Annotated in this window: 52 protein-coding genes; 35 read left to right on the top strand and 17 right to left on the bottom strand. The window is 46.7% G+C overall.

The genetic code is table 11. The annotated features are described in order from the left end of the window. The first annotated feature begins 3 nt into the window (after nucleotides 1-3). The 5 genes from B067_RS0103660 (at nucleotide 4) to B067_RS0103640 (ending at nucleotide 5367) form a co-directional block, all read left to right on the top strand. Complete coding sequence (locus B067_RS0103660) at nucleotides 4-456, top strand: glutaredoxin domain-containing protein (protein WP_019528700.1); 453 nt, start codon at nucleotides 4-6, stop codon at nucleotides 454-456. A gap of 119 nt (nucleotides 457-575) precedes the next feature. Next, nucleotides 576-2300, top strand: coding sequence for a SulP family inorganic anion transporter (locus tag B067_RS0103655; protein WP_019528699.1), 1725 nt, complete (start codon nucleotides 576-578; stop codon nucleotides 2298-2300). A 94-nt stretch (nucleotides 2301-2394) separates the two neighbouring features. Then, a complete protein-coding gene (locus tag B067_RS0103650; protein ID WP_019528698.1) occupies nucleotides 2395-3108 on the top strand; it encodes a ZIP family metal transporter in 714 nt (237 codons plus the stop codon). Nucleotides 3109-3133: 25 nt separating this feature from the next. Then, entirely contained in the window at nucleotides 3134-4054 is a 921-nt protein-coding gene (locus B067_RS0103645; protein WP_019528697.1) for a cation diffusion facilitator family transporter, read from the top strand. A 38-nt stretch (nucleotides 4055-4092) separates the two neighbouring features. Next, entirely contained in the window at nucleotides 4093-5367 is a 1275-nt protein-coding gene (locus tag B067_RS0103640; RefSeq protein WP_019528696.1) for an O-acetylhomoserine aminocarboxypropyltransferase/cysteine synthase family protein, read from the top strand. A 187-nt stretch (nucleotides 5368-5554) separates the two neighbouring features. On the opposite strand, the gene B067_RS19595 is transcribed toward B067_RS0103640, so the two are convergent. From B067_RS19595 to B067_RS19590, 3 genes are all read right to left on the bottom strand, one after another. After that, entirely contained in the window at nucleotides 5555-7261 is a 1707-nt protein-coding gene (locus B067_RS19595; protein ID WP_019528695.1) for a GAF domain-containing hybrid sensor histidine kinase/response regulator, read from the bottom strand. Between the two features lie 183 nt (nucleotides 7262-7444). Further along, complete coding sequence (gene djlA, locus B067_RS0103630; protein WP_019528694.1) at nucleotides 7445-8233, bottom strand: co-chaperone DjlA; 789 nt, start codon at nucleotides 8231-8233, stop codon at nucleotides 7445-7447. Nucleotides 8234-8257: 24 nt separating this feature from the next. After that, nucleotides 8258-9148: a lysophospholipid acyltransferase family protein gene (locus B067_RS19590; RefSeq protein ID WP_019528693.1), complete on the bottom strand. Its 891-nt coding sequence runs from the start codon at nucleotides 9146-9148 to the stop codon at nucleotides 8258-8260. Between the two features lie 203 nt (nucleotides 9149-9351). Here B067_RS19590 and glyQ point away from each other — a divergent pair, with 203 nt between their 5' ends. The 5 genes from glyQ (at nucleotide 9352) to putP (ending at nucleotide 15236) form a co-directional block, all read left to right on the top strand. Continuing rightward, a complete protein-coding gene (glyQ, locus tag B067_RS0103620; protein WP_019528692.1) occupies nucleotides 9352-10290 on the top strand; it encodes a glycine--tRNA ligase subunit alpha in 939 nt (312 codons plus the stop codon). Continuing rightward, complete coding sequence (glyS, locus tag B067_RS0103615; RefSeq protein WP_019528691.1) at nucleotides 10290-12380, top strand: glycine--tRNA ligase subunit beta; 2091 nt, start codon at nucleotides 10290-10292, stop codon at nucleotides 12378-12380. Before glyQ ends, glyS begins: the two co-directional genes overlap by 1 nt. Nucleotides 12381-12403: 23 nt before the next feature. Further along, nucleotides 12404-12961 carry a D-glycero-beta-D-manno-heptose 1,7-bisphosphate 7-phosphatase gene (gene gmhB / locus B067_RS0103610; RefSeq protein WP_019528690.1) on the top strand — a complete coding sequence of 186 codons (558 nt, stop codon included), beginning with the start codon at nucleotides 12404-12406 and terminating at the stop codon, nucleotides 12959-12961. 9 nt (nucleotides 12962-12970) lie between these two features. Then, nucleotides 12971-13702, top strand: a complete 732-nt coding sequence (locus tag B067_RS0103605) for a lysophospholipid acyltransferase family protein (RefSeq protein WP_019528689.1) — start codon at nucleotides 12971-12973, stop codon at nucleotides 13700-13702. A gap of 76 nt (nucleotides 13703-13778) precedes the next feature. Then, nucleotides 13779-15236 carry a sodium/proline symporter PutP gene (gene putP / locus B067_RS0103600; protein WP_019528688.1) on the top strand — a complete coding sequence of 486 codons (1458 nt, stop codon included), beginning with the start codon at nucleotides 13779-13781 and terminating at the stop codon, nucleotides 15234-15236. Nucleotides 15237-15337: 101 nt separating this feature from the next. Here putP and B067_RS0103595 read toward each other — a convergent pair whose 3' ends face one another. The 4 genes from B067_RS0103595 to B067_RS19585 are packed head-to-tail and all read right to left on the bottom strand — an operon-like array spanning nucleotide 15338 to nucleotide 17441. Further along, complete coding sequence (locus B067_RS0103595) at nucleotides 15338-16480, bottom strand: AI-2E family transporter (RefSeq protein WP_019528687.1); 1143 nt, start codon at nucleotides 16478-16480, stop codon at nucleotides 15338-15340. Continuing rightward, complete coding sequence (locus B067_RS0103590; RefSeq protein WP_019528686.1) at nucleotides 16473-16742, bottom strand: hypothetical protein; 270 nt, start codon at nucleotides 16740-16742, stop codon at nucleotides 16473-16475. Before B067_RS0103590 ends, B067_RS0103595 begins: the two co-directional genes overlap by 8 nt. Continuing rightward, nucleotides 16732-17154 (bottom strand): hypothetical protein, encoded by a 423-nt coding sequence (locus tag B067_RS0103585; RefSeq protein ID WP_019528685.1) that lies wholly within the window; start codon nucleotides 17152-17154, stop codon nucleotides 16732-16734. The genes B067_RS0103590 and B067_RS0103585 overlap by 11 nt, the downstream gene beginning before the upstream one ends. Then, nucleotides 17151-17441 carry a hypothetical protein gene (locus B067_RS19585; protein WP_019528684.1) on the bottom strand — a complete coding sequence of 97 codons (291 nt, stop codon included), beginning with the start codon at nucleotides 17439-17441 and terminating at the stop codon, nucleotides 17151-17153. Before B067_RS19585 ends, B067_RS0103585 begins: the two co-directional genes overlap by 4 nt. Before the next feature lie 318 nt (nucleotides 17442-17759). Between B067_RS19585 and B067_RS0103575 the strand changes: the two genes are divergently transcribed. Then, entirely contained in the window at nucleotides 17760-18956 is a 1197-nt protein-coding gene (locus tag B067_RS0103575) for an MFS transporter (RefSeq protein ID WP_169335537.1), read from the top strand. A 305-nt stretch (nucleotides 18957-19261) separates the two neighbouring features. Beyond that, a complete protein-coding gene (locus B067_RS0103570; protein WP_019528682.1) occupies nucleotides 19262-20263 on the top strand; it encodes an LLM class flavin-dependent oxidoreductase in 1002 nt (333 codons plus the stop codon). A gap of 232 nt (nucleotides 20264-20495) precedes the next feature. On the opposite strand, the gene gyrB is transcribed toward B067_RS0103570, so the two are convergent. The 4 genes from gyrB to dnaA all read right to left on the bottom strand — a co-directional run bounded on the left by gyrB (nucleotide 20496) and on the right by dnaA (nucleotide 26656). Beyond that, nucleotides 20496-22910 carry a DNA topoisomerase (ATP-hydrolyzing) subunit B gene (gyrB, locus tag B067_RS0103565; RefSeq protein WP_019528681.1) on the bottom strand — a complete coding sequence of 805 codons (2415 nt, stop codon included), beginning with the start codon at nucleotides 22908-22910 and terminating at the stop codon, nucleotides 20496-20498. Nucleotides 22911-22947: 37 nt separating this feature from the next. Beyond that, nucleotides 22948-24045: a DNA replication/repair protein RecF gene (gene recF, locus B067_RS0103560; RefSeq protein WP_019528680.1), complete on the bottom strand. Its 1098-nt coding sequence runs from the start codon at nucleotides 24043-24045 to the stop codon at nucleotides 22948-22950. Between the two features lie 19 nt (nucleotides 24046-24064). Further along, a complete protein-coding gene (gene dnaN / locus B067_RS0103555) occupies nucleotides 24065-25171 on the bottom strand; it encodes a DNA polymerase III subunit beta (RefSeq protein ID WP_019528679.1) in 1107 nt (368 codons plus the stop codon). A gap of 66 nt (nucleotides 25172-25237) precedes the next feature. Continuing rightward, nucleotides 25238-26656, bottom strand: coding sequence for a chromosomal replication initiator protein DnaA (dnaA, locus tag B067_RS0103550; protein ID WP_420806519.1), 1419 nt, complete (start codon nucleotides 26654-26656; stop codon nucleotides 25238-25240). 520 nt (nucleotides 26657-27176) lie between these two features. Between dnaA and rpmH the strand changes: the two genes are divergently transcribed. From rpmH to glmS, 20 genes are all read left to right on the top strand, one after another. Next, complete coding sequence (rpmH, locus tag B067_RS21580; protein WP_083921350.1) at nucleotides 27177-27311, top strand: 50S ribosomal protein L34; 135 nt, start codon at nucleotides 27177-27179, stop codon at nucleotides 27309-27311. A 20-nt stretch (nucleotides 27312-27331) separates the two neighbouring features. Continuing rightward, on the top strand, nucleotides 27332-27700 hold the full coding sequence (rnpA, locus tag B067_RS0103545; RefSeq protein ID WP_019528677.1) for a ribonuclease P protein component: 369 nt from the start codon (nucleotides 27332-27334) through the stop codon (nucleotides 27698-27700). Between the two features lie 17 nt (nucleotides 27701-27717). Beyond that, a complete protein-coding gene (gene yidD / locus B067_RS19580) occupies nucleotides 27718-27960 on the top strand; it encodes a membrane protein insertion efficiency factor YidD (RefSeq protein ID WP_035801162.1) in 243 nt (80 codons plus the stop codon). A gap of 2 nt (nucleotides 27961-27962) precedes the next feature. After that, a complete protein-coding gene (gene yidC / locus B067_RS0103540; RefSeq protein WP_019528676.1) occupies nucleotides 27963-29642 on the top strand; it encodes a membrane protein insertase YidC in 1680 nt (559 codons plus the stop codon). A 172-nt stretch (nucleotides 29643-29814) separates the two neighbouring features. Continuing rightward, nucleotides 29815-31197 (top strand): tRNA uridine-5-carboxymethylaminomethyl(34) synthesis GTPase MnmE, encoded by a 1383-nt coding sequence (gene mnmE / locus B067_RS0103535; protein WP_019528675.1) that lies wholly within the window; start codon nucleotides 29815-29817, stop codon nucleotides 31195-31197. 638 nt (nucleotides 31198-31835) lie between these two features. Beyond that, nucleotides 31836-33743 carry a tRNA uridine-5-carboxymethylaminomethyl(34) synthesis enzyme MnmG gene (mnmG, locus tag B067_RS0103530; protein WP_026244384.1) on the top strand — a complete coding sequence of 636 codons (1908 nt, stop codon included), beginning with the start codon at nucleotides 31836-31838 and terminating at the stop codon, nucleotides 33741-33743. After that, entirely contained in the window at nucleotides 33743-34381 is a 639-nt protein-coding gene (gene rsmG / locus B067_RS0103525; protein WP_019528673.1) for a 16S rRNA (guanine(527)-N(7))-methyltransferase RsmG, read from the top strand. The genes mnmG and rsmG overlap by 1 nt, the downstream gene beginning before the upstream one ends. Nucleotides 34382-34405: 24 nt before the next feature. Further along, the gene (locus tag B067_RS0103520) at nucleotides 34406-35197 is read left to right on the top strand and encodes a ParA family protein (protein WP_019528672.1); all 792 of its coding nucleotides are present in this window, start codon (nucleotides 34406-34408) and stop codon (nucleotides 35195-35197) included. A 28-nt stretch (nucleotides 35198-35225) separates the two neighbouring features. After that, the gene (locus B067_RS0103515) at nucleotides 35226-36128 is read left to right on the top strand and encodes a ParB/RepB/Spo0J family partition protein (RefSeq protein WP_019528671.1); all 903 of its coding nucleotides are present in this window, start codon (nucleotides 35226-35228) and stop codon (nucleotides 36126-36128) included. A 339-nt stretch (nucleotides 36129-36467) separates the two neighbouring features. Then, nucleotides 36468-36779: an ATP synthase subunit I gene (locus B067_RS22310; protein WP_420806518.1), complete on the top strand. Its 312-nt coding sequence runs from the start codon at nucleotides 36468-36470 to the stop codon at nucleotides 36777-36779. A 55-nt stretch (nucleotides 36780-36834) separates the two neighbouring features. Next, on the top strand, nucleotides 36835-37761 hold the full coding sequence (gene atpB, locus B067_RS0103505; protein ID WP_019528669.1) for a F0F1 ATP synthase subunit A: 927 nt from the start codon (nucleotides 36835-36837) through the stop codon (nucleotides 37759-37761). Between the two features lie 66 nt (nucleotides 37762-37827). After that, nucleotides 37828-38067, top strand: coding sequence for a F0F1 ATP synthase subunit C (gene atpE, locus B067_RS0103500; RefSeq protein WP_019528668.1), 240 nt, complete (start codon nucleotides 37828-37830; stop codon nucleotides 38065-38067). Nucleotides 38068-38128: 61 nt separating this feature from the next. Further along, nucleotides 38129-38599, top strand: coding sequence for a F0F1 ATP synthase subunit B (locus B067_RS0103495; protein ID WP_026244382.1), 471 nt, complete (start codon nucleotides 38129-38131; stop codon nucleotides 38597-38599). A gap of 24 nt (nucleotides 38600-38623) precedes the next feature. Beyond that, entirely contained in the window at nucleotides 38624-39160 is a 537-nt protein-coding gene (locus B067_RS0103490; RefSeq protein ID WP_019528666.1) for a F0F1 ATP synthase subunit delta, read from the top strand. Nucleotides 39161-39255: 95 nt separating this feature from the next. Next, nucleotides 39256-40800 (top strand): F0F1 ATP synthase subunit alpha, encoded by a 1545-nt coding sequence (atpA, locus tag B067_RS0103485; RefSeq protein ID WP_019528665.1) that lies wholly within the window; start codon nucleotides 39256-39258, stop codon nucleotides 40798-40800. A gap of 72 nt (nucleotides 40801-40872) precedes the next feature. Then, complete coding sequence (gene atpG, locus B067_RS0103480; RefSeq protein ID WP_026244381.1) at nucleotides 40873-41736, top strand: F0F1 ATP synthase subunit gamma; 864 nt, start codon at nucleotides 40873-40875, stop codon at nucleotides 41734-41736. Nucleotides 41737-41798: 62 nt separating this feature from the next. Further along, entirely contained in the window at nucleotides 41799-43196 is a 1398-nt protein-coding gene (atpD, locus tag B067_RS0103475) for a F0F1 ATP synthase subunit beta (protein WP_019528663.1), read from the top strand. A gap of 47 nt (nucleotides 43197-43243) precedes the next feature. Continuing rightward, a complete protein-coding gene (locus B067_RS0103470; RefSeq protein ID WP_019528662.1) occupies nucleotides 43244-43666 on the top strand; it encodes a F0F1 ATP synthase subunit epsilon in 423 nt (140 codons plus the stop codon). 143 nt (nucleotides 43667-43809) lie between these two features. Beyond that, nucleotides 43810-45180: a bifunctional UDP-N-acetylglucosamine diphosphorylase/glucosamine-1-phosphate N-acetyltransferase GlmU gene (glmU, locus tag B067_RS0103465; RefSeq protein ID WP_019528661.1), complete on the top strand. Its 1371-nt coding sequence runs from the start codon at nucleotides 43810-43812 to the stop codon at nucleotides 45178-45180. A gap of 43 nt (nucleotides 45181-45223) precedes the next feature. Beyond that, complete coding sequence (gene glmS / locus B067_RS0103460; protein WP_019528660.1) at nucleotides 45224-47056, top strand: glutamine--fructose-6-phosphate transaminase (isomerizing); 1833 nt, start codon at nucleotides 45224-45226, stop codon at nucleotides 47054-47056. A gap of 83 nt (nucleotides 47057-47139) precedes the next feature. On the opposite strand, the gene B067_RS0103455 is transcribed toward glmS, so the two are convergent. Further along, complete coding sequence (locus B067_RS0103455) at nucleotides 47140-48417, bottom strand: diguanylate cyclase (protein ID WP_019528659.1); 1278 nt, start codon at nucleotides 48415-48417, stop codon at nucleotides 47140-47142. Nucleotides 48418-48499: 82 nt separating this feature from the next. On the opposite strand from B067_RS0103455, the gene B067_RS0103450 reads away from it, so the two are divergent. Next, nucleotides 48500-48901: an SMI1/KNR4 family protein gene (locus B067_RS0103450; RefSeq protein WP_019528658.1), complete on the top strand. Its 402-nt coding sequence runs from the start codon at nucleotides 48500-48502 to the stop codon at nucleotides 48899-48901. Nucleotides 48902-49142: 241 nt separating this feature from the next. Here B067_RS0103450 and B067_RS0103445 read toward each other — a convergent pair whose 3' ends face one another. From B067_RS0103445 to def, 5 genes are all read right to left on the bottom strand, one after another. Beyond that, complete coding sequence (locus B067_RS0103445; protein WP_019528657.1) at nucleotides 49143-50591, bottom strand: TrkH family potassium uptake protein; 1449 nt, start codon at nucleotides 50589-50591, stop codon at nucleotides 49143-49145. Next, complete coding sequence (trkA, locus tag B067_RS0103440) at nucleotides 50591-51964, bottom strand: Trk system potassium transporter TrkA (RefSeq protein ID WP_019528656.1); 1374 nt, start codon at nucleotides 51962-51964, stop codon at nucleotides 50591-50593. Before trkA ends, B067_RS0103445 begins: the two co-directional genes overlap by 1 nt. Nucleotides 51965-52120: 156 nt before the next feature. Then, nucleotides 52121-53419 (bottom strand): 16S rRNA (cytosine(967)-C(5))-methyltransferase RsmB, encoded by a 1299-nt coding sequence (rsmB, locus tag B067_RS0103435; RefSeq protein ID WP_019528655.1) that lies wholly within the window; start codon nucleotides 53417-53419, stop codon nucleotides 52121-52123. Beyond that, nucleotides 53416-54369: a methionyl-tRNA formyltransferase gene (fmt, locus tag B067_RS0103430; protein ID WP_019528654.1), complete on the bottom strand. Its 954-nt coding sequence runs from the start codon at nucleotides 54367-54369 to the stop codon at nucleotides 53416-53418. Before fmt ends, rsmB begins: the two co-directional genes overlap by 4 nt. Before the next feature lie 52 nt (nucleotides 54370-54421). Further along, nucleotides 54422-54928 carry a peptide deformylase gene (gene def, locus B067_RS0103425; protein WP_019528653.1) on the bottom strand — a complete coding sequence of 169 codons (507 nt, stop codon included), beginning with the start codon at nucleotides 54926-54928 and terminating at the stop codon, nucleotides 54422-54424. Between the two features lie 237 nt (nucleotides 54929-55165). On the opposite strand from def, the gene B067_RS0103415 reads away from it, so the two are divergent. After that, on the top strand, nucleotides 55166-56200 hold the full coding sequence (locus B067_RS0103415) for a LysM peptidoglycan-binding domain-containing protein (RefSeq protein WP_026244378.1): 1035 nt from the start codon (nucleotides 55166-55168) through the stop codon (nucleotides 56198-56200). Between the two features lie 172 nt (nucleotides 56201-56372). Beyond that, nucleotides 56373-57500, top strand: coding sequence for a DNA-processing protein DprA (gene dprA, locus B067_RS0103410; RefSeq protein WP_019528651.1), 1128 nt, complete (start codon nucleotides 56373-56375; stop codon nucleotides 57498-57500). Nucleotides 57501-57671 lie beyond the last annotated feature (171 nt).

Raw genomic sequence — 57671 nt, 5'->3', positions numbered from 1 at the left:
GGCATGCCCCGTTTAGCCATACTGCTAACCACGACCCTATTGTTAAGTTTTTCATCGCTAAGCTATAGCGAAATATATAAGTGGGTAGATGAAAACGGCCGGGTGCACTTTAGTGATAGTAAAGACACCCAGCAGCCGGTAGAAACCGTCACCTTACAAATGAATAGCTACCAGCATGTATCCTTTGAGTCGCTACCCCAAAACAGCAGCATTGTTAGCCGCACGGTTAAAATGTATTCCGCCGTTTGGTGCGGCTACTGCAAGAAAGCGAAACAATATTTTATCGCCCAAGGCATACCGTTTATAGAATTAGACATTGATAAAAACCCGCAGGCCAAACGCGAATACAAGGCCCTAGGGGCAAAAGGGGTACCGGTGATTTTAGTGGGTAATAAACGCATGAATGGTTTTAGCGTGAAAGGCTTTCAACGTATTTACTCGTCCTCGGACTCCTAAGCCGCCATCGATAGTGCTACCGTCCCATTTTGTTGCTGTAGCTTTTACCTTTACACTAACAACAACTTTTTTGGCCTTAACCGCCTAGATAAAAACGTCTCCATACCAGGGCTCTGTTTATGTTATCCAAGCTATTTCCCGGACTACTGTGGCTACAGGGCTATAGCAAAAGTACATTTTTAAGTGACTTATCTTCGGGGCTAACCACCGGGGTTTTGCTAATACCGCAGGGCATGGGTTATGCCATGGTGGCAGGCTTGCCACCGGAAGTGGGGCTGTATGCCGCCATCTTCCCACCACTACTGTATGCCCTCTTGGGCACCTCCAACAAAGTATCGATAGGGCCTGTGGCTTTAGATGCCATATTAATACTCTCGGGTTTAAGCCTATTGGCCGAACCGGGTAGCGAGCACTACCTGCAATTAGCAGTACTGCTAAGCCTTTTGGTAGGCCTACTGCAATTTGCCTTTGGTTTATTACGGCTGGGATTTATTGCCAACTTTTTATCTTACCCGGTGATAGTGGGTTATACCTCGGCGGCAGCAGTGATTATTATCTGCAACCAGTTACAAAGCTTAGTGGGCGTAGAGGTAGCCGCCGCTAATGTGTTTAACCAGCTTTATCTGTTGTTGCTAGCTAGCCCGGCGTGGACGCCCTACACCGTGGTGATAGGTGTAAGCAGCCTACTGTTAATGTATCTTGGCAATCGCTACAAGCCCAAGCTGCCCATGGCTTTGCTCTTATTAATCGTTGGTATGCTGTGCTCTGGACTGTTGCAGCTGTCACAATACGGTGTCGCCACCATAACCAGCATCCCACAAGGCTTGCCCATGTTGGCGCTGCCCAACCTTAATCTAGAGCAAATAAGCCAGCTATTACCGGTAGCCTTTACTGTGGCTTTTATGGGTTATGTGGGCGCTATTTCTATTAGTAAATCACAGGAAACGCCTAGCGATAAGCATACCGCCAAGCCCAATCAAGAGCTGATTGCTTTAGGCGCCGCCAACATTCTAGGCTCACTTTTTCGCGCTTTGCCCGTATCCGCTAGCTTTTCTCGCAGTGCCGTCTTTGTGAAGGCTGGCGCGAAAACGCAAATATCGGCATTAATCTCAGCGGCCTTTATCGCTCTGATCTTGTTATTTTTAAGCCCTTTATTTAGCCAATACCCTCTACCTAAAACAGTACTCGCTGCCATTATTATTATGTCGGTGCTGGGCTTATTCAAGTACGGTGAAATGAAGTCGCTGTTGCAGCAAGACAAGAAAGAATTTCTGTCGCTGCTGGTTACCTTTTTTATTACCTTACTCTTGGGTGTACAACAGGGCTTACTAGCAGGCGTACTGGTTTCCATTATGGTGGTGGTGTATCGCAGTGCTATTCCGCATATGACCGAGCTGGGCTTACTGGCCGACCGCCAGCTGTATCGCAACATCAATCGCTTTCAACAGGCGCAGGTACGCGAGGAGCTATTAATTTTTCGCTTTGACGCACCGCTATATTTTGCCAACAAAGATTATTTCACCACCAATTTATACGCCTGGATTAAGCAACGCCCCAGCGGCACATTAAAGGCCGTTATTTTTGATGCTGAATCCGTTAACAGTGTCGACAGCACCGCTATTAAGATGCTGGCCCATTTCATCGTTAACCTGCAGCAGCAAAACATTGAGTTATATCTATCCCATTTAATTGGTCCAGTGCGCGACGCTTTACTAAACTCGCCATTGGCGGAGCACCTCACCAAGGAGCAAATCTTTGCCACCACCGCCGATGCCGTGGCTTATTTTGATGGTGGTGAGCACAGCGGTGCAGATATCGCCTTACAAACTAACCCAGCTCGCTAGTTAATCCCTTGCTTTAATACAAGCTAGCTACACCTTTACTATCGGCGTCTTTCTATCACTCATGATTTTTTACTCATAAGCTAAGCTTTTACCCATGACCCTATTCACCATTATTGTTTTATGTTTAATCGCAGGCTTGGCCATGCCCGCAGGTGCATTACTGGCCCGTATAGAATCCATTAAACCGCTGTGGCTAGAACAAGAACTCAGGCACAGCCTATTGGCTTTTGGCGGCGGCGCGCTGCTGTCGGCGGTGGCCTTGGTGTTAGTGCCCGACAGCTTGCCGCATCTATCCAGCGGCGCTGCAGCCCTTTTATTGCTTAGCGGCGGCTTAGCCTTTATGGCTTTAGATTGGTTTTTAGCCAAACACCAAACACCCGCCGGGCAACTGGCAGCTATGCTCAGTGATTTTATACCCGAGGCTATGGCTTTGGGGGCGGCCTTTGCCCTACACCGACCTAGTGGCTTTTTATTAGCCGGGCTAATTGCCCTGCAAAATTTACCTGAAGGCTTTAACGCTTTTCGCGAATTGGCTAATGGCTCTAGACTAAAGCCGGGGCGTATTATTTTATACTTTAGCCTTATGGCTTTATTAGGGCCTGTGGCTGGGGTTATCGGTTTTTATTGGTTGGCACAACAAGCTACGCTATTGGCCGGCATTATGTTGCTGGCCTCTGGCGGTATTTTATATTCAGTGTTTCAAGATATAGCCCCGCAAGTGCCCCTGCAAAAACACTGGGCACCGCCTATGGGGGCGGTTTTAGGCTTTATGTTTGGTATGCTTGGCTATATGCTTAGCCAACATTAACAAGCCCTATACTTACGAGCCGACTATGCCCTGCCAAAACCAAGCCAAGCGCGAACAAAAAGCCTTATTAGTGTCTCTTTATGGGGTGACCTTTTTTATCGTCTTAGCTTTGGGCTTTGCAGTGTTTACTAACTCTGGGGCAATACTGTTTGACGGTATTTATTCGCTGATTGCCTTTGCCACCACGCTAGTCACCTTAAAGGTGGCCAAACTGGCCGAAAAACCGGATGACGAATTGTTCCACTTTGGCTACACCTCTTTAGAGCCTACCCTTAACTTATTTAAATCCCTAATAATAATAGTGGCCTGTGTGTACGCTGGGGTTGAAGCCTTAATGCGCTTGCGAACCGGCGGCACTTCTGCCGAATACGGCTGGGCGGTAGTCTATGGTGTGCTATCTACAGTGGGTTGTTTTGTAGTGTCCTTTTTTCTAAAAAAAATGGGCCGCGATATACGCTCAGGCTTGCTGGCGGTGGAAGCTAAAACCTGGTTTGTGGACGGCTTGTTCAGCTTATCGGTATTATTAGGCTTTATCGTTGCATGGGTGATCAATCAAACCGCATACGCCGACTTAGCGCCCTATGTAGACCCACTGTTATTGGTTATTTTAGTCGTGCTGGCACTGCCCATACCGGGCCGTATTTTATTAGATAGCTTGCGCGAAGTTATTTTAATGGCTCCGCCCGCCAAAGTGGTGAATGAAATAGAAGCCAAGCTGTTTGAGCTATTGGGCCACATTCCCCATCAATTAATTGAGTTGCGAGTGACTAAGCGCGGCCGTAATACTTATGTAATGGTACATTTTGTGGTGACCGAAGACTTTAAAATAAACTCTATTAAAGAGTTAGACCAGATACGCTATGACACCATGGCCGCATTAAAACTGTGGAACCCAGAAGTGGTGCTGGATATTCTTTTTGTACAAGACTTGGCATTAGCCGAATAACCATCCCTGTCACTAAACCCAAGGAAAAGGCTTTTATTATGAAACTTGAATCACTGGCGTTACATCATGGCTACGAATCTGAAGCGACCACTAAGGCCGCTGCCGTACCCATATACCAAACCACGTCTTTTACTTTTGATAACACCCAGCACGGTGCCGATTTGTTTGACTTAAAAGTACCGGGCAATATTTACAGCCGCATCATGAACCCCACCAACGATGTGTTAGAGCAGCGCCTAGCGGCTATGGAAGGCGGTATAGCCTCGCTGTGTGTCGCCTCAGGCATGGCCGCTATTACTTACGCCATACAATGCCTATGCGATGTAGGCTCCAATATTATTAGCACCAGCCAGCTATACGGCGGCACCTATAATTTATTTGCCCACGCCCTGCCTAGACAAGGCATAGAAGCACGGATGATCTCCCACGATGATTACGCTGGTTTTGAAGCAGCCATAGACGAAAACACCAAGCTGATTTTTTGCGAGTCCATAGGCAACCCCGCCGGCAACGTTGTCGACATCGTAAAACTGGCTGAAATTGCTCACCGCCACGGCCTACCGCTAATGGTAGACAACACCGTAGCCACACCATTTTTATGCCGCCCCTTCGAACTAGGTGCCGACATTGTTATACATTCATTAACCAAATACATAGGCGGCCACGGCACCACCATAGGCGGCATTATTATAGATTCCGGTAAGTTTGATTGGGTAGCCAACAAAGAGCGCTTTGCCGTGCTGAACGAACCCGATCCCTCTTACCACGGCGTGGTATACACCGAGGCCTTAGGCCCAGCCGCGTTTATAGGCCGTTGCCGAGTCGCGCCCCTACGCAATACCGGTGCCGCACTGTCGGCGCAAAGCGCTTTTAATCTTCTGCAGGGTTTAGAAACCTTAGGCCTACGCATGGAACGCCACTGCGAAAACGCCGAAAAGTTAGCCAACTATTTACAAAACCACGACAAGGTTGCCTGGGTTAACTACGCCGCCTTAAAAGACAGCCCCTATTTTGAAACCTGCCAAAAAATAACCGGCGGCAAAGCTTCAGGCATAGTTAGCTTTGGTATTAAAGGCAGCAGCGCAGCCGGCGGCCAATTTATCGACGCCCTGCAAATGATTTTACGTTTAGTGAATATAGGCGATGCCAAATCACTGGCCTGCCACCCTGCATCTACTACTCACCGCCAACTTAACGAACAAGAGTTAGCGGCGGCTGGAGTGAGTACTGACTTGGTACGTATATCCGTGGGGATAGAAAATATAGCCGATATTATTGCTGATGTGGAGCAGGCTTTGGGGGCGGTTAAGTAGCTGTAAGCTGTAAGCTGTAAGCTGTAAGCTGTAAGCTGTAAGCTGTAAGCTGTAAGCTGTAAGCTGTAAGCTGTAAGCTGTAAGCTGTAAGCAAAATTATAATGCCGCCGTAATAGGCGGCAAGCTTTTTGGTGATTTATCGAGGCTATGTGGGGTGTGAGGCCTGATTCCGTCACTTTTTTGGAAATTAAATTTGGTTCTTAAAAATATTGCCAAGCATGACCCTAAAACTAGACTTTGTAACTGGCTTGGCAAGATGATAATCCATACCCGACAAAATACATTTATCGACATGCTCCCCCATAGCATGCGCTGTTAAAGCGCAAATAGGGGCCCGTAGTCTATTATTATTTTCCTCCCATGCCCTAATAATTCGCGTAGCCTCATAACCATCGAGTATGGGCATTTCACAATCCATAAATATCATATCAAAGTTATTATTTACATCACAAAACGTATCCACTGCCTGCCGGCCATTAACTGCCGTAGTCAAACTGACGTTAATGCTAGTTAATAAGACTGACATTATTTTTGCATTAACGCTATTGTCTTCAACAAGCAAAACATGAATACCAGAAAAGTCAGACGATAATTCATTAGCATAATCAATAGCCAGAGGCTGCTCTGCTATTTTTAGATTAAGCTTAATACTAAATATTGAACCTATATCAGGCTCACTATTAACCCATATATCACCATCAAACAATTCTACTAGCTCTTTACAGATAAAAAGCCCCAGACCACTACCACCAAATTGTCGGGTAGTCGATGAATCGGCTTGTTCATACTGCCTAAATATACTCTCAATTTTATCGTTGTTAATACCAATACCTGTATCTTTAACTTCAAATAACAGATTTGCCATTCCGTTTTCTTGCACCAAGGCGCTTACCGACAACTCAACCTTTCCTTTAGATGTGAACTTAAAGGCATTGCTGAGAAGGTTGCCTAGAATTTGCTGGAGGCGTGTTGGATCGCTCTCTAACCACAAAGGTAAATGTTCTTCAAAAACAGTAACCAGTTCAACTAATCCAACGGACGTTAATCTATAGGGAGATGCTATCGATTTTAGTAACTCATGAAAATTAAATACCGTATTCTCAAGCGAAAACTTACCACCATTAATTTTAGAAACATCTAAAATATCATTAATTATCCTAAGTAAGCTTGAAGTTGAAAAATTAATAACTTTTAGCCATTGCTCTTGCTGAGAATCTAAAGCAGTGTCTGCGAGTAAATCCAATGAACCAAAAATACCATTAAGTGGAGTGCGAATTTCATGACTCATATTGGCAAAAAATTCACTTTTCCACTGCGCATTTTCATTGGCATTTTTTAGAGCATTATTCTTTTCATCAATTAATTGATACGAAAACTCTTTATCGATTAAAACTTTTGCGGCCCCAGCGGCTTCTTCAATTAAATTAATATGGTATTCCGTAGGGGCTTGAGGTTGACTATAATAGAGAGCAAAGGTGCCAAGAATAACGTCATTTTTAATAATAGGCTGTGACCAACAAGCCTGAAGATTGGCCCTAAGCGCAGTGGCTTTAAAATCGACCCAATAAGGATGAGTATTAATATTTTCTACAATTACCCGTTCTCCCGTGAATGCAGCGCTACCACAGGACCCTACCCCAATCCCAATAGTCACACCACTGATAGCTTCGTTGTAAAACCTAGGTAAGCTGGGGGCACCGCCTTCGAGTAAATGCATGCTATCGGGGCTCATCAATAATACCGAGCCAAGCATTCCATCAGCTTCGCTTTCTATTAATAAAACCAGATCACGAAGAGACTCCTTTAAACCCTTGTCACTCGTTAACAAGCTTAACAGAGCTCTGTGATAGCCCTGTTTACGCTCAAAAAACTCATATAAAGATTGATTTCCCATTACGGCATACGCTTGTTCTTTAGTATATTATTAATCTAGTCTTTAACATGGTGTTTTTCAACCTAGTTGCCGGGTCATCTCCCCACACCTGACGAGGCAAGGCCTCACACTTTACACAGCCCGGTTAAAGATAAAGCCACAAGGCTACGCCGCCTAAAGTCTCAAGATAAACAGCTTAGCCCCCTACTTGCGGCTCTTCTTAATCAAATCATAAGCGACCTGTATATCCTGCGCTTTTTCTGTTGCCACTTTCATCATATCTTCGGGCACACCTTGGGCGATGAGCTTATCGGGGTGGTGAGCGCTCATGAGTTTACGGTAAGCGTGTTTTAGATCTTTATCACTCACGGTTTTTTCTAGCCCCAGCGCGGTATAGGCTTTATCTAAATCATTGGCACTGGTTTGTTGCTGGCCACCCGCGCCCTGATGGAAGTGTTGCTGCGCCATTAACATGGCCAGTAATTGTTCAAACTGTCGGCTGCCTATGCCCATATAGCCGGCCACGTTGGCTAGTATCTCTTTTTCGTTGGGGTGCAGTTCGCCATCGGCCATGGCTATAGTGAATAAAAACTCTAATAGTAGCGCGGGCAAGTTATGGCTGCGGCCGCCTTTTTCTACAAACTGGGCAATGCTTTGCTGCAAGTTAAATTCAGGCTTGGCGCCCTGCTGAAATAATTCTATGGCTTGCTGCCGGTGCTCGGCGCTTAGGCCCAAACGCGTCATCAGTTGTTCGGCTTGGCTAACCTCTTCTTTACTAATATGGCCATCGGCTTTCGCCAAGTGGCCCATGACTTTAAATACGGTGTCAAAAAACAATTGCTGCTGCTGTACGCGGTTAGCCTGGTAGTCAAAACCCATGGCCTGGCCTAGGCCTCTATCAAAAAAGTGGCCCGCCATTAATCCCAGCAAAGCACCGAAGGGGCCGGCTACGGTAAAACCTAAAACGGCACCTATTATTTTTCCTACTATCACAGCTTATCCTTTTTTAATTGTGTATTACTTTGTTGAGTCACGGTAATTGCGGCGCTGGCCGCCTGGCAATAATTTAAAGCGGTTGTATTCCCATTGATATTGCTCGGGGCATAGCTGCACGCAGGCTTCTACACATTCATTAAGCCCCGCCACTGAGGTGAGCATATCCTCGCTATAGATGCTGGCCGGGGCCGGCTGAAACTGCAGATGAAACTGATTTAAACCCTCACGCTTAGCAACGCCGCTCACCACTCTAGCGCCGGTACGTTTAATCAAGGTATGTACCAAGGTCATGGTGTAGGTGGGCTGGCCATAAAAGTCAGCGAACTCGCCACTGCCTTCGGCCGGGGTTTGGTCGGGTAATATCGCCACCGACTCACCGGCCTTTAAAGCCTTTAACAAGGCTTTGACGCCACGCATATTGGTAGGCGCTAAGGTGATGCCGGTTCTATACCTAGCGGTATGAATAATCTTGTGAAAGCGTGGGTCTTCTGGCGGTTGATATAAGGCAGTTACCTTACAGCGTTTACCCAAATAAACCCCTACCATCTCCCAGCTACCTAAGTGCGGCACAATTAAAATAGTGCCTTTACCGGTTTGTTCGGCTTGCTCTATATGTTCATAGCCACTGACTTGTTTAACCGTTTTTAATAAGCGCTCGGGGCGCCAACGCCATACCGGCCCCATCTCCAATAACAACACACCTAACTGCCGCATGCTTTGTTTAACCAAGGCACGCTGCTGCAGTGGACTTAGTTCGCTAAAACATAAGCCTATGTTAAAGGCGGTAATTTGCCGGGAGCGGCCATTGCTCAACCACGCCACATAGCCCACCCCATTGCCTACTAGACGTAATAGCCATAAGGGGAAAAGGGCAAACAGCTTTAGCGTTGTGGCTGACAACCAAGATTTCATGTTTCAGGGTTTACTCTGTGCAGGAATAAATGAAGTGCGAATCATACCTTGTTGGAGGGCCAACACCAACGCGCAATCAGCCCCCAGCCGCTACAGCCTGGCCCATCTAGCTCAGCTAGGCCAGCACTACTTATACGCTACGAGTCGCGCTATAATGCGCGACTTTATTTCTTTGTTTATCAATTACTCAATTACGTGGCGTTATGAACTCTCAAGTCAGCACTTTTCAGGGACTCATTTTATCCCTACAGCAATTCTGGGCCGAACGCGGCTGCGTTATTTTACAACCGCTGGATATGGAGGTAGGCGCAGGCACCTTTCACCCCGCCACCTTTTTACGCGCCATAGGCCCCGAAACGTGGAACGCCGCCTATGTGCAGCCCTGCCGCCGCCCCACCGATGGCCGCTACGGTGAAAACCCCAACCGCCTGCAGCATTACTACCAGTTTCAAGTAGCGCTAAAGCCCTCGCCCAGTAATATCCAAGAGATGTACTTGGACTCGCTGCGCTTTTTAGGCTTAGACCCCACCATACACGATATACGCTTTGTGGAAGATAACTGGGAATCCCCTACTTTGGGTGCCTGGGGCTTGGGCTGGGAAGTGTGGTTAAACGGTATGGAAGTCACCCAGTTCACTTACTTTCAACAAGTGGGTGGCCTAGAGTGCTACCCGGTTACCGGCGAGATTACCTACGGCCTAGAGCGCATCGCCATGTATTTGCAGGGCGTAGACAGTATTTATGATTTGGTATGGGCCAAAGGCCCCGAAGGTATAGTCACCTACGGCGACGTGTTCCACCAAAACGAAGTGGAGATGTCTACCTACAACTTTGAGCAAGCCGATGTAGAGCAGCTGTTTAAACAGTTTGACCACTGCGAGGCCGAGAGCCAGCGCCTAATCGAGGCCAACCTGCCACTGCCCGCCTATGAGATGGTGATGAAGGCCTCACACGCTTTTAACTTATTAGATGCCCGCCACGCTATTTCGGTTACCGAGCGTCAGCGTTTTATTTTGCGGGTGCGCACCCTGTCCCGCGGTGTGGCACAGGCTTATTTTGATACCCGCAAAGCCCTAGGCTTCCCCCTTGCGAGTGAAGCATTACGTCAAGAAGTACTCGCTGCCAGCGCGGAGGACAAATAATGAGTTCAGTTAGCACCCAAGATTTTCTAGTCGAGATAGGCACCGAAGAGCTACCGCCTACCGCCCTACTAAAACTCCGCAACAGCTTTAGCGCCAGCATTAAACAAAGCTTACAAGCGGCCGAGCTTAATTTTACCGGCCTACAAGCATTCGCTACCCCGCGCCGTTTGGCGGTGGTAGTCACCGCCTTAGCCAGCCAAACCCCACAAAAAGACATCGTCGTTTGGGGGCCACCGGCCAAAATCGCTTTTGATGCCGAGGGTAAGCCTGCCAAGGCCGCGGAAGCGTTTGCCAAAAAAAATGGCGTTACCGTCGCTGAGCTAAAAGTCGAAAACGACGGCAAGGCCGATAAGTTAGTTTTTCGCAGCACGCTAGCGGGCAGCGCCACCGAAACGCTACTAGCCGCCATCGTCGAAAATGCTTTAGATAAATTACCTATCCCCAAGCGCATGCGCTGGGGTGCCAGCCGCATTGAATTTGTCCGTCCGGTGCACTGGCTGGTGATGATGCTAGATGCCAATATTATCCCTTGCGAAATCTTAGGCCTTAAAGCTGCCAATATTAGCCGCGGCCACCGCTTTCACTGCGACACCTACTTAGAGTTTGCCAACCCATCGGTATACCAAGAGTTGCTAGCTAACAGCGGCCACGTCATTGCCTGCTACGATCAGCGTAAAGAAATGATACGCGAGCAGGTTATTGCCGAAGGTAAAAAAATCGGCGGCGTAGCAGTGATTGATGAGAGCCTGCTAGAGGAAGTCACCGGCCTAGTTGAATGGCCGGTAGCCTTAACCGGCTCTTTTGAGCAGCGCTTTTTAGCGGTACCGGCTGAAGCGTTAATCTCCTCTATGGCTGAGCATCAAAAGTATTTCCATGTGGTTGATAGCGAAGGCAACTTGCTGCCGCACTTTATCACCGTGGCCAATATCGTCAGCCTAGACCCGGCGCAGGTGATAGACGGTAACGAGCGCGTTATACGCCCGCGTTTAAGCGATGCCGCATTCTTTTTTGAAACCGATAAGAAAACACCGCTGATTAAACGAGTCGAAAAATTACAGACCGTGGTTTTCCAAGCCAAGCTAGGCACCTTGCGCGACAAGGCCCAGCGCATAGAAAAACTGGCGAGCATACTGGCTGAAAAAATTGGCAGCGATGCCGGCAAAGCCGCTAAGGCTGGCTTGCTATGCAAAGCCGACTTAGTCTCGGACATGGTATTAGAGTTCGATAAGATGCAGGGCATAGCCGGCACCTACTACGCCCTCAATGATGGCGAAGATGCTGAAACGGCCAATGCTATTAAAGATCACTACCTGCCCAAGTTCGCAGGCGACAAACTACCTGAGACTTTAACCGGCTGTGCTGTGGCATTGGCGGATAGGCTAGACACCTTAGTGGGTATATTCGGCATAGGCCAAAAACCTTCTGGCTCTAAAGACCCTTTTGCTTTACGCCGCGCCAGCTTAGCGGTGCTGCGTATTATTGTAGAAAAAGATTTAGATATCGACCTACGTGAATGTTTAGCGCTAGCGCAACAGCAACACGGCGACCTGCCTGCCGCTGAAGGTTTAACGGATACGGTTTTGGCTTATATGCTAGAGCGTTTCCGCGCTTGGTATGAAGAGGCCGGTATTGCTGCGGAAGTGTTTATGGCGGTATCCGCTAAAAACTTGTCGCAACCTTTGGATATAAACCAACGGGTATTAGCGGTTAATCACTTTAGCCAGCTAGCTGAAGCACAAGCTTTAGCGGCAGCGAATAAGCGCGTGTCGAATATTTTAGCCAAGCTAGAAAACCAAGATGGCATAGGCGCGGTTGATAACGCCTTGCTACAACAAGATGAAGAAAAAACCTTGGCCAAGCTAGTAGCTAACAAAGCCGCAACGGTTGCACCTCTATTTGCCCAGCGCCAATACCAAGAGGCTTTAGCCAGCCTAGCGGATTTACGCGAACCGGTAGATCAGTTTTTTGATGCGGTAATGGTTATGGCTGACGATGAAAGTTTAAAAAATAACCGCCTAGCGTTGCTTAAACAACTGCGCGGTTTATTTTTAGAAGTGGCTGATATCTCGCTATTAGTGCCCGCCAAATAATTGATAATTGCTAGAGCGCATTAATGACTTTATTAATTCTCGACAGAGATGGCGTTATCAACCAAGACTCCGACGACTACATCAAGTCGGCAGATGAGTGGCGGCCTATACCTGGTAGCATAGAGGCCATGGCTAGGTTGTCACAGGCGGGTTACCGTATCGCCATAGCCACCAACCAGTCGGGTTTGGGCCGCGGTTATTTTCAGCAGGCTGATTTAGATGCCATGCATGCAAAAATGACGGCGCTATTACATAAAGCCGGTGGTGAATTGGCGGGAGTTTTTTATTGCCCGCATACACCGGAAGATCACTGCGATTGCCGCAAACCTAAAGCCGGATTAATAGATGCTATAGAGCAAACCTTAGGCTGCTCAGCCAAAGGCGCTTATATAGTCGGCGACTCACTGCGAGATTTAGAAGCTGGCTTAAGCAAATCCTGCATACCGCTGCTGGTAAAAACCGGCAAAGGTGAACGTAGTTTACTAAAATTAACCCAGCAGCCTCAGCCCGCGTTAACAGACCTATTAGTGTTTGATGACCTCGCTGCCAGCTGTGACTTTTTACTTTCTCAATTGAAATAATAAAAGCTTATGAGAAACCTGTTTTTAGCCCTGCGCGCATCTTTGTTTTACACAGGCTATGCCTTACTCACGATTTGGTTTTGCGGCACCGGCGTATTGTTTTTTAAATTCTTACCCTACAACATACGCAGCCGTTATATTTTAGGCTGGAATGTGTGCACCATCTATTGGGCACGCTGTGTTTTAGGTTTGAAGTTTGTCATCCACGGCCGTGAAAACCTACCCAATAATAAATCCTATGTGGCCTTATCCAAACATCAAAGCCAGTGGGAAACCTATTTCTTACAATATTTTTTAGCGCCCGTGTGTATAGTGTTAAAAAAAGAATTATTAAAAGTTCCGGTGTTTGGTTGGGGTTTGGCCTTGGTGGAGCCCATCGCCATAGACCGCAGCAACCCCAAGCAGGCCCTTAAAAAAATTCAAACTGATGGTGTAGCCACCATTGCTAAGGGCCGCAATGTTTTAATCTTCCCCGAGGGTACCCGTATCAACCCCGGCCAAACCAGCAACTATGCCAGAGGCGGTGCCAATATCGCAGTCGCGGCACAGGCGCCGATAATTCCCATTGCCCACAATGCCGGCGTGTACTGGCCTGCCGATAAGTTTTTAAAATACCCCGGCACCATACATATAGTGATAGGCCAGCCTATAGACACCACTGACAAAACCAGCCGTGAAGTCAATGACTTAGCCAAGCAGTGGATAGAAAGCGAGGTGGCGAAACTGCCCAACCAGCGCTAAGGTTAGGCTACAACGGTACAATCATATTAAGGCAGCTCTATAGAGCTGCCCATCAATAATAATAAGAGCAAAACCTATGATTATCACGATCACCTTTTGCCTATACATCGCCTTAGTGTTTGCACTGGGCCTCTACGCCTATAAACGCACCCATAATGCCACCGACTATTATTTAGGTGGCCGCAGCTTATCCCCTTGGGTAGCCGCGCTTAGTGCGGGCGCCTCCGACATGTCGGGCTGGGTGTTAATAGGTCTGCCTGGCTATGCCTACGTGGCGGGTATAGAAGCGGCGTGGATGGCTATAGGTTTGTGCATGGGCGTAGCCGCCGCGTGGTTACTGCTGGCGCGGCGCATACGCCTATACAGTTACGCCCTAGACGATGCCGTTACCCTACCCGCATATTTTCAACGTCGCTTTGCTGTGCAAGGCCCTTGGCTGCGCAGCATTTGTGCGGTGTTTATTTTATTGTTTTTCTTATTTTACGTGAGCTCAGGCTTAATGGGCGGCGGTAAATTATTTGTTTCTGTTTTTGGTATGAACTATCAGCTAGCCGTCATCCTCGGTACGTTGGCGGTAATCTCTTACACCTTGTTTGGCGGTTTTTTAGCGGTGTCGTGGACCGATGTGGTGCAAGCCTTATTAATGACACTCGCCCTAGTGATAGTACCCGCCGTTGCGTTAAGCGGCATGGATGATTTTTCTGGCGCTTTGGCCGCGCAAAACCCCGCCATGTTAGACCTATGGACTAACCGCCACGGCGAACCCCTCACCTTTATCGCCTGGGCCAGCTTAGTGGGCTGGGGCCTAGCCTACTTTGGCCAACCCCATATTTTGGCGCGCTTTAAAGCCCTGCGCAGCGCCGACGATGTACCCACCGCCGCCACTATAGGCATAAGCTGGTCGCTGTTGGTGTATAGCATGGCGGTATTAGTGGGCATGGTGGGAGCGGCTTATATGCCTCAACCCTTAGCCGACCCTGAAAAAGTATTTATGATATTAGTAGAGATTATTTTTAATCCCTTAGTCGCTGGTGTATTACTGGCCGCGATTTTAGCCGCCATTATGAGCACTGTGGATTCACAATTATTAGTCTGCTCATCGGCATTAGCCGAGGACATTATTGATACTTGGACCAAACGCGATATCCATTCCGCCACCGCGCTTAAGCTAGGCCGATGGGCGGTAGTCGTGCTAGCCACTATTGCCTGCCTGCTCGCCCTAGACCCCAATAGTAAAGTGTTAGATGCAGTCGCCTACGCCTGGGGTGGTTTGGGCGCAGCCTTTGGCCCCGCTTTATTAGTAAGCCTTTATTGGCGGCGCATGACCGCGACTGCGGCCTTTGCCGGTATCTTTGTTGGCGGCACAACAGTAGTGGTGTGGGCACAATTTAGCGGTGGCTGGTTTGATTTATATGAATTGGTACCTGGGTTTTTCTTTTCTTTGCTAACGGTGATAGTTGTCAGCTTATTCACCACAGCACCCAGTGCTGAGGTACAGCAGACTTTTGATAAGGTAACCCGGCCGGCGGCATAAGCTATGATCTTTTCCGTGCTGCACATGACGCTGCCGCCTACGCAGCTAGGTTTCTCACTAGATTAGCGTTCGGCAGTTTATTCTCGTTAATATAAAAAGGACTACGCGCTAGTTTCAATTAAGCGCACCCAGTCCTTCAATATATTTAACTGTGCTGCGACTAGCTTTAAACACACCAATAAAGGCACCGCTAGCAGCACACCTGCAGGCCCCCACAACCAACCCCAAACTAGCAGCCACAAAATTAATACCAAGGGGTTTAACCTCATATGACGACCCAACACTGCAGGGGTTATAAATTGAGCCTCTAGCAAGTTGAGCGCAAAATACACCGCTGCCGGTATCAGTGAAACCAATTCCATGCCGTACTGGGTAATGCCGGCAAGGCCCAGTATAATGATCGCGATTATGGGGCCCACATAGGGTGCAAAGTTAAGTAACCCCACCAACCCACCCCAAAGCAAAGCATCGTCCACTCCCATTATCCATAAGACACTGGCGGTCACTATTCCCAGGCCGGTATTAATAAGCGTCACGGTGATGATGTAGCGTGATAACTCTTTTTGCAGTTTTTCTACTAACTCAACCGGTGGTCGATTATTGTTTTCTGAAAGGAAAATATCCACATAGCTTTCATATAATCGCGGCCCAAAGATAAGTAGGAACAGCACCAAAATAACAAAGGTCATAAACTGCGCAATCACTACCGGTGTAGCTCCCAATACTGACACCATAATTTCTATCCCGCCCTGCATAACCCGCGCGGAAAGCGCACTACTGCCTTCGCCATTTTTTTCTGGCTCTGCAACCGGCTCGTCATCGCTATCAAAAAGACCAAAGAAGCTGAAGCTTTTTTCTTTCGCTGGCAACGATTGTTTATTTTCTGCGGCAGCATCCGGGCTTATCGCCTGGCTAATACTATCTAGCCCTTCTGTTAATTGCGCGGAAATTTCGGGGACTTTGGTCAACCATTTTTGTGCAGGCTCTGCTAACTCAATCGCCAATAAGGTAAAAGGGCCGCCTATCATGGTGAGTAAAAAAATAGCTGATAAGGTTCGTGGAATATAAAAGCGTTTGAACAGCGCTACCAAAGGGCTAAGTAACAAAGTGAACAACAGCGCCACCAGTATTAGCATGAGTAAAGATTTAGCGAAATACAGCGTATAAAGCAGTGCTAGCGTTAACAAGCCGTAGCGTGTCACCCTAACAGCAAAGCGCTTGGCGGCGACATCATCTTCAATCATTACTCATACCTACCATGCCGCCGACGCTATTTTTTAGTAAGGGATAAACATTAAAACCAACACGGCTGACTGCATAAACCTTGCGCCAACCCATCAAACCCGAGGCAACGCCTGCGAATAGCCCAACGGCTACTAGTAAAAAAGGATGGGTGTTTTTTACTAGCGCTGTTAATTGTTGCTTAGTTCGCAGACGTTTTTTTTGACGCTCGTTCAAACGGTGGTTTAGCTGCTGAATTTGCTGACGTAGGGCTTTACGTGTCACTGCTTTTAGCTCCAAAAAAATCGCGTAGTTGTTGTGTAGTTAGAGGCAGGCGTAAACTTTTCTTATAGTGCTTCCAAGCCAGGGTAATAATCCATAAGCCCGCAATCTGCAAAGCCAAAAACGCCAGCAAGCCCTGCGTCACCGAGACGTTTACTAAATACACCAGCCACGCTAACAATACGGTAATGCCTAGCCACGCCAGTATTAACAGGGGAACAAACAGCAAGGCTAATACGAATAAACGTTTACCGTCCTTAATGGCAAGTCGCAACTCAAGCTGTAATAACTGTAATAGCTCGCTACCCATAGCCGCCGACTGTTGCAGCCAGCTTGCCCACACTTGCAAGGCTGCTAGCTGCTCGGTATTTTCCGCATTGTTATTGCTGCTTCCTGCATCAGGCGACTCACTCATTTGCGCGAAAATACCTGCGATAGAATATAACCAGCAATAAAAGCGACACCCAAAGTAGCCAGCGGTTTTTCACGAATAAAGACGGCCGCCTGTTCACCCAGCTCTTCGGTTTTAGCACGGCCTTTTAATAATTGCTCGGTCGCCTCATCTTTTATATCCACACCCGCCGCTTCAGCGGCTAGTTTAAAATGTTCTTTGGCTTCCAATAATTTATCGTAAGCACTTAGCACCGCTTCCTTGCTAGCGGCCATTTCCTCTTCTCTCGCTTTAGCTGTAGATGCTGCCATTTTCTCCGTCCTTATAAGGTGGTTGATTGCGTCATACGCAGGTCAATGCTGCGCTACTCAGGCTACTACAGCCCCCTGCCTATAGCTACGACAATAATATTAGGCTTTATTTATTACTTAATCCTTTTGCCCCACAGCAACGCCATCGTAACGAAAACACTGATCCCCGTTAGCGCTTTGCTAAGCTAAACCAACCGGCGGCATAAACTGTGCATTTTGGGGCTAGACGTGGCGTTTATGGACGGTACACTCTCAATACCTAGACCATTCTACGATAGCATTGAAAACTGCAGCTACGCGGTTGTTATAAGGATTGCTGTGCCTCGTCAACTCTCTCCCTCAGTATGGCTACTAGTTATAGCCTATGCCTTAATGAATTCTGGTGGCTCGCTGGTGATTTTTATTTCCAGCCTTATTGCTAGCCGCATCGCGCCGTCTGCAGACCTGGCAACCCTACCCATAGCCTTGATGATAGTGGGGGTCGCCTGCAGCACGCTGCCCTTGGGCTATTTGCAAAGCCACTATGGCCGCAAAAAAGTGTTTTTAGGCTTTGCCGCATTAGCCTGTGGCTCTGCGTTGCTATCCAGCCTAAGTTTACTGCTGCAACATTTTTGGTTGTTTTGCATGGCGACCTTTGCCATGGGTTTTGCCATGGCCTCAGCGCACCAATATCGCTTTGCGGTGATTGAACATGCCGGCGCCGCCTACGCCGCCACAGTTACCTCTATTTTATTATTCGGCGGTTTATTATCGGCCTTTATAGGCCCTGAGATTGCTTTGTGGGGGCAGGCGCTACTAAGCGGCGAGTTTATCGGTTCTTATTTACTGTTGGCTTGTGTCTTTGCACTCAGCTTTATTCTTTTATGTTTCACCAACCCCAACCCATTGAACCTGCACGCTGAACAAACCAGACCTTCGCAACAGTCAGGCTGGGGCTTAATTATTAGCTCACCGGTATTGTCTTTGTCATTACTGTCTGCGGTGGTGGCTTATGCGGTAATGAGTTTTATTATGACCGCCACACCGTTAACCATGCATGAGCATATGGGCCACTCCTTGGTCGATACCAAGCTGGTTATTCAATCGCACATAGCTGCCATGTATTTACCCTCTTTGGTGTCTGGCTTGCTCATAGACCGTTTAGGTTATCGCTGGGTGCTAGGCTTAGGCTTAAGCGCCTTTTTATTGTGCATAGCTGTCGCTTTATTCAACACCGCCTTTATTCATTTTTGGCTGGCGTTAGTGTTATTGGGCGTAGCCTGGAATTTTCTTTTTATTGCCGCCACCACCATGCTCGCGCTAGGGCATAACCACCAGGATAGGTTTAAGGTGCAGGCGACGAATGATTTTGTGTTGTTTTCATGCCAGGCAGTTGCTGCACTAAGTTCAGGCTGGTTTTTATACCATTATCAGTGGCGGGGCGTGCTGTTAATGACCTTACCTTTGCTGCTGTTTTATGGTGTCTTTCTATGGCGTAGCACAGGCTTTAAGTTGATTAAATCCGCTAGGCATTAAAACGTTACGGCTATTTGTAAGGCGGCCCTCAACTCTTCATTTTTGTTGGATTGCGCTATGGCGAAATCAACACTAGCGGTCGCACCAACTCACCTACCTCATCGCTAGTTAATAGGGCTAATTATTCTCCGCGCCCAAATGTTCAGCCCTAGCTATTAATCGTGCTACTAGGAATTAGTCTTTATTTGTACCTACTTAAACATCAGTAATTATAGGTTAATTCTGTGTCTTTCATGGCACAGCCGTAGTGTTTATGTGATGCTTGCAAAACAGCACGCAAGCAACAAAGTAAAAGAAGCAATTATATGAGTGATCAGAAAAAAGTAGCTTTTTCTGTATTGGATTTATCCTCGCGTAAAGATACCGACCTTGGGCCTGCGCCAGCATTACAGCGCTCGTTAGACTTAGCTCAACATGTTGAGCGCTTAGGGTTTAGCCGTTTTTGGGTGGCTGAGCATCATAATATGGATGCTATTGTCAGCTCGGCAACTGCCGTGTTGATTGCTTATCTTGCGGCTGGTACGCAACGAATTCGGATTGGTGCGGGAGGGGTGATGCTACCGAATCATGCACCTTTAGTTATTGCTGAGCAATTTGGTACCTTAGAGGCGTTGTATCCAGGCCGAATTGACTTAGGTCTTGGCCGAGCTCCAGGCACTGACCCCATAACTACTCAGGCTTTACGAAAGCATCGCAGTGGTAGCTCTGATGACTTTCCTGAAGATTTAGCCGAACTACAACAATTTTTAGGGCCACGAAGAAAAGGGCAGCCAATAATTGCCATGCCAGGCGTGGACAGTAATGTACCTATCTGGCTGTTAGGCTCCAGTTTGTTTAGCGCACAATTAGCCGCAGAGAAAGGTTTGCCTTACGCCTTTGCTTCGCATTTTGCCCCACGCATGATGATGCAAGCTATCGAACTGTATCGACGCCACTTTACGCCATCAGCGGTACTGGATAAGCCTTATGTGATGCTTGGCGTACCTTTAGCGGCAGCGGACACCGATGCACATGCCGAATTTTTAGTCACCACCACCTTCCTGCGAATTCTGGACTTAATTCGTGGCCAAAACATGCTGAAGCGACCACCGGTTAAAAGTATGCATGGGCTTTGGCAGCCGCATGAAGAACAAGCGGTTAATGAGTTTTTAAGTATGGCAATGATTGGTAGCGCAGAAACTATTGAGAAGAAAATACAATTATTGTTGCAGCATACCCAAGCGGATGAGTTGATTTTTACCTGCGATCTGTATGAACACGAAGATCGCCTGCGTTCGTTTGATATTCTTGCTGGCTTGCAGAGCTAAATACCTGCAAGTACAACAGGCTTCAACTACGCGCCGGATAAACCCCGCTCTCGCTACAGTAAATTTCAATATAGGTGGCAATAGTATAATGCAGCCATGATAGTGATACGGAATAATAGTTTTTATTAGTAAGGTTAGCTTGGTGTTAACACTAGAGGCTGGCTAAAAAATCATTAAAAAAAGGGCTTATATAAATAAACCCTTTTATTATCAACAACTTACATAATAGATGTTAAATATCCAAGTTAGCTACTTTAAGAGCGTTTTCCTCTATAAACTCACGACGCGGCTCTACTTGATCACCCATTAAGGTGGTGAATATTTGATCAGCGGTAATCGCATCCTCTATAGTCACGCGCAACATGCGACGCTCTTCTGGGTCCATGGTGGTTTCCCAAAGCTGATCGGGGTTCATTTCACCCAGACCTTTATAGCGTTGTATGTTGATACCTTTTTCTGCTTGCGCCATTAACCAGGTTAGCGCTTCGTCAAAACTTTCAACCGGTATGCTTTTTTCGCCTCTTTGCACGTAGGCGCCCTCTTCTATTAAGCCTTTTAGTTTTTCACCTAGGGTGAGTATGGCTTTATAGTCGTTAGAGGCAAAAAACTCGTGGTCAAAACGGTAATCGCGATCAATACCGTGAGCGGTAATGGTAGCTACCGGCAAGAAGAGGTGACGCTCGGTATCTTCTTGTACCGATACTGAGTAGCTAATGGACTGCTGTTTTTCAGTGGTGAAGAAAGTCTGTAGCGGCTTAATCCAATTTTCCACATGCTCTTTTGAGCTCATTTGCTCTACGGTTAAGGCCTCAACGTTAATCATGGCGCTCATGACTTCGCTGGGGTATAGCCGTGATAAACGATCTATAGTGGCCTGCACGGTACGGCTTTCGGTAACTAAGTCCCATAAACCTTGGCCGCTAATGCCTGGTGCATCGGCATTCACATACAAGAAGGCGTTATCTAATGCATTTTGGGTAAGATACTGCTTAAAGGCTTCTTCATCTTTTAAATATTGATGCTGCTTGCCCCGGTTCATTTTGTACAGCGGTGGCTGGGCGATAAACACATGGCCACGCTCTATTAGCTCCGGCATTTGGCGGAAGAAGAAGGTTAATAATAAGGTACGTATATGAGAACCATCGACATCGGCATCGGTCATGATAATAATGCTGTGGTAGCGCAGTTTATCGGGGTTAAATTCCGATTTACCTATGCCACAGCCCAGCGCAGTAACTATGGTGCCGACTTCTACTGAGGACAACATTTTATCGAAGCGGGCTTTTTCTACGTTTAGTATTTTACCTTTAAGCGGCAATATAGCTTGGGTGCGTCTATCGCGGCCCTGTTTGGCTGAACCACCCGCGGAGTCACCCTCCACTAGGTAAACCTCTGATAAAGCTGGGTCTTTTTCTTGGCAATCAGCCAACTTACCCGGTAGGCCAGCAATATCGAGAGCGCCTTTACGCCTAGTCATTTCACGGGCTTTGCGGGCAGCTTCACGGGCGCGAGCGGCATCTATCATTTTGCCCACTACTAGCTTAGCTTCTTGCGGGCTTTCTAATAGATAATCACCAAAGTTCTTACCCATAGCCTGTTCTACTGCAGTTTTCACCTCGGAAGACACTAGTTTATCTTTGGTTTGTGAGGAGAATTTAGGGTCTGGTACTTTAACGGAGATAATGGCGGTTAAACCTTCGCGGGCATCATCACCACTGGTGGCCACTTTCGAGTTTTTGGACAGGCCTTCACGCTCTATATAGTTGTTTAAGCTTCTGGTCAGCGCGCCACGAAAGCCCGCTAAATGCGTACCGCCGTCGCGTTGCGGGATATTGTTGGTATAACAGAAGATGTTTTCTTGGTAAGAGTCATTCCACTGCAACGCCACTTCAACCCCTATGCCCTCTTCATTTATAGTGGTGAAGTGATAAAGCTTATTAATAGGTGTTTTATTTTGGTTTAGGTACGCCACAAACTCGGCTAAACCGCCATCGTAGGCGTACTCTTCGACTTTGCCACTGCGCTCATCGATAAGCTCTATACGCACACCTGAGTTAAGAAAAGCCAGCTCACGTAAACGCTTGGCCAGCTGCTCAAAGTGGAATTTAATATTAGTAAAGGTTTTATCTGAGGGTTTAAAGCGCACCTCAGAACCGGTTGTTTCGGTATCGCCCACTAGTGCTAACGGCGCCTGTGGTACACCGTGGCGATAAATCTGCTCGTGTATCTTGCCACCGCGACGGATGGTGAGCTTTAGCTCTTCAGATAGCGCATTTACCACCGACACCCCTACCCCGTGCAAACCACCGGACACTTTATAGGTGTTGTCGTCGAATTTACCGCCGGCGTGTAGCACCGTCATAATAACTTCGGCTGCTGACACCCCTTCCTCATGAATTTCGGTAGGTATGCCACGGCCATCATCGGATACCGACACTGATTCGTCAGGGTGGATAATGACTTTTATTTTGGAACAATGGCCAGCCAAAGCCTCATCTATAGAGTTATCAACGATTTCAAACACCATGTGGTGTAAACCGGTGCCGTCATCGGTATCGCCTATATACATACCTGGGCGCTTTCTTACTGCATCTAGGCCTTTTAAGACCTTGATACTGGAGGAATCGTAGTTATTTTCTTCGCTCATAGTTTTTCCGCCGTTAATAATTCTTAGCTGTAGCGCCTTAGGTCTGCGCCGTTACCACACCTTGTTCCACGTGGAACAGTTTTACTTTTTCACTCTGCTGCCAACAACCATTAAGATCGCTATGGTCAACACAGCTGATAAACACCTGGCAATCTAGCTCATCGAGCAGCTTGCACAAGGCCTTGCGATGATCAACATCCAATTCCGAAGGAAGATCATCTACTAAATACGCACATTTACGTTGGCTGAGTTCGCTAAGTAAGTAGCCCTGAGCTACTCGTAGCGCACAAACAACAAGTTTTTGTTGCCCTCTAGACAGTATATCTGCCGCCAACTGACCCTGATAAAGGATTTTTACATCCGCCCTATGGGGTCCGCTCAGGGTATAGCCCTGTTGTTGTTCACTCTCTACTTGTGCGGCCAAAGCCGCCTCCAGTGTTTGCTCTTTAGACCAACCGCGCTGATAGCGTAGCTCTACGCCTTTGAGGCTAGTAAGACGCGCTAAACAGCGCTCAAACACTGGGATAAACTGCTGTAAATAACGCTGTCTGTATTGATCCAATTGCTCGCTGAGTTTTACGTACTCTCGCGTCCATACCTGCAAAGTAGGGCCGTCTATTCTATCATGTCGCAGCAAACTATTCCGTTGTTTTAAACAGCGCTGAAAGCCTTTCCAAGCCTCATGAAAGCCATGTTCCACGTGGAACACGCCCCAGTCTAAAAACTGCCTCCGGATGACCGGACCACCACTCAACAATAAGAAGGTGTCGGCGTTAATTACCTGTACCGGCAAAGCCTCCGCCAACTGCGCCGCTGAGCGTACCGCTTCACCATTAATTTTTATTACCCCCTCGCCTGAGCGACTGCGCTGCACACCGATAGGGTGGAATATACTTTCATCCCCTTGCACCGCTACTTCAGCAAACACCACACAGCGCTCAGCCCCATTATTAATAAGAGGCTTAAGCTTATGACTACGGAAAGATTTGGCTGAGGAGAGTACGTGTATGGACTCTAGCAACGTGGTTTTACCACTGCCGTTAGCCCCATAAAAGATGGATATCGGGGATATATCCACGATATTAGCGTGCTTAACATTGCGTACATCGGTTATTTCTAACCGCCGAATAAGCATAGAAGCCCTTTATGCGGGCTTAAAGCCTCATAGGCATCACAACATAGCGTGAATCACCCTGCTCAGACTCTTCTAATAAGGCACTGCTGTTAGCGTCTGACAGGGATAGCCTCACAGTATCACCACTCAACACCGCCAGGACGTCCAGTAGGTAGCTAACATTAAAGCCTATTTCCAAGGCTTCGCCGGCGTAGTCGACGTTAACCACCTCTTCCGCTTCTTCCTGCTCGGGATTGTTGGCAACGATTTTTAGGCTGCCATCACTAAGTAATAGCCGCACACCACGGTATTTTTCATTAGAGAGTATGGCGGTACGGGAAAAGGCCTGACGCAGCTCGTCACGTGAGCCGAATATAGCCTTGGTGCTTTGCTTGGGTAACACCCGGTCATAATCGGGAAACTTACCGTCGACTAATTTAGAGGTGAAGGTGAAATCACTGGTGGTTGCGCGTATATGGTTAGTGCCTATTACCACCTCTACGGTTTGATCTTCATTAATTAGTAGGCGAGATAACTCAATCACCCCTTTGCGCGGCAAAATAACTTGTAGTAATTCGCTGGCATCTATAGCCGTTTCCAAGGTACACATAGCCAGGCGATGCCCGTCGGTGGCCACCATACGCAGATGGCCAGCACTGACCTCCCACAACATGCCATTAAGGTAATAACGTACATCTTGTTGCGCCATGGCAAAACTGGTTCTATCGATCAAGCGTTTTAAATCACCCTGCTTCACCACAAACTGTTGGTTGCCGGCACTTTGCTCTACATTAGGAAAGTCTGCTGCGGCTATGGTGGATAAGGAAAAACGGCTACGGCCAGCACGCACCGTGACTTTACCGTCGGCCACGGTAAACTCTATTTCACTGCCATCGGGCAATGATTTACAAATATCGGCTAGTTTTCGCGCCGGCACAGTAATCTCACCGCCAGCCGTGGGGGTATGCTCTAAAGCAACTCGGCCAACTAACTCTACCTCTAAATCGGTGCCGGTAATGGATAATTGGTTTCCCTCTAACGCTAACATCACATTCGACAGTATCGGCAATGTATGGCGGCGTTCTACAACACCAGCTACCAAGTTAAGTGGCTTTAATAGGGCGTCTCGGGAAATCACAAATTTCATTATTTGATCTCTATATTTTTATCAATAAGTGTTAATGGATTAGCTACTTTAGCTACACCATATTTATTAAGTGGTTAGGGTACGCAATAAATTTTGAAAATCTTCACGTATATCTGAATTTTCTTCACGCAATGTATTTATTTTTCTACAGGCGTACAACACGGTGGTATGGTCACGACCCCCCAGACTATCACCTATTTCAGGCAAGCTGTGATTGGTCAGTTCCTTTGCTAGGGCCATGGCCATTTGCCTAGGCCTGGCCACTGAACGGCTACGCCTCTTGGATAATAGGTCTGATACTTTAATCTTGTAATATTCAGCGACCACCTTAAGAATATTATCCAGGTTGATTAACTTATCCTGTACTGCCAGCAAATCCTTTAAGGATTCGCGTACTAATTCTACATCTATAGCCCTACCAGTGAAGTGAGCGCTCGCTATCACTCTTTTTAACGCGCCTTCAAGGTCTCTTACATGCGATCGTATACGCTGGGCAATAAAGAAGGCAGCATCGGCGGGCAGGTTAATGTTCGACTGCTCAGCCTTCTTTAATAGTATCGCTACCCGGGTCTCTAGCTCCGGGGGCTCTACCCCTACCGTCAAACCCCAACCGAAGCGCGATTTTAAGCGCTCTTCCAGCCCCGCAATCTCTTTAGGAAAGCGGTCACAAGTAAGTATCATTTGCTGGCCGCCCTCTAATAAAGCATTAAAGGTGTGGAAAAACTCCTCTTGCGAGCGCTCTTTGCCCGCAAATAGCTGTATATCATCAATTAATAAGGCATCGACAGTACGATAATAGCGTTTAAATTCATTAATCGCATTAAGTTGTAGGGCTTTAACCATGTCGGCTACAAAACGCTCGGAGGGGATATACACCACCTTGGCTTCAGGGTTGCGCTCCAACAAAGCATTACCCACGGCATGCATTAAATGGGTTTTACCCAAACCCACACCACCGTATAAAAACAAGGGATTATAAGCATCACCCGCATTTTCAGCCACCTGCATAGCGGCAGCCCTAGCTAGCTGATTTGATTTACCCTCTACAAAAGTATCAAAGGTGTAATTGGCAAACAGCTTGGTATCGTGGTGTATGCCGCCCTCCACCTCTACTTTACGTGTTTTTTTAACCGGGGAACTATTTTGGGTACTGTAACGCAGCTGTTTAGTTTGGCCAGCCGGCTTAAGCTCTGTGGTGGTATTGGTCGCCATGCGTTTTCTAAAAGTCGGCGGCTGGCTACTGATTTCCAGCTTAACTTCTAAAGGGTTAGCTGTGCACAGTTCCGAAACCAACTCATTAATACGCTCCATATATTTATCGCTAACCCAATCTTTAATATAGCGGTTAGGAGCAGACAACTGGATAGCACTACTGACATCAGTATTAATTTTTAATGGTCGTATCCAAGTATTAAACTGCTGTGATGGCAGTTCATCCTGTAAATAACTAACGCATTGTTGCCAAATAGACGCAGGCAAGAACAGCTCCTTGGATAAAAGCAAAATTTTGTGGCTTAAGATAATAGGTATAAAACACGTATTATTATGGTCTGCCAGCGCCTGTATAAACGACAAAAAAGACCGCTGGGCGACACTTAACAAGGGCCAAATTGTACTCTGCAAACGACAACTTATCCACAAAAAATATACACAGCACTCTTTGTAAAAATCATTAATAATCAATAACTTAATAAAAAACAAGGGAAACGCGAGGAAAAAAACTTTTCTTTGCCACCTTGTGGATAAACCTGTGGATAACAATAAAATAAACCGTGCAAATACTGTCCAAAACCCTGTAAAACTAACCCCACTATATATAGTAGCTCCAGCTATTAATCACACCTATATATAGTTTGTTCTATATTAGCCACTGATAGCCTGAAATACACACAGAAACAAATTGATATTAGCGGGGGTTTTCTCTAGAATGCGCGGTTCTTCGCAGGGGTCAGCCTGATATCTTGTGGGATCGAACGTTCGAACTTTAGCTTATTGGATTTTTGTCATGAAAAGAACATTTCAGCCTAGCAACTTAAAGCGCAAACGCAACCACGGTTTTCGTGCTCGTATGGCGACCAAAAGTGGTCGTGCAATTATTGCCCGTCGTCGTACTAAAGGCCGCAAGAGCTTAACTGCGTAACACATTAGTTATTGCCTGTTATGGCCGACTACGCCTTTGATAAATCTAAACGTCTTTTAAAGGCCAGCGACTTTAAACCAGTATTTGATAATGCTGTCTTTAAGGTTTCGTCAAAAGAGCTGTTATTTCTCACTAAACCTAATCGATTGGATCATCCTCGCTTAGGTTTAGTGATAGCTAAAAAAAATGTTCGTTTGGCTGTGCAACGCAATCGTGTTAAACGCATTATCAGAGAAAGTTTTCGGCTAAACCAAGCTAACATCCCTGCCTTAGATATTGTTGTACTCGCTAGACACAGTATAGATGCATTGGATAACGCTTCCTTGCATAAGCACTTGGCGAAATTGTGGCAACAGCTACAACGCAAAGCCAAGCACCAACCTCAGTAGCAGAAACAAGGCCACCTATGCGCCGACTTTTTATTAGCTGCATCAAAGCCTACCGTTATTGCATCAGCCCTTTTATAGGCAGGCACTGTCGTTTTTATCCCAGTTGTTCCAGTTACGCCATAGAAGCGATAGAAAAACATGGAATACTAAAAGGTTGTTGGCTGATGCTGCGCCGACTGTTACGCTGTCACCCTTTTAATCCCGGCGGTTATGACCCCGTTCCGGATACTCATCTACCTCCTGAGCAACCTACACAATAATTATGGACTTTAAACGCTACTTACTAATTGGAGCCATCGCGGTTCTTTCTTATATGTTGTTGATGGAGTGGAGCCAGTTTAGAGCAGCGCAAAAAACGCCTGTTACTAACAATACCGCCACTATTAATAGCAACAGCAATGCCGCAGCAACACCTGCAGGCTTAATCCCTAATGAGTCTAGCACGCCAGATGATTTCCCCTCTGCCACCGCGGATCAACTAACAGCGCCTGTAGTAACGGAAACGCCCAGCGCTAATACTATAGAGGTGAGCACCGATACCTTAAAAGTCCGTATCAACCCTCTAGGTGGTGATATTAACTATCTGGCCTTAGCCAAGCACTATGCGGTTATCGATAGGCCCGACCAACCCTTTGTTTTATTGGAACAAGGTCAGGCTCGTACCTATATAGCCCAAAGTGGCTTAATCGGTAAAAATGGCACCGATACTCGCAAAGGCCGCCCCTTATTTAACGCAGCACAACAACAGTATCAACTACGACAGGGTGCCGATGAGTTAATCGTCGATTTGCAATTCACTACCGACAATAACGTTACTATCACCAAACGCTTTACCTTTATCCGCGGTAAATATGTCATCAATGTTGATTATCTGATTAACAATGGCAGCAGCCAAACGTGGAGCGCCGGCATGTTTGGCCAGCTCAAACGCGATAGCAGCAAAGATCCTGGTGCCGATAGCGGCGGCATGGGCATGTCCCCCTACCTAGGTGCCGCTTTTACCTTAATTGATAAGCCTTACAAAAAAGTCAGCTTTGACGATATGGCTGAAGCGCCTTATAAAGATAGCCGCCAAGGTGGTTGGGCTGCGTTAGTGCAACACTACTTTTTAAGCGCCTGGATACCTGACGCCGAAGCGACTAATAGCTACTCGACGGTGAAAACAGCCGATGGCTTTAATTTAATACGTTTTACCGGCCCTAGTGTAGACGTCGCCCCAGGCCAACAAGCCACTATAAACTCACGGTTTTATGCTGGCCCTAAAAATCAATATAAGCTTGAAGAAATATCACCGGGCTTAGAGCTCAGCGTAGACTACGGCTTTTTATGGCTACCTGCACAATGTTTGTTCTGGTTGCTCACCAAAATCCACGCCCTCTTCGGCAACTGGGGTGCAGCCATTATTGGTGTCACCTTATTAGTGAAAGCGGCCTTCTTCCAGCTAAACGCCAAAGCCTATACCTCTATGGCGAATATGCGCAAAGTGCAGCCTAAGCTATTAGCTCTGCGCGAGCGTTATGCCGACGACAAGGCCAAACAATCACAGGCCATGATGAAGCTATACAAGGATGAGAAAATTAATCCTTTAGGTGGCTGCTTACCCATATTGGTACAAATGCCGGTATTCATCTCTTTATACTGGGTGTTGATGGAAAGTGTAGAACTGCGCCATGCACCGTTTATGTTGTGGATTAATGATCTTTCGGCCATGGACCCCTACTTTATCCTGCCGTTGATTATGGGTGTGTCTATGTTTATTCAACAAAAACTCAACCCACCACCACCAGATCCTATGCAAGCTAAAGTGATGCAGTGGATGCCGGTGATGTTTACCTTCTTCTTCCTGTTCTTCCCCGCCGGCTTGGTACTGTACTGGGTGGTGAACAACGTGTTATCAATTGCTCAGCAATATGTGATAACCAAACGGATAGAAAATAGTTAAACTAACAATATTAATAAAAGGCTGCATTTGCAGCCTTTTTTGTAACAGCTGCACAGTGATAAACTCGCCTAAAAGCGAAAGCTCAAAAAGCCATTAGGCTTAATCTACACTTTAAAATACGGATGCCGGATCGAGTCCGGCATGACAGTAACGACTACAACCGCAGCCTACCATGACCATAGACTCTCTATACACCGACACCATCGCCGCACTCGCCACCCCACCCGGTAGAGGAGGTGTGGGCATTATTCGCGTATCCGGCCCCAACACACTAGCCATAGCGCAACAAATTACCCAAGTACAACTCAAGCCTCGCTACGCCCATTACGGCAACTTTTATGGAAGCCTTGAGCACAACAGTAAAGAGGTGTTAGATCAGGGCATAGCGCTGTTTTTCCCCGGCCCCAACTCCTTTACCGGCGAAGATGTATTAGAGCTACAAGGTCACGGCGGGCCTATATTATTAGACTGCTTATTAAAAGAAACGATGAAGCTGGGTGCCCGTTTAGCTAGACCCGGTGAATTTTCAGAGCGCGCCTTTCTCAATGATAAAATCGACTTAGCCCAGGCCGAAGCCATAGCCGACCTGATAGACAGCGCTTCAGAGCAAGCCGCTAAAAACGCCCTACGCTCACTACAAGGCGAGTTTAGCCAAAAAATAAATGCCTTAGTCGAGCAGGTAATACAGCTACGTATCTATGTAGAAGCCGCCATAGACTTCCCCGAAGAAGAGATAGACTTCATTGGGGATGGCAAAGTGGCTAATGACTTACAAGGCATCATCGCTCAGCTTCAACGAGTGTTTATGCAAGCCAAGCAAGGCGCTTTGCTGCAGGAAGGCATGACGGTTGTCATTGCCGGTAAACCCAATGCCGGTAAATCTAGCCTATTAAACGCCCTATCAGGCCGTGACAGCGCCATAGTCACCGAAATAGAGGGCACTACTCGCGATGTACTACGCGAGCATATACAGATAGACGGCATGCCCCTGCATATCATTGATACTGCCGGTCTTAGAGATAGTCCTGACCTGATAGAACAGGAAGGTATACGCCGTGCCTGGGATGAAATACGCAAAGCTGACAGAATTTTACTGGTAGTAGACAGCAGCCAGAGCCAAGAAACCGATCCCTTTATACTTTGGCCAGAAGCCGCTAAAGAATTTGTCGATTTAACTCACATCACAGTTATACACAACAAATGCGATCTCAATCAGTTATCCACAGAGCTGGTAGAAAACGACTATACCCTCATCAAACTCTCAGCCAAGGCCGGTGATGGCATAGACCTGCTACGTCAGCATCTTAAAAGCTGTATGGGTTATAACGGTGCCGGCGAAGGGGGCTTTACTGCCCGTCGTCGCCATATCGATGCATTAGAACAAGCACACTCGGCATTGCTAGCCGGCCAGCTACAGCTCACCGAATATGGCGCTGGCGAGCTATTAGCCGAAGATTTACGGCTATGCCAAAACGCTCTCGGTGAAATTACCGGCGCCTTTACCCCCGATGACTTACTGGGCAAAATCTTCTCTAGTTTTTGTATTGGTAAGTAACAGTCACTAGTTCTCAGTCTATAGTCGCTAGCTTGTTTTAAAACTAGTGGCTGTAGACTAGGCACTAGAGACTACTCTCTCCCCATACTTTTCTCATTCTTAGCAGCTATAGCTAATGTTTAAGCTAAGCCCTGCAAACAGCTATCCACAACTTACCCACAGCTTTAACCAAAACCACTCTAAAAAATAAATTTAATTATTTTTCTGTGGATAAAACAGCCTAAGCACTGTGTAAAACACCTTGAAATTGCTTTTATAAAAAAGGGTGTTTATAACGCTTAATTATCGCCTGTGGATAAGTAGCTGTTTTATGCACAGCTCGCTGATAGCTTAATACCAGCTGATAGGCTCTTGATACAGGGTTTATATTTCACTTAAACTATTGTTTTTATTAAAGTTAAATCGCTTATTAACAAAAAAGAGGCTCAGTAGTAGTAATAGTAGTAATAAGTAAATAACTATATATATAAGAATAATATTAATACTCTTTTAATATTTAAAATCTTTTAAAGTAACTGATTAAAAAAACAACAACGATACTTTGCGCTAGCCTCAAAATAAGCCGTATAATGGCCGCCCTTCTGACCCCAGCCAGAAATACGCTGTGGTTTGTTCGTTTTTTTTTATTGAGATTGCCCGTGAATTACCCAGATCATTTTGATGTTATCGTTATCGGCGGCGGCCATGCTGGCACCGAGGCCTGTTTGGCGGCGGCCCGCATGGGGGCAAAAACCCTGTTGCTCTCGCATAACATCGAAACCTTGGGGCAAATGTCCTGCAACCCGGCGATAGGCGGCATAGGCAAAAGCCATTTGGTGAAGGAAATTGATGCCATGGGCGGCGCCATGGCTCGTGCCACCGATCTGGGCGGCATCCAATTTCGCACCCTCAATGCTCGCAAAGGCCCCGCCGTTAGGGCGACTAGGGCACAGGCAGACCGAGCCCTGTACAAGGCTGCGATACGCGATATCTTAGAAAACCAACCTAACCTCAGTATTTTCCAGCAAGGGGTGGATGATTTAATAATCGAAGGCGATACCGTCAAAGGCGTAGTTACGCAAATGGGGGTAAAGTTTTTTGCCACTAGCGTGGTGCTATGTTCGGGTACCTTTCTGGGCGGTAAAATCCACATAGGCATGGATAATCATTCCGGTGGCCGCGCTGGCGACCCTCCCTCCACCGCCTTGGCCAATCGCCTACGCGAATTGCCTTTCAATGTGGAGCGGTTAAAAACCGGTACACCACCACGCATCGATGCCCGTTCGGTGAATTTTGATGGGCTGGAACCGCAATGGGGTGATAAACCTGAGCCGGTGATGTCGTTTATGGGCTCGCTAAGCCAGCATCCCGAGCAAGTGTGTTGTTGGATTACTCATACCAATGAAAAAACACACGATATTATTCGCGGTGGTTTGGATAGATCTCCCATGTATACCGGCGTGATTGAAGGTGTGGGCCCACGCTACTGCCCGTCCATAGAAGATAAAATTCATCGCTTTGCCGATAAAAATAGTCACCAGATATTCATAGAGCCCGAAGGTTTACGTACCCACGAGTTATACCCCAACGGCATATCCACCAGCCTGCCCTTTGATGTGCAGATGGCATTAGTGCGCTCTATCAAGGGTTTTGAGAATGCCCATATTTCACGTCCTGGCTATGCCATAGAGTATGATTATTTTGACCCCCGTGATTTAAAATATTCCTTGGAAACCAAATTTATCAACGGCCTGTTTTTTGCCGGCCAGATTAATGGCACCACAGGGTATGAAGAAGCGGGTGCACAAGGTTTATTGGCAGGGTTAAATGCAGCTAACAAAGCGCAGGGCAAAGAAATTTGGTGCCCACGTCGCGATGAAGCTTACCTAGGGGTAATGGTCGATGACTTAATCTCCATGGGTACTATGGAGCCCTATCGCATGTTTACCTCACGCGCAGAATATCGCTTAATTTTACGGGAAGACAATGCCGATTTACGCCTTACCGAAATCGGCCGCAACCTAGGTTTAGTCAACGAGCAGCAGTGGCAGGCCTTTAGTATTAAACGTGAAGCCATAGAAAAAGAGGCTAAACGCTTAGAGCAAACTTGGATACAACCGAAAACCGAAGCGGGCGAGAAAGTTAACAGTTTAGTGGATAGCCCAATCACCCGTGAATACAGCTTAATGGATTTACTCAAACGCCCCGGTATTAGCTATCACGATATTGCCAGTATTAAAGGTGAGGCGGTTGCCTGTGAGCAAGTGGCCGAGCAGGTAGAAATACAAATAAAGTACGCAGGCTACATAGATAGACAAACCGAAGAAATAGACAGGCTGCGCCGCTATGAAAATACCTTACTACCCGATGAGTTTGATTACAGTGGTATAGAGGGTTTATCCAATGAGGTGAAGCAAAAACTTATCGCGGCCAGGCCTGAAACCTTGGCGCGCGCTTCGCGTATACCAGGTATAACGCCGGCTGCCGTATCCCTGCTATTGGTTTATTTAAAAAAACAAGGTCTGTTAAAACATAACGGTACTCAAAATACGCAAAAGAGCGCCTAATGTCTGAGCACTATCGTAATACTCTAGTCGAGGGCGCGGCTGCTTTACAGTTGTCTTTAAGTGATAAGCAGGTAGAGCAATTATTGGCTTATCACCAGCTGTTAATTAAATGGAACAAGGCTTATAACCTCACCGCCATACGTGACCCTTTAGAAATGGTGAACCGTCATTTAATTGATAGCCTAAGCATAGCCCCCTTTATCAACGGTCAACGCTTTATTGATGTAGGTACCGGCGGCGGCCTACCCGGTATCGTGCTGGCCATACTCTACCCCGAGCGCAGTTTTGATTTACTGGATAGTAATGGCAAAAAAACCCGGTTTTTGTTTCAGGTAAAAACTGAGCTAAAACTGAGCAATGTTACTATTCATCACTGTCGGGTAGAGAATCATCAGCCCAAACAGCTTTATGATGGCGTGTTATCCAGAGCCTTTGCTACTTTAGAAGACATGGTTAATGGTAGCCATCAGTTGGTGGCTGATAAAGGTTGTTTTTATGCCATGAAAGGGGTTTATCCCACAGAAGAGTTGAGTGCGGTGCAAAAAACTTATAAGGTCGATGCCTGCCATGCCTTAGATGTGCCCCACAGTGACGGCCAACGCCATTTAGTGGTTATGTCGAAACCGCTAGCTAGCTAACAGTATAATAAGTAGGAACTCGCATTGGGAAAGATATTAGCCATTACCAACCAGAAAGGCGGCGTGGGCAAAACCACCACTTGCGTCAATTTGGCTGCCTCCTTAGTTGCCACTAAAAAGAAAGTGTTGCTGATAGATTTAGACCCACAGGGCAATGCCACTATGGGCAGCGGCATAGATAAAAACGATGTAAAGGCTAGCCTCTACGACGTTTTAGTTTTAGGCAAAGCGGTTGCTGAAGTTAGTGTCTACGGTGAAAATGCGGGTTACGATATAGTCCCCTCCAATGCTGACGTTACCGCGGCTGAAGTTGAGCTATTAGATTTAGATAACAAACAATACCGGCTTAGGGATGCCTTAGCGGTTGAACGTGCGGCCTATGATTACGTGATAATAGACTGCCCTCCTTCATTGAATATGCTGACTGTTAATGCGCTGGCCGCTGCCGATGGTGTGATTATCCCCATGCAGTGCGAGTATTATGCGCTAGAAGGTTTAGCGGCTTTAATGGATACCATTAATCAAATACAAGAACATATTAACCCCAATTTACAAATAGAGGGTTTGTTGCGCACCATGTATGACCCGCGCAATAGCCTGACTAAAGATGTGTCGGATCAGCTATTAGAGTATTTTGGCGACAAGGTTTACCGCACCTTTATCCCCCGCAATATCCGTTTAGCCGAAGCCCCTAGTTTTGGGATGCCGGTACTATTTTACGATAAACAATCGAAAGGTGCGGTCGCTTATTTGGCCTTGGCTGGTGAAATGTTGCGTCGCAGTGACAAAGAAAAAATCGCAGCAGTCGTCGAATAATTAAGACAAATTCTAGGTATAAAACACCATGGTAAAAAAACGTGGCTTGGGGCGTGGCCTTAATTCTTTGATTAATAAAAGTAAACCGCAACCTACAGATGTTGAGGAAGGGGTGGTGCAAGCATCGGCTGAGCTCCCCAGCAGCGATGGCATGCTAAGAGATATACCTGTAGATATTATCCTGCGTGGTAAATACCAGCCGCGTCGCGATATGCACCCTGAAGCCTTGGATGAATTGGCAGCCAGTATTAAGGCGCAAGGTGTTATGCAGCCTATAGTGGTGCGCCCGGTAGGTGATGGCCGTTTTGAAATTATTGCCGGCGAACGTCGCTGGCGCGCTAGTCAGCTGGCCGGGCTAGATAAAATACCGGCTTTGATTCGCGAGGTTCCCGACGAAGCCGCCATCGCCATGGCGTTAATCGAAAATATACAGCGCGAAAACCTTAATGCCATGGAAGAAGCGATGGCATTGTATCGCTTGCAGCAAGAGTTTGAGCTTTCTCAGCAAGAAGTGGCCGATGCTGTGAGTAAGTCTCGCAGTACCGTGGCAAATTTACTGCGCTTAATGAATTTACGCGAAGATGTGCAGCGTTTGTTAGAGCATGGCGATATAGAGTTGGGTCATGCCAAATTGCTACTGGCTCTACCACAGGATCAGCAGTCAGCTGCAGCTAGCACTATTATTAGCAAAGGCTTATCGGTACGCCAAACCGAAGTGTTAATCAAAAATTTACAGAATGAAGAAGCCAAACCTAGCAGTAAAAGCGCACAAGGCCCTGTGGATGGGGATATAACCAAGCTGGAAACGCAGTTGTCGGAAAAGATAGGTGTGCCAGTTACGTTACAACATGGCGCTAAAGGCAAAGGTAAGTTGATTCTAAAATACAACAGCTTAGATGAGCTAGATGGTATTTTAAATCATATTAAGTAAGTTTTTACTATATATAGTGGTTGATTAGAAATTGTGATCAATATATGGCTGGTAAGACAAGTGAATACAAACTGTTTAGAGTGAGTCGCTAAAGTACTGGGCTGGCAGAGTTTTGCTGGTGGGGCTTAATTCACCAAGACAGTTGAATCGCCTGCATAAACTACCTATAATGCGCACCGCTTTGCTAGGCCTTGTTATAAGGTTAAGTGCAAGCGTGCTGGTTAATAAGTATACAGATAATAAGGTGAAAGGCAGTTGCAAGCATCCACTGCTGGGGTAGCCAAGCTGAAAAAACCAAAGCTGATAGTGATATTTGCTACACAAATTTTCATATTGTTAATGCTAGTAAGCATTGCTTGGCTATTAAGTTTAAGCAAGTTAACAATATTTAGCGCGATAATAGGCGCGGGTATTTTTATAGGGCCAAACGCATACTTCTCATATTATGCTTTTCGCCATACCGGTGCCCAGGCTGCTACTCAAGTAGCACAGTCATTTTATCGAGGTGAGGCGGGGAAGTTTATTTTAACCGCTGTGATGTTTGCAGTAAGTTTTGCGGTAGTAAGGCCTATAAATGGGGTCGCCGTGTTTCTTAGTTATATGTTATTTATGGTGCTGACTTGGGTGTTGGCATGGCGGGCAACGCGCTAAGCGATTAGGTGTTGTTATAAAGCATTAATTTGATGAAGGTTTTCGAGAGATATTCATGGCAGGCGATACCCTAACCACTGAAAGTTATATCAAACACCATCTTACCAATATGACCTATGGCAAGTTACCTGCCGGTTATGTGAGAACCACTGCCGATGGTGAGCAGCACACGCTCGCTCAAGATAGCTGGACTTTAGCGCATAACAGCGAAGAAATGGCTGATATGGGTTTTATGGCTGTGCATGTAGACTCTATGTTTTGGTCTATTACTCTAGGTTTAATCTTCTCGTTTATTTTTGCTAAAGTAGCCAGAGGCATGCACTCGGGTGTCCCTAAAGGTCTGCAAAATTTTATAGAAATGATTATCGATTTCATCGATAGCACAGTTAAAGATACCTTCCACTATAAAAATGCACTAGTGGCGCCTATGGCATTAACCATCTTTATATGGATCTTCTTCATGAATTTGATGGATTTGATCCCAGTGGATTGGATACCTTCATTAATGATGTGGGCTACCGGCGATCCGCACTTCTACTTCAAAGTGGTCCCCACTACTGACCCCAACATTACCTTAGGCATGGCCATTACTGTTTTTGGCCTAATGATATTCTTTACCATACAAAACAAAGGTTTTATGGGTTTCGTTAAAGAATTAACACTACACCCTTTTTGTACACCTAAATGGTATGTGAATATATTCCTAATTCCTGTGAACTTGATTCTTGAATCAGTTGCTTTGATAGCTAAACCTGTCTCTCTTGGTTTACGTTTATTCGGCAACTTATACGCGGGTGAAATGATTTTTATTCTGATTGCTGCCATGTTTGGTGCCGGTTTGTTCTTAGGTGCTTTAGCAGGTGTATTGCAAATGGGTTGGGCGATATTCCATATATTGATTATCGCGTTACAAGCTTTTGTTTTCATGGTGTTAACTATCGTTTATATGGCGATGGCGCACGATGTAGACGAAGAACATTAATTAACGATTTTTAAACTTTTTACATTAACTTTAACTTTTTATTTTTAATAAAATTGGAGACGAAAAATGGGTCTTGCATTGATTGCTGTTGCTCTTTTAATTGGTTTAGGTGCTGCTGGTACTGCGATAGGTTTCGGTCTATTAGGTGGTAAGTTGCTTGAAGGTTCAGCGCGTCAGCCTGAAATGGCTCCTATGCTACAAGGTAAAATGTTCCTTATCGCTGGTTTATTGGATGCAGTTCCAATGATCGGTGTTGGTATTGGCATGTACGTATTGTTCGTTATCGTTCCGACTTTAGCTGCATAATTTAAGTTAGAAACGATTTACTAACTCTTACTTAACAATGCAAACAAGCTGAGGTGTCGGCGTGAACATTAATCTGACTTTAATTGGCCAGTCCATTACATTCCTTGCGTTTGTATGGTTCTGCAAAGCCTATGTTTGGACTGCTATACGCAGTGCAATGGATGAGCGCGAAGCGCAAATTGCTGATGGCCTAGAAGCTGCTGACCGTGCTGGTAGAGATTTAGAACTAGCACAGGAAAAAGCGACTCAACAACTTCGCAAAGCGAAAGAGGAAGCCGCTGGCATCATTGATGCTGCTAATAAGCGCGGGACTCAAATCGTAGAAGAAGCCAAAGATACGGCTCGCGAAGAAGGTGAACGCTTAAAGGTTGCAGCCAAAGCTGAAATCGAACAAGAAGCTAACCGTGCTAAAGAGCACTTGCGTGGGCAAGTTGCTAGTTTAGTTATGGCTGGTGCCGAGAAGGTACTAGAGAGCTCTATCGATCCAGCACAACATAAAGCACTAGTTGAAAAACTAGCTGCCGGTCTGTAAAGGCTAGGTGTAAACGAGGTTATTATGGCTGAATTAAGCACCCTGGCGAGACCCTATGCAAAAGCAGCGTTTGAATATGCTGATGGTGCTAATGGCTTGGCTGAATGGTCAACCCAGCTAGCAACAGCAGCCGCCGTTGCCCAAGCAGATACTATTAAAAAGGTGCTGACGTCACCTTCACTAACGACTGAACAGCAAGCACAAACCTTTATTGATGTTTGTGGCGATGCGTTAAGTGGTAAAGCGCAAAACTTTATAAGAGTGTTGGCAGAAAACAAGCGCCTTAGTTTGTTAGCTGAAATATCCACACTGTATGAAGCTTTTAAAGCTAACCGTGAAAAATGTGTTGATGTTGATATCGCTACCGCTTTTGAGCTGGATGCCGATGTACAAGATCAGCTAGCAAAAGCTTTAACCGGCAAGCTAGAACGCGAAGTCAAAGTACAAGCTCACGTAGATAAAAGCTTGATTGGTGGTGTGATCATACGCGCAGCCGATATAGTAATAGACGCGAGCATACGTGGCCGCTTAGCTAAGCTTGGCGAGGCCATGAAAGCTTAATAAGTTTTTGTTTACGTAATTAATAGTGTTATTAATTACGTTTAACTAGCACTCCTGGACAGAAATCCCTAGATGAAGGGATTGAGGAAAAGAACATGCAACAGCTGAATCCATCAGAGATTAGCGAAATTATCAAAGGCCGCATCGATCAACTTGATGTGACTAGTGAAGCCCAAAACGAAGGTACTGTTGTTTCTGTAACTGACGGTATTATTCGTATCCATGGTCTTACCAATGTTATGTTTGGTGAGATGATAGAGTTTGAAGGCGGCGTTTATGGTATGGCGCTTAACCTTGAGCGTGACTCAGTAGGTGCAGTAGTACTAGGTGGTTACCAAACCTTAGCGGAAGGCCAAACCTGCAAATGTACTGGCCGCGTACTTGAAGTGCCGGTAGGTCCTGAGTTACAGGGTCGTGTAGTTGATGCTCTGGGTATCCCTATCGATGGCAAAGGCCCTTTGGGCAATAAAACCACAGACTTTATTGAAAAAATCGCACCGGGTGTAATCGAGCGTCAATCAGTTGATCAGCCAGTGCAAATTGGTTTGAAAGCCGTTGATGCGATGGTACCTATCGGCCGTGGCCAACGTGAGTTAATCATTGGTGACCGTCAGATTGGTAAAACAGCGATTGCTGTTGACGCCATCATCAACCAAAAAGATTCTGGTATTAAGTGTATCTATGTTGCGATAGGCCAAAAAGCTTCATCGATTGCAGCAGTAGTACGTAAATTAGAAGAGCACGGCGCAATGGAGCACACCATTATTGTTGCTGCTACCGCTTCTGACCCTGCGGCTATGCAATACCTAGCCCCTTTTGCGGGCTGTACCATGGGTGAATATTTCCGTGATCGCGGTGAAGATGCTCTGGTTATTTACGATGATTTGACCAAGCAAGCTTGGGCTTACCGTCAAATATCCTTGCTACTACGTCGTCCACCAGGCCGTGAAGCCTATCCGGGTGATGTATTCTATTTGCACTCGCGTTTATTAGAGCGTGCATCACGTGTTAACGCTAACTACGTTGAAAAATTCACCAATGGTGAAGTGAAAGGCAAAACCGGTTCATTAACCGCGCTACCTATCATTGAAACACAAGCAGGTGACGTATCGGCTTTCGTACCGACTAACGTTATCTCTATCACCGATGGCCAAATCTTCCTAGAAGCTGACATGTTTAACAGTGGTAACCGCCCAGCAATGGATGCCGGTATTTCTGTGTCGCGTGTAGGTGGTGCAGCGCAAACTAAAGTAATGAAGAAGTTGTCAGGTGGTATACGTACTGCTTTGGCACAATACCGCGAATTAGCGGCCTTCTCCCAGTTTGCCTCAGATCTAGATGAAGCCACTAAAGCACAGCTAGACCACGGTGAGCGTGTAACCGAATTAATGAAGCAAAAGCAATATGCGCCACAAAATGTTGCCGAAATGGGCTTAATGGTTTACTGCGCTAACGAAGGTCATTTGAAAGATGTTGAAGTTGCTAAAATAGTTGATTTTGAATCAGCCCTACTTTCTTTCATGAACAGCGAATACGCTGACACCATGAAAGCCATCGCCACTTCAGGTGATTGGAACGGCGACTTTGAAGCAAAATTCAAAGAAGGCGTTGAGAAGTTTAAAGCGACTCAGACCTACTAGTTTTTACTGGGGTTAGAGTCGCGACTCTGACCCCATAAAAATAGAATTGGTTAAATAATTTAGGTTATTTATATGGCAAGCGGAAAAGAAATACGGACTCAGATATCGAGTATCCAGAGTACGCAAAAAATTACTAACGCAATGGAAATGGTTGCGGCCAGTAAAATGCGTAAGGCGCAAGAACGCATGAATGTGGGCAAGCCTTATGCACAGCGTATACGCTCGGTAGTAGGTCATATTGCTAACGCAAACCCTGAATACAAGCATATGTATATGCTGCAGCGCGAAGTAAAACGCGTTGGCTTTATTATCATTTCAACTGATAGAGGCTTATGCGGCGGTTTAAACACAAACTTGTTTAAGGCGGCGATCAAGGGCATGAAAGCCTATGCCGATCAAAATGTAGAAATTGATCTATGTTTAGTTGGTGCCAAAGCAGCAGCATTCTTTAATAATTATGGCGGCAACGTCGTTGCGGCAGTACGTGACTTAGGTGAAGACCCTGCAGTATCTGACTTAATTGGCGGTGTTAAGGTTATGTTGGATGCCTATGCTGAAGGTAAAATCGATAAGCTGTACTTAGTCAGTAATGGTTTTGTAAATACCATGACACAAACACCTAAGCTTGAGCAATTATTGCCTTTACTTGCGGAAGAGAACAAACAACTAAAGCATCATTGGGATTATCTTTACGAGCCAGATGCACAAGAGCTTTTAGATGGCTTATTGGTTCGTTATGTAGAGTCACAAGTTTATCAATCAGTGGTTGAAAATGGTGCCTGTGAACAGGCGTCGCGCATGCTGGCAATGAAAAATGCCACCGACAATGCGGGCGACTTAATTGACGATTTACAATTGGTTTATAACAAAGCCCGTCAATCTGCGATTACCCAAGAGCTTTCTGAAATTGTAAGTGGTGCTGCTGCGATTGGTTAATCGTGTTGGCTAATAAAACAACAAGTTTTTTAAATTTAAAAATATTGGTAGAGGATCCGGAAATGAGTAGCGGACGTATCGTACAAATAATAGGCGCGGTAATCGATGTGGAATTTCCACGCGATGCAGTACCACGTGTTTACGACGCACTGATGGTCACAGAAAAAGGTTTAACCTTAGAAGTTCAGCAACAATTGGGCGACGGTATCGTTCGTACAATTGCGATGGGTCCTTCAGAAGGTGTAAGCCGTGGTCTTTCAGTTGATAACACTAACGCGCCAATTTCTGTACCGGTAGGTATCGAAACTTTGGGTCGCATCATGGACGTTTTGGGTAACCCTATTGATGAGTGTGGCCCCATCGGTGAAAAAGAGCGTGCCTCTATACACCGTAAAGCGCCTGCTTATGATGAGTTATCTGCCTCTGAAGAGTTGCTAGAAACTGGTATCAAAGTTATAGACCTAGTCTGCCCATTTGCTAAGGGTGGTAAAGTAGGTTTATTCGGTGGTGCTGGTGTTGGTAAAACTGTAAACATGATGGAGTTGATCAACAACATCGCGCTAGAGCACAGTGGTCTATCTGTATTCGCAGGTGTTGGTGAGCGTACTCGTGAAGGTAACGATTTTTACTACGAGATGCAGGAATCAGGCGTTGTAAACGTTGAGAACTTCTCTGAATCAAAAGTTGCCATGGTTTACGGCCAAATGAACGAGCCCCCAGGAAACCGTTTACGTGTTGCCCTGACTGGTTTGACCATGGCTGAAAAATTCCGTGATGAAGGTAAAGACGTACTGTTATTTATCGATAATATTTATCGTTACACACTGGCCGGAACCGAGGTGTCAGCACTGTTAGGTCGTATGCCTTCAGCGGTAGGTTACCAGCCTACACTGGCGCAAGAAATGGGTGAGTTGCAGGAGCGTATAACCTCAACCAAAACAGGTTCTATCACATCTATTCAAGCGGTATACGTACCTGCGGATGACTTGACTGACCCCTCGCCTGCTACCACCTTTGCTCACTTAGATTCAACGGTAGTATTAAGCCGTGATATCGCTGCTAAAGGCATATACCCAGCGGTAGATCCACTAGACTCGACTTCGCGTCAGTTGGATCCATTGACTGTTGGCCAAGAGCATTATGACGTTGCTCGCGGTGTACAAACTGTATTACAGCGCTATAAAGAGCTTAAAGACATCATCGCCATTTTAGGCATGGATGAATTGTCTGAAGAAGATAAGCAAACGGTAAACCGTGCTCGTAAGATTGAGCGCTTCTTATCTCAGCCTTTCCACGTTGCTGAAATATTTACCGGCTCACCAGGTAAATATGTAACATTAAAAGAGACTATATCTAGTTTCAAAGGCTTGTTAGCTGGCGAATACGATCACATTCCAGAGCAAGCGTTCTACATGTGTGGCGGTATAGACGAAGTATTAGAAAAAGCGAAGAAAATGTAAGAGAGCGTTGCTCTCTTACTATTCGTCTTTTATAAGAGGTTTAAAAAATGGCTATGACTGTACATTGCGACATCGTTAGTGCTGAAGAGGCAATTTTCTCAGGCCTAGTCGAAACGCTAGTAGCAACAGGTACCTTGGGTGACTTAGGTATTAGCTACGGCCACGCGCCATTGTTAACGTCGCTAGTGCCAGGCCCTATACGCATTAAAAAGCAAAACGGTGAAGAAGAGGTTTACTACGTTTCTGGTGGTTTCCTCGAAGTTCAGCCGGGTGTGGTTAGCGTTTTAGCCGATACAGCTATACGTGCTAACGACTTGGATGAAGCTGCAGCTGCGGAAGCACAAAAAGAAGCTGAGCATGCTTTAGCGAATCAAAGTGGCGACTTTGATTATGGTAGGGCTGCGTCACAACTGGCTGCCGCCGCTGCGCAATTGCGCACCATACAGCAAATTCGTAAAAAAATGGGCTGAACGGCTGTTAACAAGTAATCGCATTAAAGGGTGGCTTAGGCTACCCTTTTTTATGTACAGCATAAACCGCGTTTGATTAAAATAAAAAAGCGAAAGCTAGTCATAGTCTAAAACGCTTTCACTACACTTTGAGGGATACAAAAGTGACACATGAAGTTGTTATCTTAGCAGCGGGCCAAGGCACTCGCATGCGCTCAAAACTACCAAAAGTTTTACACAAGCTTGCTGGCAGATCTATGTTAGCTCATGTTATTGATAGCGCGAAAGCAACACATGCGCAAACCATACATATCGTAATAGGACATGGCGCAGAGCAGGTAAAAGCCCATATACAAGATAATGTATCTTGGGTATTACAAACTGAACAATTGGGAACGGGCCATGCTGTAGCACAAGCCCTACCCCAGCTTAACCCCGATAGCCTAGTGCTTATTAGCTATGGTGATGTGCCCCTAGTTAAACCACAAACCTTGCAAAAATTACTAGCACTGGCGGATGAAAACACCCTAGCATTGTTAACGGTTAACCTAGCAGAGCCTAGCGGTTATGGCCGCATAGTACGCAACGAAGCTAAGCAGGTTGTGGCAATAGTTGAGCAGAAAGACGCCCGCGCAGAGCAACTCAATATTGCAGAAGTTAATACCGGTATGATGGCGGTAGCCGCTAAGCATCTACAGCAGTGGTTGCCGGCCTTGTCCTCTAAAAATGCCCAGGGCGAATACTATCTTACCGATATTATCAGCATGGCGGTAAGCCATGGCGTGGTAGTAAAAACAGAACAGCCGGAGCATGAATGGGAGGTACAAGGTGCCAACAACCGTGAGCAAGTGGCGGAGCTAGAGCGCCATTATCAGCTACAGCAAGCGCAGCTATTAATGGCTGAAGGTGCCAGCTTGGCTGATCCTCGCCGCATAGATGTGCGTGGTAACTTAACGGTGGGTGTAGATGTTAACATCGATGTAAACTGTGTTTTTATTGGCGACGTACAGCTAGCCGATGATGTTTCTATAGGGCCTAACTGCATTATAGAAAACAGCTCTATAGGGCAAGGTACGGTGGTTAAAGCTAACAGTGTGATCGAACAGAGTGTTATCGCTGAATACTGTGATATAGGCCCTTTCGCTAGGCTGCGGCCAGGTACGCAGCTTGCTAATAAAGCTAAAATAGGCAATTTTGTAGAAACTAAAAAAGCCATAATCGGTGAGGGTAGTAAAGTGAATCACCTCAGTTATATTGGTGATTGCACTATAGGGGTAAGCGCTAACATCGGCGCAGGTACTATTACCTGCAACTACGATGGCGTAAATAAATATCAAACCCATATTGGTGACGGTGCCTTTATAGGGTCTAATAGTGCTTTAGTAGCCCCGCTAACTATAGGTAATATGGCCACAATTGGTGCCGGGTCTACCGTCACCAGCGATGTGACAGAAAACAGTTTGGCAGTAGCCAGAGGCAAGCAGCGAGAAATAAGCAATTGGTCGCGGCCGGTAAAAACAAACAAGAAAAAGTAAGAGTAGCTAAGCCTTCTCAATAATTATTACTTGGAAAAATTGTATGTGTGGAATAGTCGGTGCTGCAGCGCGTAGAGAAGTTGCAGCCATATTAGTTGAAGGATTAAAGCGCTTAGAATACCGAGGCTATGACTCAGCTGGCGTAGCGATTATTAATCATCAAGGTGAAATAGGCTGCCACAAGCGCATGGGCAAAGTGGCAGTATTAGATGAGGCGGTAAAGCAGCAACCGCTAAGCGGAAGCTTAGGCATAGCGCATACCCGGTGGGCTACCCACGGTAAACCCTCAGAAGAAAACGCCCACCCTCACCTATCTAATAATGAAATTGCCTTGGTGCACAATGGCATTATAGAAAACCATGAGCAGCTGCGTAAGCAGCTCAGCGCTCAGGGTTATGTGTTTGTATCACAAACCGACACCGAAACTATCGTCCATTTAATTCACTCTCTTATGAAAAGTGGCGATGATTTGTTTAGCGCGGTTAAGCAGGCGGTAAAGCAATTAGAAGGCGCCTTTGGTTTAGCGGTTATACACAAAAATGAGCCCGAGCGTATTGTTTGTGCCCGTAGTGGCAGTCCCCTAGTATTAGGTTTAGGGATAGGCGAAAACTTCTTAGCCTCCGATCAGCTAGCGCTGCGTCAAGTCACCGATAGGTTTATCTATTTAGAAGAAGGTGATTTTGCGGTATTAACACCTGATAGTTATGACATTTATGATGATGCCGGTGAGTTAGTCAGCCGCGAACTAGTACAACTTACCGATAAAACGAAAAGCGCCGATAAAGGTAAGTATCGTCACTACATGCTAAAAGAAATTTATGAGCAGCCAGAGGTAATCAAAGACACTCTACGGGGTCGCATTTCTAAAGATAAAATTTTAGAGCAGGCCTTTGGTGCGCAAGCAACAGCCATTTTTGATAAAACCAAAGCGGTACAAATTATTGCATGCGGCACCAGCTATCATTCGGGCATGGTGGCCAAATATCTGATAGAAGGTATAGCAGGGGTACCTTGTAGAGTAGAGGTTGCCAGTGAATTTCGCTATAGAAAATTTGTGGTGCAAGATGACACCTTAATCGTCACCATCTCACAATCGGGTGAAACGGCTGATACTTTAGCGGCACTGCGCTTAGCGAAAACTCTGGGCTATGCTGCGACCATGACGATTTGTAATGTCGCGCAAAGCTCGCTAGTGCGTGAATCAGACTTAGCCTTAATGACAGAAGCTGGTCCCGAAGTAGGTGTGGCATCAACTAAAGCCTTTACCACTCAGCTAGTGGCTTTAGTACTGTTAACCATAGCTTTAGGCAAACGTCATGGTTTAAGCGCCGAGAAAGAAGCGGAAATGGTGTCCAACTTACACCAGTTGCCGCAATTACTAAGCGATGTATTAGCGCTGGATAAACCCATACAAAAAATGTCAGAGGCCTTTGCCGATAAACATAATGCCTTGTTTTTAGGGCGTGGTGTGCAATGGCCAGTGGCTATGGAAGGCGCGCTGAAACTAAAAGAAATTTCCTATATACACGCCGAAAGCTACCCGGCCGGCGAACTAAAACACGGGCCATTGGCGTTAGTTGATAGTGAAATGCCTATTGTAGCAGTAGCACCTAACGATGAGTTGTTGGAAAAATTAAAATCCAACCTTGAAGAGGTGCAAGCTAGAGGTGGTCAGCTATTTGTTTTTGCGGATCACAAATCAGGTTTTAATAGCGGCGAAGGCATTACTGTTATCAAGCTACCAGAAGTGCCCGAATTAATAGCCCCTATTGTTTACACTATTCCTTTGCAGCTACTGTCTTATCACGTAGCGGTATTGAAAGGTACGGATGTAGATCAGCCGCGTAATTTGGCTAAGTCAGTAACAGTGGAATAAAAAAGTCTCTAGTGGGTAGTCGCTAGTCTCTAGTAAAGCGTGTTAGCTTGTAGTGACTAGTCACTACAAGCTAGCGACTGGATTCATTGTTTAAAAACGACGCAGTTACGGCCGCTTTCTTTCGCTTCGTAAACGGCTTCGTCGGCGCGAGAAAACAAACTGGCGAAGTCATTTTCATCTTCTTTCAGTGTTGCTAAACCAAAGCTGGCGCTAACATCTATGCCGGCAGGTTTTAGCTTTTCTATACTTTGGCGTAGATCTTCGGCAATATTAATCGCGTCTTGAAAGCTGCAGTGATCTAACAACACCACAAACTCTTCACCGCCAAAGCGAGCAACGATATCTTCCCAGCGCACGCCGCTAACAAGTTGAGCAGCAACCGCTTGCAATACTTTATCGCCGACACTGTGGCCGTGAGTATCGTTAATCGCTTTGAAAAAATCGATGTCGACAACCATTAAACATAAAAACTGTTTTTGTCGCTGCGCTTGCTGGATACGTTTAGGGGCCATATCCATTAAATAATGACGGTTATACAGGCTGGTTAGCTGATCGGTTAGCGCTAGGCGCTCTAGTTGCTCTTGTTTGTTATTGAGGCTAGTTAATAGCTGTCGACTCTTAACCAAGTTTCCTATGCGCGCCAACAGCTCTTCATTCATTACCGGCTTGGAGACATAGTCATTAATACCGGCCGAAAAAAGCTCCAACTTCCTAGCGTTATCATTAAAGCTGCTAATCGCAATAATGGGGGTAGATTTTTTGTCCTCAGAGACCGAGTCGCGCACGGCTCTAACCACAACCAAGCCGCTTAAATCGGCTAACACGACATCGGTAAGTAGTAGATCATAGTAGTTGTCATCAAAGGCCTCTATACCCTCCTCTGCAGTTAAAAAGTGGTCTACATGGTAGCCGTTATCTTCCAATGTAGAAGTGACTAAAAAGGCGGTGCTGGCACTGTCCTCTATGTATAAAATTTGGCCGCTATTGCTGTTTTCAGCATTTAAGCGTTCAACCATATTTTCTATGTAGAGTTGAAATCCGGAAAAGTCTTGTTTGTGAAATAGGTCGGTGACGCCAGCTTCTAAGGCGAGCTTGTTTGTTTCAGCTTCCTTGGCGGGGGTAAGCATAATAATAGGGATATGCTTATAGCTGTGATGCTGGCGCACCTCGCGGCAAAAATCTAAACTGTCGTTGCCAGTAAGGTTAATAGTAATGCAGATGATATCGAAATGCTGATGCTGTATAGCGGGCGCAGCATCGTCGACTGTATTTACAGCAACAGTGGTGATGCTATAGCTCTCTAATAATTTAGCGAGCATCTGCCGATAAGAGCTAGAGGAGTCAATAATTAGAGCATTCATTAAAACTATCTTAACCTAATAATTACAATATAGCTTAGACTATAGCGGCAAAACAGCCACAAAAGTTATAGGAGATGTGCGTGTGGATGAAATTATAGAGGCGTTGCGTTCAGCTAATGAGCTGGTACCGCTGCCCTTAGAGTTACCGGATGAAGAGACTCTAGTAGAAATCGAAGAGCAGTTATTTGTAGCCTTAGGTGCCGACTTTAAAGATTTTTTATTAAACGTTAGTGATGTGGTTTATGGCAGCTTAGAGCCAGTCACCGCTGCCGACCCCAACTCTCACACCTATCTGCCCGAAGTGGCGGCTATTGCTTGGGATAGAGGTTTATCTCGGGAACTACTCCCCGTTTGTGAAAGTGGTGAAGGTTATTATTGTATAGATGAAGTGGGCAAGATCAGTTACTGGGAAAATGGCGAGTTGTCAGAACAAACCTGGAATCATATTTGGGATTGGGCGCAAGAAGTCTGGTTAGAGAGTTAAATGTTGAGTCTTTAGTTGACAGTCGCTAGTCGCTAGAACAAGAATTTTAGAGACTAGAGACTAGAGACTAGAGACTAGAGACTAGAGACTAGAGACTAGAGACTAGAGACTAGAGACTAGAGACTAGAGACTAGAGACTAGANACTAGAGACTAGAGACTAGAGACTAGAGACTAGAGACTAGAGACTAGAGACTAGAGACTAGAGACTAGAGACTAGAGACTAGAGACTAGAGACTGTTCTTACTGCCGCCAAAAAGCGGGGGTTAGCAACACCAGTAAAGTAAACACCTCTAAGCGCCCTAGTAACATAGAGAAGCTTAAAATCCACTGCTCGGGCTCCGAGGCTGAACTAAAGTTAGCGGCGGTATCCCCCAGCCCAGGGCCTAAGTTATTAAGTGTGGCTACTACCGATGAGTAGGCTGTAGTTTGATCCATGCCGCACATCATTAGCGCCATCATAATACTGAGAAAGGCAAACACATAAACCGCAAAGAAACTCCATACCGCGCTAATCACCTTAGCCTCTACCCGCCGCCGACCCACCTTTAAAGGTATGACCGCATTGGGGTGTATCAGCTGATGTAGCTCGCGTATACCCTGCTTCATAATCAACATCACCCGCACCGCCTTCATACCACCGCCGGTAGAACCGGCACAGCCGCCCATAAATGACAGCATGATTAAAAAGAAGGGGATAAAGCTTGGCCAAGCCGCAAAAGGCTCGGTGGTAAAACCCGTAGTGGTGGCGATGGAGATAGTCTGGAAAATACCGTGTAGCAGGGCGTCACTAATGCCGTAGTGTTCGTGGTAATACAAAAAGCTACACACCACAATACAGCCAAATAATAAAACCCTTACATAAAAGGCCGTTTCCGAATCGCGAAAATAATGGCTGATGCCACGGTTACGCCAGGCATAAAAATGTAGGGCAAAGTTAATGCCGGCTACTAACATATAAAAGCTACAAATCATCATAATAGCCGTGCTATCAAAGTAACCTATGCTGTCGTCGTGGGTAGAAAACCCCCCTATCGCTACGGTGGAAAAGGCATGGCAGATGGCATCAAACGCCGACATCCCCGCCAGCCAATAGGCCAAGGCGCAACTCAGGGTGAGCATCACATACACGATAAATAGCGCTTTGGCGGTTTCAGTAATTCGCGGCGTGAGTTTACTGTCTTTAACCGGCCCCGGTGTTTCGGCGCGGTATAGCTGCATACCGCCTATACCCAGCATGGGTAAAATCGCCACGGCGATAACAATAATACCGATGCCGCCAAACCACTGTAGTTGCTGTCGATAAAATAAAATGGAGTGCGGCAGTTCATCCAAATGGGTCATCACCGTAGCACCGGTGGTGGTTAAACCGGAAACCGATTCAAACACCGCCTCACTAATCACCAAGTCGGTATTACTGTTAAGAATAAAGGGCAACGACCCAAATATACCTAGTACCGTCCAGAACAAGGCGGTGATTAAAAAGCCATCGCGGGTGCGCAGCTCGCCGCGTTTTTTATACACCGGCAGCCACATAAATAAGCCGCAGCTAAAGGTCAGTAAAAAGGCCCAGATAAAGCCTTTGTGGGCACCATCCGCATACCAAAAGCTAACCAGTAAGGGGCTGAGCTGAGTTAAGCTGAACAGCATTAACAAAATGCCTAAAATGCGTAGTATTAATAAAATATGCATTAGAAAAAGCTAAAGCCCACTTGGAATAAACGCTCTACATGTTTGATTTTCGATTTATCCGCCAGGAATAAAATCACGTGATCGTCGGTTTTTATGACAATATTGCGATGGGCAATTAACACTTCATCGTTGCGCACTATGGCGCCTATAGTAACGCCTTGGGGTAAATTAATGTCGTCTAAGCGCTTGCCCACAATTTTGGAAGAGCGTTCATCGCCGTGGGCAATCAGCTCTATCGCTTCGGCTACACCACGGCGCAAAGAGTGTACGCTGGAAATATCCCCGCGGCGGATGTGGGTAAGCAGGCTGCCCATAGTGATTTGCTGGGGTGAGATGGCGATATCAATTTCGCCGCCCTGCATTAAGTCTACATAGGCGGTGTTGGTGATCAGGGTAATCACCTTTCTTGCGCCCATACGTTTGGCGAGTAACGAGGACATGATATTGGCGTCATCATCATTGGTTAGCGCGCAGAAAATATCAATATCATCGATGTTCTCTGAGGCCAACAGGTCGTTGTCGGAGGCGCTGCCATGCAAAACAATAGCGTGGTTTAGTGTTTCCGAGAGCTGGCGGCAACGCTTGTAGTCGCGCTCTATGACTTTCACTTTGTAATTTTTTTCTATCGATTGTGCTAAGCGCAAGCCTATATTGCCGCCACCGGCAATCATAATGCGTTTGTAGTTGCGATCGACATTACGCAGCTCGCTGAGTACCGGCAAAATATTTTTCTTGGCGGCGATATAAAACACTTCATCCCCCGCCTCTATCACCGTGGTGGCCTTGGGGGTAATCGCGCGATCCTTACGAAAAATAGCCGCTACCCGGGTGTCTATATGGGGCATATGGCGACGTATTTCCTGTAGCTCGTTGCCCACTAGTGGGCCATCACTATAGGCTTTTACTGCTACCAACTGGGCCTTGCCCTTAGCAAAATCCAATACCTGCAAAGTGCCTGGGTATTCAATTAGCCGTTGTATGTAATGGGTGACCAACAACTCAGGGCTGATAATAAAATCGATGGGGATAAGTTTGTTGCAAAATAATTCGGGGTGGTCGTGGTAGGCAGTGGAACGTATGCGGGCAATTTTTTTGGGGGTACGAAACAAGGCGTAGGCAATTTGGCAGGCCGCCATATTAATTTCGTCAGAGTTTGTGACCGCGATTAACATGTCGGCATCATCGGCGCCAGCCCGTCGCAATACATCGGGATGTGAGGCATGCCCCGTGACGACACCTATATCCAATCGGTCTTGTAATTCATTTAACCGGTCAGCGTTGGAATCCACTAAGGTGATGTCGTTATTTTCATCGGCTAAGTGCGCCGCCAGCGTGCCGCCGACTTGGCCTGCCCCGAGAATAATTATTTTCATTGGCGTATGTGTTTGGTATTAGGGTGTAGGTAGCGTTTTATATGGCCCTAGTAAGGCATGGTGACTGCATTAAAAGGGCTTGTTTATATAATTAAATGATAAAAAGCAATTGTATGCCTTAATCCGGGAAAGTGTTAGCTGCGATTGGGCGAATCGTTACGCTTTGCGCAATAAGGCGTAATAAAAACCATCGTGGCCATCGGGCTGCGGAAATAATTGGCGGCCATAAGGACGCTCTAATCCCCATTCTGCGGCTATAGGGCAATGCTCGGCGTTAGCTTGTTGTTGGCAAAAAGCGGCGACCACCTGCTCGTTTTCGTCGGGCAAGATAGAGCACGTGGCGTACAGCAATAAACCGCCGGGTTTTAAGCTGGGCCATAGCGCAGTTAAAATCTCTAGCTGCAGTTCGGCCAATTGCACGATGTCTTCAGGGCGTCTATGGGCTTTGATATCGGGGTTGCGGCGTATGACACCGGTGGCCGAGCAAGGCGCGTCTAGTAAGATGCGGTCAAAGGGCTGGCCATCCCACCACTTATCGACTTCAGTGGCATTACTGCATTTTAAATCGGCTTGTAAGTGTAAGCGCTGCAGGTTTTCGCTAACCCGCAGCAGGCGTTGTTGGTCTATATCTACGGCCAACAGTTGCGCCAACTCAGGCTGGGCTTCTAACATGTGGCAGGTTTTGCCTCCTGGGGCGCAGCACATATCCAACACCCGCTGCCCGGGCTGCAAATCTAATAGCGCCACACCTAGCTGCGGCGCTTCGTCCTGCACACTCACCCAACCCTCGGCAAACTGTGGCAGTTGTTGTACGCCTGTCGCTTGTTGTAAGCGGATACCCGCTGGCGCGTGGCTACAGGCTTGTGCGGCTATGTCGGCGTTTAAGAGCTGTTGTAAATAATCATCCCGCGTGCTTTTTTGGCTATTAACCCGCAGACACATAGGGGGGTGTTGGTTGTTAGCGTTTTGTATTTGCTCGGCCTGCTCTGGCCAGGCTTGTTGTATGGCTTGGTGTAGCCACTCGGGATGCGCTAGCTGTTGCGCCGGGCTGAGTTGCTGCTCTAACTGCTCACGGTTACGCTGCCATTGACGCAGCACGCCATTGACTAAGTTTTTGGCCCAGGGCTTTTTTAGCGCGCGGGTGGCGTTAACCGTAGCCGATACGGCGGCGTGATCGGGTATGCGCATATCGCTGAGCTGGTAGATGCCCAGCAAGATCAGCATATGTATGTCGCAGTCTTTAGTTTTAAACGGTTTTTGCAGTAATTGCCCGCTTAAACCTTCTAGCTTGGGCTGCCAGCGCAGTACGCCATAACAGAGCTGCCTAAATAGCGCGCGGTCGCGTTCGCTAACTTGCGCTTCAAATTCGGGGATTTGCTGTGATAAGGAGCTGCCTTTGCTAACGCTTGCTAAGCAGCGGGCAGCAGTAGCGCGGCAATCTTGCACCTTGCTCATAACTCGCCCAGCTGTAGGCCGGGGTAAAACAACTCGGCTTTAGAGTTCATCAGCGCGGCTATATCTAGGGCTTTACCGCCGGGTAGTTGTATTACGGCTAGGCTTAGGCTGTTTTGGCCGCAGTTAACAATCAGTTGTTTTTTGTCTACCGTACTTAGCGTGCCGGCAGCACCACTCTGCCCTGCGACTACCGAGGCTTGCCAAATTTTTAAACGCTCACCGTTAAGCGTGGTATAGCTGACGGGGAAAGGGTTAAAAGCGCGCACTTTACGGGCAATAAGCTCGGCGTCTAAATGCCAATCTATCAGCATGTCAGCCTTATCCATTTTGCTGGCGTAGTTGCTGAGGCTATCGTCCTGCGCTTGCGGCTGTGCGTTACCGTTGGCCAATTGTTGCAGCGCAGTTAGCAAGGCGGGCTGGCCTACGGTGATCAGCTTGTCGTGCAGGCTGCCGCCGGTGTCTTGCTCAGTGATAGCGCAAGTGGCTGTTAGCAACATGGCGCCAGTATCTAGGCCCACATCCATTTGCATAATAGTGACACCGGTTTCGCTATCACCCGCTTCTATGGCGCGTTGTATCGGTGCGGCCCCGCGCCAGCGTGGTAGTAGTGAGGCGTGTACGTTGATGCAGCCTAGCCTTGGGGTGTCTAATGCCGTTTTAGGTAGTAATAAGCCGTAGGCTACAACCACCATCAAATCAGCATTAAGCTCGGCCAGTTTTTGCTGGGCGTCGCTGTCTTTAAGGCTTAGCGGTTGATAAACCGGGATACCGTGGCTTAACGCTAGGGCTTTAACAGGGCTGGGTTTGAGTTTTTTGCCGCGCCCGGCGGGCCGGTCGGGCTGGCTGTAAACGGCGATAATATCGTGTTGGCCGTCATCTAGCAGGGCTTGCAGGTGGCTGGCGGCGAAATCGGGAGTACCCGCAAAAATGAGTTGTAAGCGTTGGCTCATGGTATCCCTAAGAAGGCGGTGTAAGGGCCAGCAAAGGCCCGCACGAAAGTGTTTAGGCGTTCTTTTTGTGCTCTTTTTCTAGCTTTTTGCGTATGCGCTGGCGCTTGAGGCTAGAGAGGTAGTCGACAAACAACTTGCCCTCCAAGTGGTCTATCTCATGCTGTATGCACACCGCCAATAGGCCTTGCGGCTCTAGCTCAAAAGGCTGGCCATCGCGGTCTAGGGCTTTAACCCGTATGTGCTCAGGGCGAGTGACGGTTTCATAAAAGCCAGGTATGGATAAGCAGCCTTCGTCGTAATCAAATAAGTGATCGTCTAATACGGTGACTTCCGGGTTGATAAATACCTGCGGATCGCTTTGGTCTTCGCTGGTGTCTATAACCACGATGCGCTGGTGTACATCCACCTGTGAGGCGGCTAGGCCCACGCCCGGTGCGGCATACATGGTTTCAAGCATGTCGTCGATGAGCTGCCGAGTTTGATCGGTTACCTGCACTACCGGTTTGGCGATAGTGCGCAGTTTTGGGTCTGGAAATTCGAGAATGTTTAATATGGTCATGATAGATTGTGACAAACTTCTAGTAAAAAAGTAAAAACAGCTGCTAAGATTATGATCAGCAAGTAAATAATGATATTTAGATTAGTACTAAATTGACCTACTGATCAGGTTTTAGCTGCTATAGTATACAGGTTGCTAATAATAATTGCCCATAGTGCTGGGGTATTGAATGGCATTAATCGCCGCAAATTCGATGGCTAAAGCTACAAAGGCATGTTCCATGAAAGGATTAACGTTATGAAAAAATCGATATTGGGAACCGTCCTAATGTTGGTGCTGTCGCTAGTATCCCTGCCCAGCCTTGCTGCGGGCGATACCTTGGCTTTAAAAGCAGATCATCCCCAAACCTATGTAGTAAAAAAGGGCGATACCCTGTGGCATATATCGGGCCTGTTTTTAAAAGACCCTTGGTTATGGCCTAAAATCTGGCATGTTAATCCACAAGTGGATAACCCCCACCTGATTTACCCCGGCGATCAATTAAACCTCGTTTATATCAACGGCCAGCCCAAGCTGGTGGTTAAGCGCAACCGCGATGTCAAACTGACGCCTTCGGTACGGGTGTCTGATTTAGATAAAGCCATCCCCGCTATTCCCATGGACGCAGTGGCGCCTTTCTTGTCTAACAGCCGAGTATTAACGACTGCCACCTTAGATGAGGCCCCCTATGTTTTAGCAGGTAAATCAGGTCACATTATTTCGGGTGCCGGTGATGAGTTATATGCCCGAGGTGAGTTTGATGATGAGCAAAAGGCTTACGGTATCTTCCGCAAAGGCGATGCTTATATAGACCCAGACAGCGGTGAAGTCTTAGGTATACAAGCCTTCTCGGTAGCTGGTGCCAAGCTGATAGCACAAGATAAAAGTGTCGCCACCCTAGCCTTAAACTCAACCTCGGAAGAGGTGCGCCGCGGTGACAGATTGTTGCCCGATGAAGATAGAGACTTATTTGCCAACTTCCACCCCAGTGCGCCTGCCGATGAGATGTCAGGCTACATCATTGCGGTAGAGGGCGGTGTTTCACAAATAGGTTCTATGGATGTGGTGGTGATCAATAAAGGTACGCGCGAGAATGTGGAGGTAGGCCAAATTATGGCTATCTACCGTCGAGGCGAATTAGTCCGCGATCAAATATCAAAAGACGTGGTGAAAGTGCCCGACACCCGCGCTGGCTTATTAATGGTGTTTAGAACTTTTGAGAAAGTAAGTTACGCCTTAGTGTTAAGAGCTACCGAGGTTTTATCAGTAAACGACAAAATCAAAAACCCTTAAGGTTTAGTTTAAAACCCTTAAGGGTTAGTGCAAAACCCTTAAAGTTTAGTGATAGTAACGTTTAGTGAAGCAGTAAAAGCCACAACAGGCCGTTGTGGCTTTTTTATTAAAAACGCGTATACAACTTTCTTATTCATCTGCGATTTAATAAAAACCGGTTTAAGGATGAACCATGGATACAGAACAACCCTTCCCCGATGGCCTAATCGCCCTTGCGCTACATCAAACCCAGCTAACAGATAAACAACTACGTGCTTTATTGCTAGAGGCTGGCTCATTGCTGCAGCTATTGAGGCTGCCCATAGCAACACTGCAACAGTACGAATTAAACCTAAGCCAGCAAGCAGAACTTGCGGACTTGGAGCAGCAGCTGCATCAGGCCTATGCTGATAACAGTTTGTTGACGCAACAATGGCAGTATTGCCTAGAGCACAACATAGGCATACTTAGCTTAAATCACCCCGCCTATCCGGCGTTGCTAAAACAAACCTACGATCCGCCGCCGCTACTTTACTACCGAGGCAATATAGATCTGCTAAACAGCCCGCAACTGGCCATGGTGGGCAGCCGCCGTAGCAGCCAGCAAGGCAATAAAAATGCCCACGCCTTCGCCAAAGCCTTGGCAGGGGCGGGGTTTACCGTCACCAGTGGCATGGCATTGGGTATAGATACCGCAAGCCACCAAGGGGCGATGGCTGCCGATGGCAATACCCTTGCGGTACTGGGTACGGGAATAGATATTATTTACCCACGCCGTAATCACGAGTTATATCAAGCAATAGCGGAGCAAGGCTTAATTATTAGTGAGCTGCCGTTAGGCAGCGCCCCACTGAAAGGCCACTTCCCGCGCCGCAACCGTATTATCAGTGGCATGAGCCTAGGCGTACTCGTAGTTGAGGCCAGCTTAAAAAGCGGCTCACTCATTACCGCCCAATGCGCGCTAGAACAAGGCCGCGAAGTATTCGCTATACCCAGCTCCATACATAATATCGCCAGCCATGGCTGCCACACCTTAATAAGGCAGGGCGCAAAGCTAGTAGAAACAGTAGAACACGTACTAGAAGAGTTGACTGGCTGGCTGCCTCCCGTGTCAGAACAGCCGCAACAACAAACATTACTGCCGGTGATATCTCTACAGCAACAGCAACTTCTGGAGCAACTAGGCTACGACCCGCTGCCTATAGACTTATTACAGCAGCGCCTCAATATCCCCATCACCGAGCTTATGGCAACGCTAGTGCAGCTAGAGCTAGAGGGCTTGGTGGAAAATGTGGGAGGGAGTTATCAGAGGGTTGTTTAGGGGGGGAGTCTCTAGTGGGTAGTTCCTAGTTCCTAGTCGCTAGTGAAAAGATTAGAAAGCGCTGGACAGCGGCAGTAGATGCCGCAAGCTTTTCACTATCGACTATCGACTATCGACTATCGACTATCGACTATCGACTATCGACTATCGACTATCGACTATCGACTATCG

The organism is Dasania marina DSM 21967, from assembly GCF_000373485.1.
In the GTDB taxonomy this organism is placed as follows: Bacteria; Pseudomonadota; Gammaproteobacteria; order Pseudomonadales; family Dasaniaceae; genus Dasania; species Dasania marina.
The sequence above is the reverse complement of the archived record's forward strand: the minus strand, read 5'-3'. Positions and strand labels throughout refer to the sequence as shown.

Bases quoted from the DNA above. Each gene is read 5' to 3' on its own strand.
- B067_RS0103660 (WP_019528700.1), top strand. From the start codon at position 4: ATGCCCCGTTTAGCCATACTGCTAACCACGACCCTATTGTTAAGTTTT.
- B067_RS0103655 (WP_019528699.1), top strand. From the start codon at position 576: ATGTTATCCAAGCTATTTCCCGGACTACTGTGGCTACAGGGCTATAGC.
- B067_RS0103650 (WP_019528698.1), top strand. From the start codon at position 2,395: ATGACCCTATTCACCATTATTGTTTTATGTTTAATCGCAGGCTTGGCC.
- B067_RS0103645 (WP_019528697.1), top strand. From the start codon at position 3,134: ATGCCCTGCCAAAACCAAGCCAAGCGCGAACAAAAAGCCTTATTAGTG.
- B067_RS0103640 (WP_019528696.1), top strand. From the start codon at position 4,093: ATGAAACTTGAATCACTGGCGTTACATCATGGCTACGAATCTGAAGCG.
- B067_RS19595 (WP_019528695.1), bottom strand. From the start codon at position 7,261: ATGGGAAATCAATCTTTATATGAGTTTTTTGAGCGTAAACAGGGCTAT.
- B067_RS19590 (WP_019528693.1), bottom strand. From the start codon at position 9,148: ATGAAATCTTGGTTGTCAGCCACAACGCTAAAGCTGTTTGCCCTTTTC.
- glyQ (WP_019528692.1), top strand. From the start codon at position 9,352: ATGAACTCTCAAGTCAGCACTTTTCAGGGACTCATTTTATCCCTACAG.
- glyS (WP_019528691.1), top strand. From the start codon at position 10,290: ATGAGTTCAGTTAGCACCCAAGATTTTCTAGTCGAGATAGGCACCGAA.
- gmhB (WP_019528690.1), top strand. From the start codon at position 12,404: ATGACTTTATTAATTCTCGACAGAGATGGCGTTATCAACCAAGACTCC.
- B067_RS0103605 (WP_019528689.1), top strand. From the start codon at position 12,971: ATGAGAAACCTGTTTTTAGCCCTGCGCGCATCTTTGTTTTACACAGGC.
- putP (WP_019528688.1), top strand. From the start codon at position 13,779: ATGATTATCACGATCACCTTTTGCCTATACATCGCCTTAGTGTTTGCA.
- B067_RS0103595 (WP_019528687.1), bottom strand. From the start codon at position 16,480: ATGATTGAAGATGATGTCGCCGCCAAGCGCTTTGCTGTTAGGGTGACA.
- B067_RS0103585 (WP_019528685.1), bottom strand. From the start codon at position 17,154: ATGAGTGAGTCGCCTGATGCAGGAAGCAGCAATAACAATGCGGAAAAT.
- B067_RS19585 (WP_019528684.1), bottom strand. From the start codon at position 17,441: ATGGCAGCATCTACAGCTAAAGCGAGAGAAGAGGAAATGGCCGCTAGC.
- B067_RS0103570 (WP_019528682.1), top strand. From the start codon at position 19,262: ATGAGTGATCAGAAAAAAGTAGCTTTTTCTGTATTGGATTTATCCTCG.
- gyrB (WP_019528681.1), bottom strand. From the start codon at position 22,910: ATGAGCGAAGAAAATAACTACGATTCCTCCAGTATCAAGGTCTTAAAA.
- recF (WP_019528680.1), bottom strand. From the start codon at position 24,045: ATGCTTATTCGGCGGTTAGAAATAACCGATGTACGCAATGTTAAGCAC.
- dnaN (WP_019528679.1), bottom strand. From the start codon at position 25,171: ATGAAATTTGTGATTTCCCGAGACGCCCTATTAAAGCCACTTAACTTG.
- rpmH (WP_083921350.1), top strand. From the start codon at position 27,177: ATGAAAAGAACATTTCAGCCTAGCAACTTAAAGCGCAAACGCAACCAC.
- rnpA (WP_019528677.1), top strand. From the start codon at position 27,332: ATGGCCGACTACGCCTTTGATAAATCTAAACGTCTTTTAAAGGCCAGC.
- yidD (WP_035801162.1), top strand. From the start codon at position 27,718: ATGCGCCGACTTTTTATTAGCTGCATCAAAGCCTACCGTTATTGCATC.
- yidC (WP_019528676.1), top strand. From the start codon at position 27,963: ATGGACTTTAAACGCTACTTACTAATTGGAGCCATCGCGGTTCTTTCT.
- mnmE (WP_019528675.1), top strand. From the start codon at position 29,815: ATGACCATAGACTCTCTATACACCGACACCATCGCCGCACTCGCCACC.
- rsmG (WP_019528673.1), top strand. From the start codon at position 33,743: ATGTCTGAGCACTATCGTAATACTCTAGTCGAGGGCGCGGCTGCTTTA.
- B067_RS0103515 (WP_019528671.1), top strand. From the start codon at position 35,226: ATGGTAAAAAAACGTGGCTTGGGGCGTGGCCTTAATTCTTTGATTAAT.
- B067_RS22310 (WP_420806518.1), top strand. From the start codon at position 36,468: ATGCTAGTAAGCATTGCTTGGCTATTAAGTTTAAGCAAGTTAACAATA.
- atpB (WP_019528669.1), top strand. From the start codon at position 36,835: ATGGCAGGCGATACCCTAACCACTGAAAGTTATATCAAACACCATCTT.
- atpE (WP_019528668.1), top strand. From the start codon at position 37,828: ATGGGTCTTGCATTGATTGCTGTTGCTCTTTTAATTGGTTTAGGTGCT.
- B067_RS0103490 (WP_019528666.1), top strand. From the start codon at position 38,624: ATGGCTGAATTAAGCACCCTGGCGAGACCCTATGCAAAAGCAGCGTTT.
- atpA (WP_019528665.1), top strand. From the start codon at position 39,256: ATGCAACAGCTGAATCCATCAGAGATTAGCGAAATTATCAAAGGCCGC.
- atpG (WP_026244381.1), top strand. From the start codon at position 40,873: ATGGCAAGCGGAAAAGAAATACGGACTCAGATATCGAGTATCCAGAGT.
- atpD (WP_019528663.1), top strand. From the start codon at position 41,799: ATGAGTAGCGGACGTATCGTACAAATAATAGGCGCGGTAATCGATGTG.
- B067_RS0103470 (WP_019528662.1), top strand. From the start codon at position 43,244: ATGGCTATGACTGTACATTGCGACATCGTTAGTGCTGAAGAGGCAATT.
- glmS (WP_019528660.1), top strand. From the start codon at position 45,224: ATGTGTGGAATAGTCGGTGCTGCAGCGCGTAGAGAAGTTGCAGCCATA.
- B067_RS0103455 (WP_019528659.1), bottom strand. From the start codon at position 48,417: ATGAATGCTCTAATTATTGACTCCTCTAGCTCTTATCGGCAGATGCTC.
- B067_RS0103445 (WP_019528657.1), bottom strand. From the start codon at position 50,591: ATGCATATTTTATTAATACTACGCATTTTAGGCATTTTGTTAATGCTG.
- trkA (WP_019528656.1), bottom strand. From the start codon at position 51,964: ATGAAAATAATTATTCTCGGGGCAGGCCAAGTCGGCGGCACGCTGGCG.
- rsmB (WP_019528655.1), bottom strand. From the start codon at position 53,419: ATGAGCAAGGTGCAAGATTGCCGCGCTACTGCTGCCCGCTGCTTAGCA.
- fmt (WP_019528654.1), bottom strand. From the start codon at position 54,369: ATGAGCCAACGCTTACAACTCATTTTTGCGGGTACTCCCGATTTCGCC.
- def (WP_019528653.1), bottom strand. From the start codon at position 54,928: ATGACCATATTAAACATTCTCGAATTTCCAGACCCAAAACTGCGCACT.
- B067_RS0103415 (WP_026244378.1), top strand. From the start codon at position 55,166: ATGAAAAAATCGATATTGGGAACCGTCCTAATGTTGGTGCTGTCGCTA.
- dprA (WP_019528651.1), top strand. From the start codon at position 56,373: ATGGATACAGAACAACCCTTCCCCGATGGCCTAATCGCCCTTGCGCTA.